General features: G+C 50.8%; 51 protein-coding genes, 3 tRNA genes and 1 riboswitch (2 of these 55 running past the window's edge). Of the genes, 39 read left to right on the top strand and 15 right to left on the bottom strand.

Features of this window, described 5'->3' with window-relative positions; translation table 11 throughout:
• Together B5F54_RS00815 and eno are read left to right on the top strand one after the other, a co-directional pair.
• Nucleotides 1-423, top strand: partial view of a pyrimidine-nucleoside phosphorylase gene (locus tag B5F54_RS00815; protein ID WP_207651937.1) — the final stretch only. The gene continues 909 nt to the left of window position 1, outside the view; only the last 423 of its 1,332 coding nucleotides appear in the window; the start codon falls outside the window, past its left edge; the stop codon is at nucleotides 421-423.
• 135 nt (nucleotides 424-558) lie between these two features.
• Nucleotides 559-1,839: a phosphopyruvate hydratase gene (gene eno, locus B5F54_RS00810; RefSeq protein ID WP_087229114.1), complete on the top strand. Its 1,281-nt coding sequence runs from the start codon at nucleotides 559-561 to the stop codon at nucleotides 1,837-1,839.
• A gap of 71 nt (nucleotides 1,840-1,910) precedes the next feature.
• Here eno and B5F54_RS00805 read toward each other — a convergent pair whose 3' ends face one another.
• Nucleotides 1,911-2,456 (bottom strand): glutathione peroxidase, encoded by a 546-nt coding sequence (locus tag B5F54_RS00805; protein ID WP_087229111.1) that lies wholly within the window; start codon nucleotides 2,454-2,456, stop codon nucleotides 1,911-1,913.
• A gap of 283 nt (nucleotides 2,457-2,739) precedes the next feature.
• Here B5F54_RS00805 and B5F54_RS00800 point away from each other — a divergent pair, with 283 nt between their 5' ends.
• Nucleotides 2,740-3,468: an RICIN domain-containing protein gene (locus tag B5F54_RS00800; protein ID WP_087229108.1), complete on the top strand. Its 729-nt coding sequence runs from the start codon at nucleotides 2,740-2,742 to the stop codon at nucleotides 3,466-3,468.
• Nucleotides 3,469-3,686: 218 nt separating this feature from the next.
• Nucleotides 3,687-4,442, top strand: coding sequence for a hypothetical protein (locus tag B5F54_RS00795; RefSeq protein WP_330396763.1), 756 nt, complete (start codon nucleotides 3,687-3,689; stop codon nucleotides 4,440-4,442).
• Nucleotides 4,443-4,864: 422 nt separating this feature from the next.
• On the opposite strand, the gene B5F54_RS17970 is transcribed toward B5F54_RS00795, so the two are convergent.
• Nucleotides 4,865-5,227 carry a hypothetical protein gene (locus tag B5F54_RS17970; RefSeq protein WP_237966344.1) on the bottom strand — a complete coding sequence of 121 codons (363 nt, stop codon included), beginning with the start codon at nucleotides 5,225-5,227 and terminating at the stop codon, nucleotides 4,865-4,867.
• A 949-nt stretch (nucleotides 5,228-6,176) separates the two neighbouring features.
• Between B5F54_RS17970 and B5F54_RS00785 the strand changes: the two genes are divergently transcribed.
• Nucleotides 6,177-7,229, top strand: a complete 1,053-nt coding sequence (locus B5F54_RS00785) for an alpha/beta fold hydrolase (protein WP_172749487.1) — start codon at nucleotides 6,177-6,179, stop codon at nucleotides 7,227-7,229.
• 133 nt (nucleotides 7,230-7,362) lie between these two features.
• Here the strand turns inward: B5F54_RS00785 and B5F54_RS00780 are convergent, their stop codons facing one another.
• Entirely contained in the window at nucleotides 7,363-7,941 is a 579-nt protein-coding gene (locus B5F54_RS00780; RefSeq protein WP_087229092.1) for a folate family ECF transporter S component, read from the bottom strand.
• Between the two features lie 96 nt (nucleotides 7,942-8,037).
• Nucleotides 8,038-8,135: riboswitch (THF riboswitch) on the bottom strand.
• Between the two features lie 655 nt (nucleotides 8,136-8,790).
• Between B5F54_RS00780 and B5F54_RS00775 the strand changes: the two genes are divergently transcribed.
• The 4 genes from B5F54_RS00775 (at nucleotide 8,791) to B5F54_RS00760 (ending at nucleotide 19,339) form a co-directional block, all read left to right on the top strand.
• Nucleotides 8,791-15,237 carry a GLUG motif-containing protein gene (locus B5F54_RS00775; protein ID WP_087229089.1) on the top strand — a complete coding sequence of 2,149 codons (6,447 nt, stop codon included), beginning with the start codon at nucleotides 8,791-8,793 and terminating at the stop codon, nucleotides 15,235-15,237.
• Nucleotides 15,238-15,868: 631 nt separating this feature from the next.
• Nucleotides 15,869-17,230, top strand: coding sequence for an MATE family efflux transporter (locus B5F54_RS00770; protein ID WP_087229086.1), 1,362 nt, complete (start codon nucleotides 15,869-15,871; stop codon nucleotides 17,228-17,230).
• Nucleotides 17,231-17,423: 193 nt separating this feature from the next.
• Nucleotides 17,424-17,933 (top strand): pyridoxamine 5'-phosphate oxidase family protein, encoded by a 510-nt coding sequence (locus tag B5F54_RS00765; protein WP_087229083.1) that lies wholly within the window; start codon nucleotides 17,424-17,426, stop codon nucleotides 17,931-17,933.
• Nucleotides 17,934-18,013: 80 nt separating this feature from the next.
• Nucleotides 18,014-19,339: an MATE family efflux transporter gene (locus tag B5F54_RS00760; RefSeq protein WP_087229080.1), complete on the top strand. Its 1,326-nt coding sequence runs from the start codon at nucleotides 18,014-18,016 to the stop codon at nucleotides 19,337-19,339.
• Between the two features lie 291 nt (nucleotides 19,340-19,630).
• Here the strand turns inward: B5F54_RS00760 and B5F54_RS00755 are convergent, their stop codons facing one another.
• The 3 genes from B5F54_RS00755 to B5F54_RS00745 are packed head-to-tail and all read right to left on the bottom strand — an operon-like array spanning nucleotide 19,631 to nucleotide 21,509.
• On the bottom strand, nucleotides 19,631-20,263 hold the full coding sequence (locus B5F54_RS00755; RefSeq protein WP_087229077.1) for an ABC-2 transporter permease: 633 nt from the start codon (nucleotides 20,261-20,263) through the stop codon (nucleotides 19,631-19,633).
• Complete coding sequence (locus tag B5F54_RS00750; protein ID WP_087229074.1) at nucleotides 20,260-21,126, bottom strand: ABC transporter ATP-binding protein; 867 nt, start codon at nucleotides 21,124-21,126, stop codon at nucleotides 20,260-20,262. The genes B5F54_RS00755 and B5F54_RS00750 overlap by 4 nt, the downstream gene beginning before the upstream one ends.
• An 8-nt stretch (nucleotides 21,127-21,134) precedes the next feature.
• On the bottom strand, nucleotides 21,135-21,509 hold the full coding sequence (locus B5F54_RS00745; protein ID WP_087229071.1) for a GntR family transcriptional regulator: 375 nt from the start codon (nucleotides 21,507-21,509) through the stop codon (nucleotides 21,135-21,137).
• A gap of 189 nt (nucleotides 21,510-21,698) precedes the next feature.
• On the opposite strand from B5F54_RS00745, the gene pyrE reads away from it, so the two are divergent.
• The 8 genes from pyrE (at nucleotide 21,699) to B5F54_RS17235 (ending at nucleotide 31,107) form a co-directional block, all read left to right on the top strand.
• Nucleotides 21,699-22,280, top strand: a complete 582-nt coding sequence (gene pyrE / locus B5F54_RS00740) for an orotate phosphoribosyltransferase (protein WP_087229577.1) — start codon at nucleotides 21,699-21,701, stop codon at nucleotides 22,278-22,280.
• Between the two features lie 131 nt (nucleotides 22,281-22,411).
• Entirely contained in the window at nucleotides 22,412-23,206 is a 795-nt protein-coding gene (locus B5F54_RS00735; protein WP_172749484.1) for a JAB domain-containing protein, read from the top strand.
• Nucleotides 23,207-23,216: 10 nt separating this feature from the next.
• Nucleotides 23,217-25,178, top strand: a complete 1,962-nt coding sequence (gene uvrB, locus B5F54_RS00730; protein ID WP_087229065.1) for an excinuclease ABC subunit UvrB — start codon at nucleotides 23,217-23,219, stop codon at nucleotides 25,176-25,178.
• 22 nt (nucleotides 25,179-25,200) lie between these two features.
• Nucleotides 25,201-28,026, top strand: a complete 2,826-nt coding sequence (gene uvrA / locus B5F54_RS00725) for an excinuclease ABC subunit UvrA (protein ID WP_087229062.1) — start codon at nucleotides 25,201-25,203, stop codon at nucleotides 28,024-28,026.
• A gap of 169 nt (nucleotides 28,027-28,195) precedes the next feature.
• A complete protein-coding gene (locus tag B5F54_RS00720) occupies nucleotides 28,196-28,750 on the top strand; it encodes an RNA polymerase sigma factor (protein WP_087229059.1) in 555 nt (184 codons plus the stop codon).
• Nucleotides 28,747-29,451, top strand: a complete 705-nt coding sequence (locus tag B5F54_RS00715; protein WP_087229056.1) for a DUF4367 domain-containing protein — start codon at nucleotides 28,747-28,749, stop codon at nucleotides 29,449-29,451. The genes B5F54_RS00720 and B5F54_RS00715 overlap by 4 nt, the downstream gene beginning before the upstream one ends.
• 258 nt (nucleotides 29,452-29,709) lie before the next feature.
• On the top strand, nucleotides 29,710-30,516 hold the full coding sequence (locus tag B5F54_RS00710) for an EFR1 family ferrodoxin (protein WP_140400297.1): 807 nt from the start codon (nucleotides 29,710-29,712) through the stop codon (nucleotides 30,514-30,516).
• A gap of 327 nt (nucleotides 30,517-30,843) precedes the next feature.
• Nucleotides 30,844-31,107, top strand: coding sequence for a hypothetical protein (locus tag B5F54_RS17235; RefSeq protein WP_140400296.1), 264 nt, complete (start codon nucleotides 30,844-30,846; stop codon nucleotides 31,105-31,107).
• Nucleotides 31,108-31,197: 90 nt separating this feature from the next.
• On the opposite strand, the gene B5F54_RS00705 is transcribed toward B5F54_RS17235, so the two are convergent.
• On the bottom strand, nucleotides 31,198-31,572 hold the full coding sequence (locus B5F54_RS00705; RefSeq protein ID WP_087229051.1) for a hypothetical protein: 375 nt from the start codon (nucleotides 31,570-31,572) through the stop codon (nucleotides 31,198-31,200).
• A 215-nt stretch (nucleotides 31,573-31,787) separates the two neighbouring features.
• Between B5F54_RS00705 and B5F54_RS00700 the strand changes: the two genes are divergently transcribed.
• Entirely contained in the window at nucleotides 31,788-33,212 is a 1,425-nt protein-coding gene (locus B5F54_RS00700; protein WP_087229048.1) for a spore germination protein, read from the top strand.
• Between the two features lie 511 nt (nucleotides 33,213-33,723).
• Here B5F54_RS00700 and B5F54_RS17960 read toward each other — a convergent pair.
• Together B5F54_RS17960 and B5F54_RS00690 are read right to left on the bottom strand one after the other, a co-directional pair.
• Complete coding sequence (locus tag B5F54_RS17960) at nucleotides 33,724-34,164, bottom strand: hypothetical protein (RefSeq protein ID WP_191521137.1); 441 nt, start codon at nucleotides 34,162-34,164, stop codon at nucleotides 33,724-33,726.
• 944 nt (nucleotides 34,165-35,108) lie between these two features.
• Nucleotides 35,109-35,741 (bottom strand): hypothetical protein, encoded by a 633-nt coding sequence (locus B5F54_RS00690; RefSeq protein WP_087229042.1) that lies wholly within the window; start codon nucleotides 35,739-35,741, stop codon nucleotides 35,109-35,111.
• 339 nt (nucleotides 35,742-36,080) lie between these two features.
• Here B5F54_RS00690 and B5F54_RS00685 point away from each other — a divergent pair, with 339 nt between their 5' ends.
• The 4 genes from B5F54_RS00685 (at nucleotide 36,081) to B5F54_RS00670 (ending at nucleotide 38,932) form a co-directional block, all read left to right on the top strand.
• Nucleotides 36,081-36,581 carry an HD family phosphohydrolase gene (locus B5F54_RS00685; RefSeq protein WP_191362401.1) on the top strand — a complete coding sequence of 167 codons (501 nt, stop codon included), beginning with the start codon at nucleotides 36,081-36,083 and terminating at the stop codon, nucleotides 36,579-36,581.
• Nucleotides 36,582-36,748: 167 nt separating this feature from the next.
• A complete protein-coding gene (locus tag B5F54_RS00680) occupies nucleotides 36,749-37,231 on the top strand; it encodes a hypothetical protein (RefSeq protein WP_191395551.1) in 483 nt (160 codons plus the stop codon).
• A 146-nt stretch (nucleotides 37,232-37,377) separates the two neighbouring features.
• Complete coding sequence (locus B5F54_RS00675; RefSeq protein ID WP_087229039.1) at nucleotides 37,378-37,695, top strand: hypothetical protein; 318 nt, start codon at nucleotides 37,378-37,380, stop codon at nucleotides 37,693-37,695.
• 136 nt (nucleotides 37,696-37,831) lie between these two features.
• Nucleotides 37,832-38,932, top strand: coding sequence for a DUF362 domain-containing protein (locus B5F54_RS00670; protein WP_087229036.1), 1,101 nt, complete (start codon nucleotides 37,832-37,834; stop codon nucleotides 38,930-38,932).
• 73 nt (nucleotides 38,933-39,005) lie between these two features.
• On the opposite strand, the gene B5F54_RS00665 is transcribed toward B5F54_RS00670, so the two are convergent.
• From B5F54_RS00665 to B5F54_RS00655, 3 genes are all read right to left on the bottom strand, one after another.
• Nucleotides 39,006-39,185, bottom strand: a complete 180-nt coding sequence (locus B5F54_RS00665; protein WP_087229033.1) for a hypothetical protein — start codon at nucleotides 39,183-39,185, stop codon at nucleotides 39,006-39,008.
• A 141-nt stretch (nucleotides 39,186-39,326) separates the two neighbouring features.
• Nucleotides 39,327-39,560 (bottom strand): hypothetical protein, encoded by a 234-nt coding sequence (locus B5F54_RS00660; RefSeq protein WP_087229030.1) that lies wholly within the window; start codon nucleotides 39,558-39,560, stop codon nucleotides 39,327-39,329.
• Between the two features lie 68 nt (nucleotides 39,561-39,628).
• Nucleotides 39,629-40,801, bottom strand: a complete 1,173-nt coding sequence (locus tag B5F54_RS00655) for a glycosyltransferase (RefSeq protein ID WP_087229027.1) — start codon at nucleotides 40,799-40,801, stop codon at nucleotides 39,629-39,631.
• 282 nt (nucleotides 40,802-41,083) lie between these two features.
• On the opposite strand from B5F54_RS00655, the gene hprK reads away from it, so the two are divergent.
• The 13 genes from hprK to B5F54_RS00585 all read left to right on the top strand — a co-directional run bounded on the left by hprK (nucleotide 41,084) and on the right by B5F54_RS00585 (nucleotide 53,058).
• A complete protein-coding gene (hprK, locus tag B5F54_RS00650) occupies nucleotides 41,084-42,052 on the top strand; it encodes an HPr(Ser) kinase/phosphatase (RefSeq protein ID WP_087229574.1) in 969 nt (322 codons plus the stop codon).
• Between the two features lie 148 nt (nucleotides 42,053-42,200).
• Nucleotides 42,201-42,953, top strand: a complete 753-nt coding sequence (locus B5F54_RS00645; protein WP_087229024.1) for a phosphatase — start codon at nucleotides 42,201-42,203, stop codon at nucleotides 42,951-42,953.
• A 27-nt stretch (nucleotides 42,954-42,980) separates the two neighbouring features.
• The gene (murB, locus tag B5F54_RS00640) at nucleotides 42,981-43,889 is read left to right on the top strand and encodes a UDP-N-acetylmuramate dehydrogenase (RefSeq protein WP_087229022.1); all 909 of its coding nucleotides are present in this window, start codon (nucleotides 42,981-42,983) and stop codon (nucleotides 43,887-43,889) included.
• A gap of 67 nt (nucleotides 43,890-43,956) precedes the next feature.
• Nucleotides 43,957-44,814 (top strand): RNase adapter RapZ, encoded by an 858-nt coding sequence (rapZ, locus tag B5F54_RS00635; protein ID WP_087229019.1) that lies wholly within the window; start codon nucleotides 43,957-43,959, stop codon nucleotides 44,812-44,814.
• 46 nt (nucleotides 44,815-44,860) lie between these two features.
• The gene (gene whiA / locus B5F54_RS00630) at nucleotides 44,861-45,787 is read left to right on the top strand and encodes a DNA-binding protein WhiA (RefSeq protein ID WP_087229016.1); all 927 of its coding nucleotides are present in this window, start codon (nucleotides 44,861-44,863) and stop codon (nucleotides 45,785-45,787) included.
• 37 nt (nucleotides 45,788-45,824) lie between these two features.
• Complete coding sequence (locus tag B5F54_RS00625; RefSeq protein WP_087229013.1) at nucleotides 45,825-49,304, top strand: DNA polymerase III subunit alpha; 3,480 nt, start codon at nucleotides 45,825-45,827, stop codon at nucleotides 49,302-49,304.
• Between the two features lie 161 nt (nucleotides 49,305-49,465).
• Nucleotides 49,466-50,434, top strand: coding sequence for a 6-phosphofructokinase (pfkA, locus tag B5F54_RS00620; RefSeq protein ID WP_087229010.1), 969 nt, complete (start codon nucleotides 49,466-49,468; stop codon nucleotides 50,432-50,434).
• A gap of 170 nt (nucleotides 50,435-50,604) precedes the next feature.
• Nucleotides 50,605-50,680: transfer RNA gene (locus tag B5F54_RS00615), tRNA-Trp, on the top strand.
• Between the two features lie 3 nt (nucleotides 50,681-50,683).
• A tRNA-Asp gene (locus B5F54_RS00610) sits at nucleotides 50,684-50,760 on the top strand.
• Nucleotides 50,761-50,764: 4 nt separating this feature from the next.
• Nucleotides 50,765-50,840: transfer RNA gene (locus B5F54_RS00605), tRNA-Thr, on the top strand.
• A 79-nt stretch (nucleotides 50,841-50,919) separates the two neighbouring features.
• Nucleotides 50,920-51,819 (top strand): SIR2 family protein, encoded by a 900-nt coding sequence (locus B5F54_RS00600; protein WP_087229007.1) that lies wholly within the window; start codon nucleotides 50,920-50,922, stop codon nucleotides 51,817-51,819.
• 152 nt (nucleotides 51,820-51,971) lie between these two features.
• Entirely contained in the window at nucleotides 51,972-52,418 is a 447-nt protein-coding gene (locus B5F54_RS00595; protein WP_087229004.1) for a hypothetical protein, read from the top strand.
• A 385-nt stretch (nucleotides 52,419-52,803) separates the two neighbouring features.
• Nucleotides 52,804-53,058, top strand: coding sequence for a hypothetical protein (locus tag B5F54_RS00585; protein WP_087228998.1), 255 nt, complete (start codon nucleotides 52,804-52,806; stop codon nucleotides 53,056-53,058).
• Between the two features lie 7 nt (nucleotides 53,059-53,065).
• On the opposite strand, the gene B5F54_RS00580 is transcribed toward B5F54_RS00585, so the two are convergent.
• Nucleotides 53,066-53,281 carry a hypothetical protein gene (locus B5F54_RS00580; protein ID WP_087228995.1) on the bottom strand — a complete coding sequence of 72 codons (216 nt, stop codon included), beginning with the start codon at nucleotides 53,279-53,281 and terminating at the stop codon, nucleotides 53,066-53,068.
• 123 nt (nucleotides 53,282-53,404) lie between these two features.
• Between B5F54_RS00580 and B5F54_RS00575 the strand changes: the two genes are divergently transcribed.
• Together B5F54_RS00575 and B5F54_RS00570 are read left to right on the top strand one after the other, a co-directional pair.
• Nucleotides 53,405-54,052, top strand: coding sequence for a rhomboid family intramembrane serine protease (locus B5F54_RS00575; RefSeq protein WP_087228992.1), 648 nt, complete (start codon nucleotides 53,405-53,407; stop codon nucleotides 54,050-54,052).
• Nucleotides 54,053-54,151: 99 nt separating this feature from the next.
• Entirely contained in the window at nucleotides 54,152-54,538 is a 387-nt protein-coding gene (locus tag B5F54_RS00570; protein ID WP_087228989.1) for an SH3 domain-containing protein, read from the top strand.
• A 57-nt stretch (nucleotides 54,539-54,595) separates the two neighbouring features.
• On the opposite strand, the gene B5F54_RS18230 is transcribed toward B5F54_RS00570, so the two are convergent.
• Both B5F54_RS18230 and B5F54_RS00565 read right to left on the bottom strand, forming a co-directional pair.
• Nucleotides 54,596-54,730, bottom strand: coding sequence for a hypothetical protein (locus B5F54_RS18230; RefSeq protein ID WP_275532216.1), 135 nt, complete (start codon nucleotides 54,728-54,730; stop codon nucleotides 54,596-54,598).
• A gap of 57 nt (nucleotides 54,731-54,787) precedes the next feature.
• A complete protein-coding gene (locus tag B5F54_RS00565; RefSeq protein ID WP_087228987.1) occupies nucleotides 54,788-56,038 on the bottom strand; it encodes a glycosyltransferase in 1,251 nt (416 codons plus the stop codon).
• Nucleotides 56,039-56,282: 244 nt separating this feature from the next.
• Between B5F54_RS00565 and B5F54_RS00560 the strand changes: the two genes are divergently transcribed.
• Complete coding sequence (locus B5F54_RS00560) at nucleotides 56,283-57,437, top strand: glycosyltransferase (protein WP_087228985.1); 1,155 nt, start codon at nucleotides 56,283-56,285, stop codon at nucleotides 57,435-57,437.
• Between the two features lie 24 nt (nucleotides 57,438-57,461).
• Nucleotides 57,462-57,671, top strand: partial view of a glycosyltransferase gene (locus tag B5F54_RS00555; protein ID WP_087228982.1) — the 5' end (the start) only. It continues 855 nt past the right edge of the window; 210 of the gene's 1,065 nt are visible here — the first part of the coding sequence; it begins with the start codon at nucleotides 57,462-57,464; the stop codon falls past the right edge of the window.

The raw sequence follows: 57,671 nt of genomic DNA, 5'->3' as shown, positions 1-57,671 counted from the left end.
GCCTTTGCGAAGTTGAAAGAGATGGTCCAGGCACAGGGTGGGGATACAAGCGTGCTGGACGACCCGTCGAGATTCGATCGGTCGAATGTATGTTATGAGGTCTTGGCGCAAAGGGAAGGGTTCCTCTATGCAATGGATACGGAGCGGTGCGGAATTGCTTCCATGGAGCTGGGCGCTGGACGCGAGAAAAAGGAGGACCCCATCGATTACAGCGCGGGGATTGTCTTGCGCAAAAAGGTCGGCGATTTTGTGAGAAAAGGGGAGGTGCTCGCCTCCTTCTATTCCTCGGAGGAGTCGAAATGCCGGACAGCGGAGCAAACGTTCACACAGGCCCTCCGCATTCAGGATGCAAGGCCAAAGCAAACCGCATTGATCCATGCGCGCGTCACCGCCCAAGGGGTTGAGATGGGCAATCGATCTTAGAAACAGGCAACATTTTAGAAGTGGATAACATAGGGCGAAATCCTTGCGTTTTCCAATTTTTATGGTTAGAATAGCAACCATAAAGCCATACTAAATTCGTGTATTTTAATCCAGAGGCTTTGTGGAGGTGCTTTCATGTTAGATTGTAGAATTGCAAAGGTCGTTGGCCGGGAAGTGATGGATTCCCGTGGAAATCCAACCGTAGAAGCAGAGGTTGTACTCAAATGCGGCGCACAAGGGACTGCACTCGTCCCCTCCGGTGCATCGACTGGAATCTATGAAGCGCACGAGCTGCGCGACGGCGACCCGAAGCGCTACGGTGGCAAGGGCGTTCTAAAGGCCGTACGCAATGTGAATGAATCAATCGCCACCGCATTGGTGGGGATGAATGCGCTCGCGCAGGAGGAGATTGACCGTAAAATGCTGGAGGCCGATGCCAGCAAAAACAAGTCCAAGCTGGGCGCAAACGCGATCTTGGCGGTTTCACTGGCGACCGCACGCGCGGCCGCCGCAGCGCTCAATCTGCCGCTCTATCGGTATATCGGCGGCATGCAGGCGCACAAGCTCCCTGTGCCGATGATGAATATTCTCAATGGCGGCGCACATGCCTCCAACAACATCGACATACAGGAATTCATGATTATGCCGGTCGGCGCGCAGAGTTTTCGTGAGGCGCTCCGCTGGTGCAGCGAGATTTACCACACCCTTGGCAAGCTGCTCAAGGAAGGAGGGCTTGCCACCGGCGTCGGCGATGAGGGCGGCTTTGCGCCAAACCTGGAGTCGGACGAAGAAGCGATTGAATGGATCATCCGCGCAATCGAGGCAGCGGGATATTCGATGCAGGACGTCAAGATTGCATTGGATGCCGCCAGCAGCGAATGGTATAAGGACGGCATGTACGTCCTGCCCAAGCGCGGCACAGCTTTAAAGAGCACAGACCTGGTGGCCTATTGGAAAGACTTGGTCAGCCGCTATCCGATCATCTCGATCGAGGATGGACTGGGCGAGCAGGATTGGGAAGGCTGGACAGTTTTGACCAAGGAACTTCCCATCCAGTTGGTTGGAGACGACCTGTTCGTTACAAATGCGGAGCGTTTGCAGCAAGGCATTGAAATGGGCGCGGGCAATGCAATCCTTGTGAAGGTCAACCAGATCGGCTCCCTGTCGGAGACGCTGCATGCGATGGAGCTGGCGCACAAGGCCGGGTATACGGCGGTCGTTTCCCACCGTTCCGGCGAGACTGAAGACACGACCATTGCAGATTTGGCGGTCGCCACGAATGCAGGGCAGATCAAGACCGGTGCGCCGTGCCGCACGGACCGGGTGGCAAAGTACAACCGTTTGCTCCGCATTGAGGACGAGCTGGGGAACACCGCCTGCTATGCCGGAAGGGATGCCTTCCGGTTCTCTGTATGATTCCGCAAATCAAAACATCCGCACGGATCACTTCCCGTGCGGATGTTTTTCTATATGAGGTTCTCGGCAGATCAGAGCAACTCTTTGATGCAGGATTCGATTTCCCGCATACTTGCGGTTGGCTCGTATCGTGCGGCGACTTCCCCCTCCCGGTCGATCACAAACTTTGTAAAATTCCATTTGATCTCCGGGTTCTCTGCATAATGAGGGTCCTCTGAAGATAAGATTTCCTGTAGCTTTTCTGTAAGCGGATGATCAGGATCGAACCCGCTGAAACCGCGGGCGTTTGTCAGATAACGGAAGAGGGGTTCTGTCTGCGGCCCTTTCACATTCGTTTTGGCCAACATGGGAAACGTAACGCCATAGTTGTAACGGCAGAATTCTGCGATTTTATCGTTGCTCTCTGGGTCTTGCTCATGAAATTGATTGCATGGGAACCCTAAGACCATAAAGCCATGGTCGCGGTATTTTTGGAACAACTTCTCTAGGTCTTCAAACTGCGGTGTGAATCCGCATTTGCTGGCCGTGTTGACAATTAAAAGAACGTTGCCTCTATACACGGAAAGATCCAGTTCCTTCCCGTTCATCTGGCGCACATGAAAATCATAGACATTCATTTTGGGCCATGCGCCTCCTTTCCCGCTTATTATGAGGATAAGGGCCATGCAATATACTTTCTCCGGTGGGAATCGAAGGGACGATTGAAAAATCTACGGAACAACCAGAAAATTCGTCAATTTTTGGTCAAAATTCGTAGGCAATTTGTCCGGTTTTGGTTTTGGAAATGATTGACTTTCTGTGGCCTGTTCCAAAGATAAACATTGCAGCGTTGACTTTCCATGTCCACGTGTTATAATAAACACCATAGAATTAAAATTCTGTAGGTAAGGGGTGTTGAACATGAGCAGACAAGCAAAAAACACTTTCTCCAATAAAGTTTATAATATTATATCGAAGCAGAGCGAGAAAGCGCTGGAAGCAGAACTCTGTGAGGGTAGCAGCAAAGTACAGATCAATCAGCTCAATGGCGGGGAGAACCAACAGTGGAAATTTGAAGCCAGCGGTGATCCGTACTATAAATTAGTGAACAAGAATACTGGAAAAGCACTGGATATTATGCTGGGCGGTTCGGCAAATGGGACTTGGCTCCACCAGTGGGATAGCGTTTCTTCCGACAGCCAGTTGTGGTTCTTGGAGGAGACGGACGAAGGCTTTTATAAGATTAAGTCCAAGGTTTCTGGTAAGTGTGTAGATGTTGTGGGGATGTCCCAGGAGGACGGCGCACGTCTACAGATCTGGGAAGACCTGAATGGCGACAATCAGCAGTGGAAGCTGGTTGAGGTTGTTGCAAAGAAGGCTGAAAAGGCTGTGGAGCAGAAAGAGGAAGCTCCTGCAAAAGAAATCGTCCCTGAAGCACCGAAGGCGGTTGTGAAAGCAGAGACAAAAACTTCCACAAAAGCAAAGGAACCGGCAGCTCCGGCGAAAAAGACTTCTACAAGATCGACCAAAGCAAAAGCGAAAAAAGAGGAGACGGCAGCTACAGTGGAAACCACTGTGGAAGAAAAAGTTGCTGCAAAGGCTCCAGCCAAGAAGACAGCGGCAAAGAGAACTCCCCGCGCTAAGAAATAATCTGAAATGATCTACAAAAGCCCATGGGTGGTTTATGGACCAGCCTACGGGCTTTTTCTTTATTTTTTATTATTTATTACAATGTAGCAGAAATTTTGGTTGAAAAGAGCACTGGACTTTTTTGTGAATTTGGATATACTATATGTTTTATAGATGTAATTTGTATGCATTCGCTCAAAGGGTGGAAACAAACACAGGGGCGGGGCTAGAAAGATGGATTGCATTTTAATGAACCTTTTAGGAGGAAATTTATGAAAAAACAAAGAAACTGGGATTGGAGCAAAATCCTGTCAGGGTTTGTATTTGTTTCGCTGCTGGTATCGGCGGTATTTGTTGCGATTCGCTTGGTGTTGGCGCCTTCCCAACCACACGGCGGCGATTTTGAACGGCTCAAAAGTGATTATGTTCTCATGCTTGTGCAGTGCGTCCTTGGCATGGTGGTGATGTTCTTGCCCGGTGTGATTTCCCGCAGGTTAAAGATCGAGATCCCCTCGGGCATGATGGTTTTGTTTGTTATCTTTCTTTATTGTGCAATCTATCTTGGGGAAGTCAGAAGCTTTTATTACCATATTTCGTCGTGGGATACGGTTTTGCACTGGTTCAGCGGGGCGATGATCGGCGCATTGGGCTTCTCATTTGTGGCGCTATTCAATAATGCAGAGCGCATACCAGTCAATCTTAGCCCCTTCTTTGTCGCTGCATTTGCTTTTTGCTTTGCCGTCACCTTGGGGGTGTTTTGGGAATTTTATGAATATACATTTGATGGGCTTCTGGGGCTGAATATGCAGAAGTTTGCATTGGAGGACGGTACACAGCTGGCTGGCCGTGCCGCTTTACAGGATACAATGAAGGATCTGTTTGTAGACGCGATTGGAGCGTTTGCTGCGAGTTTGATTGGATATATCTCCCTGAAGCATAAAAAAGGATGGATTGAAAGATTTCAAATTATCCGGAAAAGACACAGCACGAAATAAACGTTCAGAGAAAGACGGCAAGAAGGCTCTGGGAATTTTACCCGGGGCCTTCTTGGTATTTTCTTAGATGAATGACGTGCCTTCTATTGCCAAGAAGCAATCTGAGACGCCCTAGGATACCGGGGGAGGCTGTCACAGCTCCTACAATGGCTGCAATAACCGTGATGATCTTTCAGGCATGGGAAAATTTCCAAAAGGGTAGTGTGCGCCTTTATAACGGCGCTGAAAAAATATTTTAGGTTTGGTATGTGTCCCAAAGTGGCTGCTGTTCAATCAGGGAAACTTTTTAGAGGGAAAAAGAACGCCTTTCCAACAACTTTTTAGAGGTTGGGGAGGCGTTCCTGTGTTTGTGATGGATTTCGGAAAAAGACGAGAACGTCTGATAGCATGGCGAAACACAAAGATTCAAAAATTGTGTGAGATTATGAGAGGTCACTGAGCTTGTGGATGGTGATGGACGTATCGGAATAGAGGAAATTTCCTCCTTCCCCAATCACGTTCAACGTGGCGGGTGTGGATGTGATCTCTATGATTTGGGAAAAAGAATAGATATTGGTTTCCAGGGCAGACTGGAAGGTATCCCGCGCACCTGTACCGGGAACCGGCGTCCCTTGCAGCTGCAAGTATATCAGGATGGATAACGGAAAATTGGCAGTCCCTAATGGGGAAACAGTGGTATGGAACGATACATAATAGAATCCCGTTTGTAAGATAGTAAACGGGGCGGTATTTGGCGCATGGACAATTGCATCCCCCTGTACAGCTCCGTTTCGGTCAAAAATCAAGGGATTCCCGGAGGCTCCTGGTTGTGGAGGGGTGGAAAATGCGGACAATAGCCCTTGCACACTTCCAGTGCTGCCGGTTGCCCCTCTAGGAATAACAAAGTTCAAAATTGCATTTTGCTGGGTCCCTGAATTGGTCACCTCTGCGGGCGTTCCCGGTTCCCCAGTAGTGACTGTCCCAATTTGAATGGTAGCAGCTTCACCCTGCTGCCCGGTCGCTCCGGTTGGGCCAATTGGCCCTTGTGTTCCCGTGGGACCAGTGGCTCCTGTAACTCCAGGGGTACCTTGCGGCCCTGTAGCTCCGGTGCTACCGGTTGCTCCCGTGGTCCCTTGCGGCCCTTCCGGCCCCGAGACCCCCTGGATTCCCTGCGGTCCCGTTGGGCCTGTTGCTCCACGAGGGCCTGTGGCGCCCACCGGCCCTTGTGGTCCGGTAGGGCTTTGCAATCCGCGCACGCCAGTTGGGCCAATTGTTCCAGCGGGCCCAGGTACCCCTTGAGGCCCTTGTGGTCCGGTGGGACCTTGTAAACCTTGGATACCGGTAGGGCCAGTAGGCCCGGCGGGACCGGCAGCTCCTTCAGGCCCTTGTGGCCCAGCGGGCCCCGTGCTACCGGTGGGGCCGGTTACACCTTGTGGGCCTTCCGGACCGGGGATGCCTTGGATTCCCTGTGGGCCGGTGGGGCCAGTCGCCCCTCTGGGGCCGGTTGGGCAGATAGATCCGCTGGGTGGACAGGGCATGCAATAAGAGGGGCAGCATGGCAAATGATAGTTGGAATACATGTTCATATAGATCATCTCCTGACAGGATCAGTGTATGCAGAAACGGGCTAAAATGAAAATCCATACATTTTACGTGCATTTTTGTGAATATCCTTTCTTGACAGATTCGGGAATACATGGTAGTGTGAAGCTGTCAATATTTGGCAAAATATAAAATTTTTTGGAGATGATGAAAATGAGACGTAAATGGTTGGCTTATTTTCTGGCATGTGCAATGCTTCTTTCTGCTTTAGGGGGTTGCGGAACACAGCAGGGGACAGAGCCCCAGACGGCAAGCAGTGAGATTCCTACTTCCAGTGAAGCATCCACTCCAGAAGAGGCGTCGTCGCAAACTTCTGCGCCGGAAGAAGAGGGCGATTGGTCCACGCTGGTGTCGGTTGATTGGGAAGAAAACAATGTGGATTTGGACACGGGTATCAACATGACCTATTTGACCTGTGGGCCGGAAGATGGTATCCCCCTGCTGTTGATCCACGGTGCAACCGATAGCCGTGTATCTTGGTCGCAGGTAGCTCCAAAGTTGGCAGATGCCGGATTCCGTTGCTATATCCCTGAGTTGCGCGGGCATGGTAAGACGGATAAGCCCGATGCGGGGGAAGAGGGATATACAGCAGAAACACACTGTGCTGATGTGTTGAATCTGATGGACAAGTTGGGGGTCGAAAAATTTATTCCGGTCGGCCATTCTCTTGGGTCTTTGATTACGCAGGAAATTATGGTTACAGCTCCGGAACGCGTAGAGCGGGGAATTTTGATTTCGTCCAGCACGAAGATGGCAGGCAATCCGATGTTGGACTGGATTTTGAATGGGGATGGTACGGATTTCCTTGGGGTCAGCGGCTATGAAGCAGAGCAACAGATTCCAGATGATTTCATCAAATCTTGGACGGAAACGACCAATGAGGACCCGAATTTCTGTGAAGCAGTCTATGAGCACGCATGTTCTTTGCCGTATGCTGCGTGGTACGATATTTTTGGCGGTTGTGCAGCGTTTGACAACACAGAAAGGCTTTCCAGTGTAACATGCCCTGTGGATATTATCTGGGGTACTGCGGATGTGTTCTTCTCCCAAGAAGATGAGGACAATCTTCAGAAGGCTTTGAGCAATGCTGAGGTCAATTTCTGCCCGATTGAAGGGGCAAGCCATAACATCCATTGGGATAGCGAGGCAACCTGTGAGGCTGTTGCTTCGGAGATCGAACGCTTTGCAGGGGAATCGACGCTGTAATTTCTTGATGCCCATGGGGATTCTCAGGATATCTTTTGAACTTGATACAATCATAAAAAAACAACGCCAGTTGCTGGCGTTGTTTTTTTATCCTTATAGATACTGGGAAAGCGCTTGTTTTTCTCAGGAGCCGTCATACAGCAAAGATCCGACGGGAGATCTTCTGCACGGTTTTGCCTATGATGTATAAAAGGGCAATTTCAACAGGCAACAGCATGAGATTCTTTGTCAAGCGCACAGGGAACAGGGCTGTAAACGATTTTCCGTACAAAACGACCATCCAAAAAGTATTCAACAGAACATTAAGCAATAAGCTAATGGAAGATTTAGCGACGATGGCGCGCGGCAAAGTCATAGGGCGGCGGTACAGAAGAAATCCATAAATCAGACCGCCCAATGCGGCGGTGATCGTAAAGCCCGGGAAATAAGCGCCGTCCGGCCGAATGAGATACGAGAGGACATCCCCCACTGCGCCAGCGGTAGCAGCCACCACCGGACCATAAAGCATCCCGGTGATTGCATTGGTCAAGAACCCAAATCCCACGCGCATCTGGGGGGTCAGATACACATGGACGCTCGACAGGGCGATGTTCATGGCAATCATCATAGCCGTAACCACAAGGGTTTGCGGCTTTTTCTGTTCGGCGGCGGATTCACGGAGTATGGCGGTAAAGCGAGGGGGGGTTAGAGAGTTGTTCACAGATTTGGACATAAAAAGACACCTCCATCAAAAATCATCGCGGAAAAGCAGGCACGTTTTTATAAAAAAACGCGCATGTTGCCGCAAGATGGGGTGTCCCAATGATGCAGCAGCGGGATGCGGAGGTCGCACCGCAAGCCAAGGCTTTTCGTTCAGCGGCAACTCCCCGTCCGACTGACACTTTACGCGCGAACCCCTACTCTGCTTTTATTCGACTGTTAATCTCATTATAGCATAGTTTTACAGGAAGCACAAGGGCAACCGTTTAAAACAAGTAGTTCCAAAATGGTGAAACAGACCTCTTAGTTTAGAAAAATTTCCGTTGTCTCTCGTGGCAAAAAATCGAATTTCCTTTTGAGCCGTTACATTTCTTTATCAGGAAGTGGAAAAATGAAAATACAGAAGGTTTTTATTGTATTTGCGAAAAAGTAAGAAGATTATGATCGCATTCTTATGTTAATATCAAATAATAAAAGGAATATAATTTATTCAAATATAATATCAATTATAGAACTTATATATAATCTTGAAAAAGGCTTTTGTTCGAAACAGGAATGAAGGTGCATGAAAAGGGATTTAATGTATACTTTTGTATACTCATTGGCAAGGTTGCTTGCGAAAAATTTCCAATAAATGTTATAATACATGTATTAAAAAAGAGGCCAACATGCAGAGAAATTGTACAAAATAGTGTTTCATATCAAACAATTTCTTTCATAACCGTCTCTAAGCTTTGCAGCTCTTTTGAGATGCAAAGAAATGATATGAAAGGAGGAGAGACATCGGTTTTCTGAAATTGAAACAAGGAGAACCGCTCGATTCGAAATTTGGGAAGAAAGATAAAAGGAGGTCAAAGAGTAGATGAGACAAAGACGTTCAACCAAAATTCTATCCCTGCTTTTGTCCCTAACAATGGTTCTGGGGATGTTTACTGGCACTACGGCATTTGCCGCCGGAGATGGCGAGACCTATACATATGTGCTACATCCTTATGGCTTGAAGAGCGGCATGGAAGTAACCGTACCAGTTGGCGAAAAGGCTGTTGTCAGCTGGGAATGGGATCAGGAAGAGAATGGCTATATTCCACACATCAACGATGTTCGCATGAATGCCGACCGGACGTTTGATGCGGACGCAATTGTTCCGATCGAATGTGAGAAAGTTTCCGGCGGCCTTCAGAAGATTCGTTCTGTCCCGGTGGAAGAAGAATACGTTCTTGCGCCGACTGCAGAGACCACGGATGAAGAACTGGACATTCTCGTTGAGACGAATTCCCCGGATGTCCCGTATACGGTAAAATATGTGGATCAGGACGGCATGGAAGTGGCGAGCGTCAACAAGGTAGCTACCTTATTTGACAGCGCGTATAATGTCAGAGCAAGCCTGAAGGATATCGGAGAGCTTGAAAATGTAGACGATATCGAGCTTGTTCAGCCGACTTCACAGAGCATCAATGTGACAAAGGACGAGGATGGCAACAATGTTGCGATCCCGGATGTTGTTACATTCGAGGTGAACGTTGTCCGTCTGGAAGCGACTATGGATATTACCATCCATTACATGGACGGCCAAACGGAAGTTGGCACGGATACGGTTACCCTTAAAAAGGGTGCGCCGGAGCGGACCATCCTGCCGGAAAATCTGCCGGACAATTATGAACTCAGCCCGGCAGACCAGTCTGCAACCGCGGAATACACGGCGGACGGCAAGGTCAAGATCAACGGCAGTGTCGTCTCCGCAGCAACGGCTTCTATCACATTTACGGTGAAGAAAGCAGCCCCGCCGAAGGCGTATTACGACATTGTTGTCAATGGCGAGAAAGCCTTTACGCTGGGCGTTGGGGAAGGCACTTCCGCTACCTTGCAGTGGAAGAAGTATACGCCGCCCCATATCGATGGGCAGCCGGATAAGGAGCCGTTCAACCGCTTGGAGCTGGTGACCGCGAAGGGCACCTATTATCCGACCAAGCTGACCGAATTGGACGGTACGGTGACAAACGGCTTCAAATTTAACGAAGTGGTTCTGAGAGCGCAGAACATCGATGTAACCGGTGCGTATAATATGCCGGAAGAGGTTCGTCAAGTCAACCTTGACCTCGTTATCAACCCGATGTCGGTGGATCTGACCGCCGCAGAAGGGGATGCTGAAAAATATCCGGCAAGCGCTCCCAAACAAATCCAGATACAGATCGCTGAGGACGGCACGCCGCAGGGCTCCGGCACCGAAGAAGATCCGTATTTGATCACGACCGCGGCAGAACTCGACGCGATGCGTGATTATTCCAGCACCTACAGCCCGAAGTACTTCAAGATTGTCAACGATATCGATCTGTCCGGTTATGCGGAAACCTGGACGCCAATCGGTGAAAACCGTACCTTCCGGTTCGGCGGTATTGTCGACGGCAACGGGAAGACCATCCGTGGATTGAATGTGGATACGGGCGAGGAGCAGTATGCCGGACTCTTTGGGTATATTGACAATGCGACCATCACCAATCTCACAGTGGAAGTTGAGCAGGTGCGTGGCAAAGGATATGTCGGCGGCCTGGTTGGCTATGCAAAAGATAGCACCATTACAGGCTGTGGCGTGCGTGCAGCTTCGGACGACAGCATCGTAGCAGGCACCAGCAGCGCTACCGGCGGATTGGTCGGCACGGCATTATATGTCACCATTAAGAATTCGTACACGGAAGTCGCGGTGCAGGGTTCCACCCTGGTAGGCGGCCTCGTTGGCAGCTACAGCGGCGACACTTCTTCTTATGTGGAGAATTGCTATGCGACGGGCAATATCGCTTCTACCAACACAAACCCGAATACGCATATCCATGTGGGCGGCTTGATCGGCAACGCGCAGAAGGCGGATATCCGCAACTGCTTTACGACGGGCGATATCCAGGCGACTGGTATCCGGATTGGCGGCTTGACGGGAACGCTGGCCAGCACCAGCACCAGCAAGGGCATTAAGAACAGCTATGCAGCCGGTACGATTACGGCAGGCGAAGGTTCGAGCTTTGTCGGCGGACTGGTTGGTTCTTTCCAAACCAACGGTACCTTACAGAACACATATTATAACAGCGGCAATGGCATTGCTGGCTGTGGTACGGTGTCCAGCGATTTGGAAGACACCTCGGCGGGCAAGACGGAAGCAGAGCTCAAGAGCATCGCATTTGCTCTGGAACTCGATGCCAACACCGAATCCAAGTCCTCCTGGGCGAAGTGGGGCCTTGATTCCGAGATCAACGGCGGCTATCCGGTTCTGTGCGGGATCGGTATTGGCGAAGACGTTGAGGAAGTCGAAGAGGCGCCCGTCGTCACAGGCGTGACGATTACGCATCCGAATGCGAAGATAGAGAAGGGTACGACAGAACTCTTTACGGCCACAGTGGAAGGCGAAAATGTATCGCAGAATGTCACATGGTCGGTGCGCGGCTCCAATGTCAGCACCATTGATGCGGATGGACTTCTCACCGTTCCGGAGAGCGAACCGTATGATATCTTCAGAGTTCGTGCGACTTCGGTGGACGATCCGACGAAGTATGCTGAGGTGGAAGTGCAGTTGGTCCCGGCTGGAATGCCGGAGGGTTCTGGTACGGAAGAAGATCCATACTTGATCACAACGGCGAAAGAGCTCAACGCCATGCGTGAGCTGTCCGACACCTACCGCCCGAAGTACTTTAAGATTGCCAATGATATCGATCTGTCCGATTATGCAGAAACTTGGACATCCATTGGCAACTACAACCGGGAATTCGGCGGGATCGTCGATGGCAACGGAAAGACCATTCGCGGGCTGAAAGTCGATGAAGCGGATGAGATGTATGTTGGGTTGTTCGCTTATCTTAAGAATGCGGTCATCAAAAATCTGACCGTTGAGGTGGAGCAAGTCAATGGGCGCGTCTATGTAGGCGCTTTGGCTGGCTATGCAAACGATACGGTAATTGACAATTGTGGCGTACGTGCCGCGTCTTCTGAGAGCAGCATTGTTGGTTCCAGCAATGTAGGCGGTTTGGTTGGCACAGCACTGAGAACCACTATCACCAATTCGTATGCAGAAGTAGCGGCACAGGGTTCCACCCTCGTGGCTGGCCTGGTTGGCAGCTACAGCGGCGACACGTCCCATTATGTAGAAAACTGCTATGCAACAGGCGACGTTACTTCCACAAACACTGACGTGGATACGCATATCCATGTGGGCGGCTTGATCGGTAACGCGCAGAAGGCGGATATCCGCAATTGCTTCGCAGCAGGCAATATCCAAGCAACCGGTAAGCGGATTGGCGGCTTGACCGGAACGCTCGCCGGCGCCAGCTCCAGCAAGGGCATTAAGAACAGCTATGCAGCTGGTACGATTACAGCGGGAGAAGGTTCGACTTGGGTTGGCGGACTGGTTGGTTCTTTCCAAACCAACGGTGTGCTGCAAGACACATATTATAATAGCGACAACGGTATCGCTGGCTGTGGTTCGGCTTCCAGCAAGCTGGAAGATACCTCCACAGGGAAGACAGGTTCTGAACTCAAGAGCGCTGCCTTTGCTCTGGAACTCGATGCAAATACCGAGTCCAATTCGTCTTGGGCAAAGTGGGGCCTCGATGAGGAAATCAACAACGGCAATCCGGTCCTGTGCGGAATCGGTATTGGTAAGGATGTTGAAGAAGTCGAAGAGATGCCTGTTGTTACCAAGATAACGATTACTCATCCGAACGCTAAGGTAGAAAAAGGTACGACAGAATCCTTTACGGCCACGGTGGAAGGCGAAAATGTATCGCAAAATGTCACATGGTCGGTACAGCGTTCCAATGTCAGCACCATTGATGAGAACGGTATCCTCACCGTTCCGGAAAACGAACCGAACGATATCTTGAAAGTTCGTGCGACTTCGGTGGATGATCCGACGAAGTATGCTGAGGTAGAAGTACAGTTGGTCTCGGCTGGAATGCCGGAGGGTTCTGGTACGGAAGCAGATCCGTACTTGATCACGACGGCAAAAGAGCTTGACACGATGCGCAAGCTGTCCGACACCCGCAGCCCGAAGTACTTTAAGATTGTCAACGATATTGACGTGTCCGATTATGCAGATACTTGGACGCCGATTGGCAACAGCAGTCAGGAATTCGGCGGGATCGTCGATGGCAACGGAAAGACCATTCGCGGCCTGAGAGTTGACGAAGCGGATGAGATGTATGTTGGTTTGTTTGCTTATCTCAGAAATTCCGTTATCAAAAATCTGACCGTTGAAGTGGAGCAGGTCAATGGACGCGTCGATGTAGGCGGCTTGGCTGGCTATGCAAACGATACGGTAATCGACAATTGTGGTGTACGAGCGGCTTCTCCCGAGAGCAGCATTATGGGCACCAGCCGCGTAGGTGGTTTGGTTGGCACAGCATCAGAAACAACCATCACGAATTCTTATGCAGAAGTAGCGGTACAGGGTTCCACCCTCGTAGCTGGCTTGGTTGGCAGTTATAGCGGCAGCACGTCCACTTATGTAGAGAACTGCTATGCAACGGGCGATGTTACCTCTACGAACACAGAGCAGAAGACGCATGTGGAAGTAGGTGGATTGATCGGCAACGCACAGAAGGCGGATATCCGCAATTGCTTTGCAACAGGTGATATCCAGGCGACCGGTATCCGGATTGGCGGTTTGGCAGGAACGTTTGCCGGCGCTGATACCGACAGTGGTATTAAGAACAGCTATGCAGCTGGTACGATTACCGCGGGAGAAGGCTCTACTTGGGTCGGCGGTTTGGTAGGTTCTTTCCAATCCAAAGGCACGCTGCAAAATGCATATTATAACAGCGGCAACGGATTAGCTGGTTGTGGGGCAGTTTTCAATAATCGTGAGGACACCTCGACCGGTAAGACGGAAGCAGAGCTCAAGAGTGACGCGTTTGCTTTGGAGCTGGATACAAATACCGAGCCCCATTCGTCTTGGGCAAAATGGGGCCGCGATGCAGAAATCAACGACGGCTATCCGGTCCTGTGCGGAATCGGTATTGGCGCGGATGTTGAGGAAGTCGAAGATGAACAGACCGTTACCTTCAAGAGCGCTGGCGGCGGTTATTTGAATGATCTGACCAATATGCAGACGCCTGTCATTGAGACGGGAGCTGTTGGTTCGGAAGTGCCTGTTCCGACGACCCGCCCGGCAAATGGCTATGCGTTTAGCCATTGGACGAACAGCGCAGGCGATCGAGTGGAACTGGGAGAAACCGTGACGGTTCCGTTTGGCGGTGAAACGTACACAGCGCATTTTGAGAAGTATCAGTATACAAGGCGCTTTGAGATCACCGACCCGAAGTATGGCACCTTGACAAACAAGGGCGGCACGGGTGGCGCTACCAGTACGCAGATTGACCCGCAGACGGTTGAAGTAATGGGTTACGATTACAGTACCGGTTATTATCCGACGGTCAATGTGGCGGATGGTTATGTCTGGTCCGGCTGGAGAGACAAGAACGACCCGGATGGCAAGATCTATAAATGGACCGGCACCTTTAAGTGTAACAAGGACGCTACCTATGAGGCGGTCATCGTTCCGAAGACCACCATCCAGATCGAGTATCAGTTCGTGGCAGAGGGCGTAGAAAAGCCGATTTTGAAGTACAGCGGCAAGCTGACCCTGAACCAGCCGAAGGTTCTCGTTTCGGATCGGACGATTGAACGTCTGGCAGAAAAGGGTTATCGTTTGGATCCGGCAGAGCAGGCAGAGTGGGAAGCGCTCTACAGCGATGTAGGAAATATTACCTTGGGCGGCAAACCGGTTGAATGGCAGGGTGAGAACACCTTGATCACCTTCACGGTGGTTCCGAATCTCCCAGAAGGCCCGCAGGATATCTCGGTATCGTATGGGAAGAATGTCAAGTTGACGGTTGACGGCGAAAGCCAGCTCATCGCGGACCTGCTCGGTAAGTACCAGGTGAAAGATGTAGAGAGCGGCACCGTTATTACCCTTACCTTTACGCCGAAGACAAAGGGACAGACCTTTAGTTCTGTCAAGATCGGTGATGCAGAGCCGGTTTATATCAGCGGCACCACATACACCTATGAAATTAAGACACCGGTTGCTGAAGCAGATTTGAGCTTTACCTTTGAAATGACGGATAAAGCGATTCTGCAACAGGCATATGATTATGCAACAACGTATGTGGAAGACGGAACGGTCGACCAGTTGGACGAAAGTGTAAGAGCGGCCTTTATGGAAGCCTATCAGGGGGCGAAGGACGTACTGGACAACGCGAAAGCATCCCAGGACGATATCAACGAAGCATGGAGTGAATTGTTGGATATGATTCACTATCTTGGTTGATCTCCTTTGATGTTTTTGGAAGCTGCTGAGAGTTTGTCTTTGCGGATTTTCCCATCGCGTCGTTGATTCTCTGGAGGCGTAGCTCGCTGGAAAAACAGCAAGGGATTCTTTCTAGGGGATTCAGGATGCTGCCTATTTGAAAGCGGAAGTTTTAAATATTTGCTAGCAGCTGAAGCTCCGCGATATGGAACAATAAACGGACTATTCAGCGGAATGGGTCTCCAGAAAAGCAGACGGGGTCCCAACCAATCAGACGATTGGTTGGGACCCTTTTTTTTTCGTTAGCGGTCGCGACAAAGTACCTGTATTTGTTCCAGATGGATCTAAAAAATAGGTTTTTGAACTGTCAAAGGAAATCTATGCCTGATATAAAGAAGATTACACGAGAGAAAGGTGAAGAGAAGCTAAAAACGACTCCATTGGATCCCCTTCATAAGTGTACGGTATTGACAAACTATCAAACTATAGGTATTATAATAAAAGTCAAAATGTGTAGTGGACTTTTCCGGACGTTGTCATCTTTTTGCCACACAGTTATCAAATGATAGCTGTGTGGCTTTTTTATTGGAAAAGCGTGAAAAATTGTCCATTAAGTTTGAAGGAAAGCGCTTTGAAGAATGGAGGAGGAAGAATGAACGAAAATTTTATGAAAGAGAAGCCAGTCCTGCCGCTTATCCTTTCGATGGCGCTCCCTATGGTGCTCTCTATGCTGGTGAATTCTCTGTATAATATTGTCGATAGCTTTTTTGTTGCACAGATCAGTGAAGATGCGATGACGGCATTGTCACTGGTGTTTCCTATTCAGAATTTCATCAATGCGGTTGCAATTGGCTTTGGGGTAGGAATGAATGCGGTGATTGCTTTTCATCTGGGTGCAGGAAACCACCAAAAGGCGGATATGGCCGCTACACAAGGATTACTGCTTGCGGTGATTCATGGTGTTGTTATGACCATTGGATGCATTGCCTTTATGCCAGCTTTCTTGCGAATGTTTACCTCGTCGGAATCCGTTATAGAGCTTGGCGTCCGGTATTCGGTAGTGGCTTTCTCCTTTACGCCGATGATTGTGCTGGGTATAACATTTGAGAAGATTTTTCAAGCGGTGGGAAATATGAAGGTCACAATGGTAAGCTTGATGTGTGGATGCATTGCAAACATTGCCTTAGACCCTTTGCTCATTTTTGGGATAGGCCCATTCCCGAAAATGGGGATGGAAGGAGCGGCTCTGGCCACTGGGATTGGCCAAACACTTACCTTAGGGATTTATCTCGTCGTTTATTTTGTACGGCCTATCCGCGTCCATATTCGCAAAAAATATGTTTCCCCAAACAAAGACATGGTTTTGAAATTGTATTCCGTTGGGATACCGGCAACATTGAATCTAGCCTTGCCATCCTTTTTGATTTCTTCGCTGAATGCGATCTTAGCAGCGTATTCCGAGGTTTATATTTTAGTGCTGGGAATTTATTATAAACTGCAAACTTTCCTGTATCTTCCTGCCAACGGGATTGTCCAGGGAATGCGGCCCTTGATTGGTTATAATTACGGGGCAGGGGAACATAAGCGTGTCAATCAGATTTATCGGATTGTCCTTTGCATGAGCGGGATTATTATGGCCTTCGGAACGATTATCTGCCTGGCTATTCCTGGGCCTCTTATTGGACTGTTTACGCATACACCGGAAACCATTCGCGCTGGCGAGACTGCACTTCGCATCATCAGTGCGGGATTCCTTGTTTCAGCTGTGTCTGTGACCTCGTCAGGGGCTCTAGAGGGCCTTAGCAAGGGGACACCATCTCTGATTATTTCCGTGTGCCGGTATATCCTTATAATTATCCCGGCCGCATTTTTATTGAGCCGGATTTTTGGCCCAGCTGGCGTTTGGAATGCTTTTTGGATTGCAGAAGCATTGTCCGCAGCCGTTGCTTTTGTAGTTTACCGCCGGTCGGTCAGCATGAAACGATGCGTGTGTAAAGATCAGTCCATAGGATAGCCGAAGGATAGAATTGACATGCAAAGAAAAGCATGCTATAATATCCTGGCATAAATGGACGCTGTTTGCCGCCGGGTAAACAATCAAGCATTGATCTTCCGTATCGTTAGGCCATAGAAGATACGGAAGTCAATGCTTTTGTTTTGTCAGAAGAGCGGGGATTAGGTATCAGGCTGGAAAGGGATGAATCGCTATGTTTCGAGAAATGCGCAGGAACGGGCAAGAGCTGCCCTTGGAAGAATGTACAGCTATCTTAAATCGGGGGACTTCTGGTGTGCTGGCCCTTTCGGGGGATGACAATTATCCGTATGCGGTGCCGGTCAGTTATGCCTACGATGGCTATAAGTTGTACTTTCATTGTGCAAAAAGCGGCCATAAGATCGATGCCATCCGGCGAAACGCGAAAGCGTCTTTTTGCGTGATTGACCAGGACCTCGTTGTGCCGGAAGAATATACTTCCTATTTTCGGAGCATCATTGCCTTTGGAACGATTCGCATTCTGGAGGACAGCCAGGAAAAGCGGGAGGCTATCGAAAAGCTCGCGGTCAAATATGCGCCAGATGACAATGATGCCCACCGTCAGGCGGCCATTGACCGGGATTGGGTTCCTTTATGTATGCTGGAAATGACCATCGAGCATATGACCGGAAAAGAAGCGAAAGAACTTATAAAAGAAAAACAGCAAAGGAACAAATCTTGCTGATGAACCCGCCGGGGTTTTTCTTGTGCAATAGGCCTGCGTAGCACAACGTGGGCCTTTATTTTTTATGGAGGTTATCCGGAATGGTGAAAACAAATTGTTTTAAAGAATTCGCAAAATATGTATCGTTGAATGTGATGGGGATGATCGGCCTATCGTGTTATATATTGGCCGACACATATTTTGTATCGCAGGGGCTTGGTACATACGGGCTTACAGCTTTGAACCTCGCAATCCCCATATACAGTTTTATCCATGGCAGCGGTCTGATGATCGGCATGGGAGGAGGTACAAGATATTCCATTCAAAGAAGCCAACGGGATCAGCAGTCTGCTAACCGTACCTTCACCAATGCGGTTTACCTTGCGGCCCTATTTGCGGTGTTGTTCGTATCGATAGGAGTTTTCTTTTCAGGGACAATTGTAACGCTGTTTGGAGCTGATGAGCATGTTTATGCGATGTCAAAAACCTATTTGCAGGTCATTCTCCTATTTGCACCTGCTTTTTTGATGAATAATGTATTGCTGTGCTTTGTCCGTAACGACGGGGCGCCACAGCTTTCAATGGCCGCGATGATTGGCGGAAGCCTCTCCAATGTCGTGTTGGATTGGGTGTTTATTTTCCCTTGCCAAATGGGAATCTTTGGGGCGGCTTTTGCAACCGGCCTTGCCCCGATCATTAGTATGATGATCCTGTCCCCTCATTTTATCAGAAAGAACAATCAGTTTCACTTTGCAAAGTGTATGCCCGAAATACGGCGGTTTGTAAGGATTTTGTCCAGCGGTGTTCCATCGTTGGTGACGGAAGTCTCGTCCGGTATCGTTATCATTGTATTTAACTCGATCCTATTGAACTTGGCAGGAAATGTTGGCGTGGCGGCATATGGTGTGATTGCAAATCTATCTTTGGTCATTATTGCCATCTATACAGGGATTGCGCAAGGCATTCAACCAATTATCAGCAGCAATTACGGAGCCAAAAATACCCGAAATATCAAGTTGATCCTAAAATATGCCATGACAACCATGCTGATCCTTTCGGTTTTGATTTACGTGACCGTATTTTTGGGAGCTTCACAAATTGCAGGCATCTTTAACAGCGAAGGGGACGCTGTGTTGCAAAACATTGCCACAGAGGGGATGCGGCTCTACTTTACCGCCTGCCCGTTCGCAGGGTTTAATATCCTAATTTCGATCTACTTTACTTCTACAGAGCACCTGCGCCCTGCACATATGATTTCCCTGTTGCGTGGTTTTTTGCTCATTATCCCAATGGCGTTTTTGCTTTCCTGGCTTGCGAATATTTACGGTGTTTGGTGTGCTTTCCCAACAACAGAACTGCTGGTTGCGGCAATAGGGTTGCTATTTTACATTGCTATTCAGAAAAAGCAGAAGTTGGCCAACATCTGAGAAGAATTATAAATGCGCTCGTTTCTAAAGTCATAAGATGCAGTGGAAACCACATAGAAGTGCACGTTCCCACCGGAGGAATGGCAATGTTGTAAGATAGAAGGTAAGTCATGGATTGCCCAACCAATTGCTAACAATATAAACGCACTGCGTCCAACGGAATTTGCAGGTTCCGTTGGACGCAGTGCGTTTGTGCCATATTTTTTCCAATGTAGATTTACGTTTTTTGGCGTCCCCCGGTGTAAGGGGAAAGCGAAGGCAACGCGCCCGAGGATGGGTGGGTTCCATTGGTTAGAAATCCTTGTGTGTGTAAATTGCCTTGGAAATGAAATAGGAGGGGAAAAGCAGTAGGATACCAAAGACAGGAAACAGTGCTAACATATTCATGATGGTTGCTTCGTCCACGGAGGCGATGGCGGGCAATTGGCCTTGGAGCAAGACTGCAAGGCAGGTAGGTATAAAAACCAAAACCATGAAAATGATGCGGGAACGTTCAGCGCCAAAACGGTATGTCAGTGGCAGCAAAACGGCATTCATACAGCACGCCAGGCCAACAGATGCTAGAAAGGTAAGGGTGACTTCCAGGGACCATGTTTCGCTGCGGATGAGTAAGGCAACAACTGCAGCGATAGCAGAAAAGGCGGCCCCGATCGCAATCAGGATCGAAGAGGAAAGGTATTTAGACAGGACAATACGCCGCTTAGCCGGTGGGGTACATAGTACGTATACATCCCATTTGGCTGTGTCGTCGAGGGCAAACGTACCCAGGATGAGAATCGAAAAGGCGATTGGTATCATAGCCATCCCAGCGGAAGCGCCCATACTCGCGCTGAAAACAATCACCAGGAATGCGAGAATCAGCATAGTGGTTCCCATACTCCTTTTTATCAGCAGAAGATCCTTTTGAATCAAACCGATCATCATTTTTCCCCCTTCACATGAAATAGCATGATTTCTTCCAGGCTAGCGTTGTCGACCAAAAGCTCCGGATAGAGGTGGCGAACGGCGGCTTTGTTGTTGACCAGTATTTCGCAGCCAAAAGGCCCTGTGCGCTGTTTGACAATCCATTTAGGGTCGATGCGTTTTCGCTCGCTTGCGTTGCACTTTACAATGCCATGGCTATCCAGTAGGTCGTCTTTCACGCCGCTGAATACCAGCCTTCCTTGGTGTAGGAAGGTGACATAGTCGGCAATCTTTTCCAAGTCTCCGGTAATGTGAGAGGACATTAGGATCGTGTGTTCCTCGTCTTGGATAAAGTCAAAAAAGATGGAGAGAATTTCGTCACGGACCACTGGATCAAGGCCGCTGGTAGGTTCATCCAACAGCAAGAGCTTGGGATGATGTGCAAGTGCAGAAGCAATAGAAAGCTTCACCTTCATGCCGCGCGAATAAGTTTTGATCGGCTTATCCGCGGGCAATTGGAAGCGTCTGAGGTATTGCTGGAACAGGTTATCGTCCCATTTTTGGTATAGGCTTCGTAGGATTTTTGCAATGTCGGCCGGTGAAAACAATTCGTGGAAATGGTTTTCGTCGAACACGACACCAATTTGTTGCTTAATCGCTCCTTCATCACGGATATTGTCCAGTCCAAAGAGCTTTATAGTTCCTGCGTCTCTCCGCATCAAATTTAAGATTAATTTCAAAGTAGTGGTTTTTCCAGCGCCATTTTCACCAATTAGCCCCATAACGCTGCCATAAGGAACTTTGAAGTTCAGATGATCCAGAGAAAATTCACTAGCGTCGTAGTGTTTTGTTAGGTCTTGTACTTCTAAGCAAAGCTTTTCCATAGAATCACTCAGTCCTCTCCATATAAAATGAGCAGGGATTCCTGCAATTCTTCCAATGAAATGCCATAGTTTTTAGCACTTTCTACTGCCTTTGCAAGGGAGTCCTCAACGATGCGGCGTTGTTGTTCCCGCAGAAGGTCGGGGTTTTTGGCTGCTACAAAGCTTCCCTTTCCCACCACGGTACATAAAAATCCCTCCCGCTCCAATTCTTCATAGGCCCGCTTGGTTGTGATAACACTGATGCGCAGCTCTTTTGCAAGAAGCCGCATCGAGGGAAGAGCCTCGCCGTCCTGAAGGGCGCCGTTCAGAATGAGGTTCTTAATCTGCGTGACCAATTGTTCGTAGATGGGAATGCCGCTCGAATTGCTGATATGGATTTCCACGCGACCCCTTCTTTCTGTTATATTATATATGTACTATATATACAATATAACACGAAGGGGCGTTTGTCAAGGGGGAAAATGCATATTCCCTTTTTTCCAACAGGAAAGGATAAAAAGCTTCCCAAATTCAATCTTTTGGTATATAATAAGAACATAATTTCTATTGATCAGGAAAAGGAGAAGATTGCTATGATTACGCAGGAAAGAGTTTTGGAAATTTTAAAAGAGGCCGGCGTACTGCTGGAAGGCCATTTCCGCCTGACTTCTGGACGTCACAGCAATAAGTATTTGCAGTGTGCAAAAATATTCCGTAACACAAAATATAGCGAAGAACTCTGTGGCGCGCTGGCGGAGCAGTATCAGAACGATGGCGTAGAAGTCGTGATCGGGCCGGCGATGGGCGCGGTTCAGATGGCATATGAGGTAAGCCGCCCGCTCAAGTGCGAGAACTATTTCACCGAACGGGACGAAGAGGGGAAAATGGCCCTGCGCCGTGGGTTTGTTGTGAACCCGGGCATGAAAGTCCTAATTGTGGAGGATGTGGTGACCACAGGTGGTTCGGTTCGCGAGGTCATTGATTTGGTGAAGACTGCTGGCGGCGTCGTGGTTGGCGTCGGGTCGATTGTGGACCGCACGGGCGGGAAGATCGACTTTGGCGTACCATTTAAGTCCGTCATTTCTATGGAAGTGGAGTCCTGGGAGCCGCAGGATTGCCCGCTTTGCAAAGCAGGTGCTGGCGAGCCGGTTAAGCCCGGAAGCCGGAAAGTCTGAGTAGCAATATCGATATCTTCCGATCTCATAAAAAGTGGCAAGACCGGCATGTTGTCCGGTATGTTATGAATCGGCCAGCGGAATGGAACCTGGTTTAAAATCGAATGAGAGGGAGAAAAGAGGGGCAATATATGGAAGCAGAGAAGAAGCGGAAACCGAGTTCTAAAAATATCCATGACGGACATCGGGACCGGATGCGGGAACGGTTCCTAAAATCCGGCTTTGAAGCTTTTGCCCCTCATGAAAAAATTGAATATCTACTCTTTGCCTGTAACCCGCGGGGAGATACAAACCCTTTGGCGCATGAGTTGATCCGGCGGTTTGGCTCTTTTTCCGGAGTGCTGGATGCGCCGTATGAGGAGCTGCTTGAGGTCGACGGCGTGGGGCCAGTTGCGGCTGCCTTTTTAAAGATGCTGCCACAGGCGTTTCGCTGCTACGAAATGGACCGGGAGTCAGGGCGCGTCCGTATGTACGATTACCAGGATATGGCGCGCTACCTGATGAAACGATATGTGGGCCTTTCTCAAGAAGTGGTGGTCTTGATGCTTTTGGATAGCTCTAACCGCGTGATTTATTGTGACATCGTCAGCGCGGGAACCGCTGTGACGACCAACATTTATATACAGGACATTGTAGCGTTGGCCGCCCGTTACCGGGCGGTCTATGCAGTGTTGTCGCACAATCATCCTAGCGGCAGTGCCCTGCCGAGTCCGCAAGATCTCCACATCACCTCGCGCGTTTTTGATGCCCTGAAAGAGATTGAAGTCTTGTTGATTGACCATATTATTATTGCCGGACGGGACTTTACCTCTCTGAAAGAAAGCGGCATTATGGCCCACCTGTTTTCAGATGAGAGACAACCGCGGGTATCCCTTCGGGCGGCGGACAGCGTGCGGGAAGGGAAAGAGCGAACCAATACCAAATAGGAGCAGAAATATGGATTTTAAATTGGTTTCGAAATATCGACCGACGGGAGACCAGCCGAAAGCGATCGGCCAATTGGTGGAAGGGCTGCTTCATGGTGATAAGGAGCAGACGCTGCTGGGAGTTACGGGCTCCGGAAAGACCTTTACGATGGCCAACGTGATCGAACGGGTCAACCGTCCAACGCTGGTGCTGGCGCACAACAAGACGCTCGCTGCACAGCTGTGCTCGGAGTTCCGGGAGTTTTTTCCGGAAAATGCGGTTGAATATTTTGTCTCCTATTACGATTATTATCAGCCAGAGGCGTATATCGCCACAACCGATACGTATATCGAAAAGGATTCCGCCATCAATGATGAGATCGATAAACTCCGCCATTCTGCGACGTCAGCGTTGTCCGAGCGCCGCGATGTAATCATTGTGGCTAGCGTATCCTGCATTTATAGTTTGGGCGATCCAATTGATTACCGCACAATGGTAATTTCTTTGCGCCCAGGGATGCAGAAAAGCCGGGATGACCTTCTGCGGAAGTTGGTGGAAATCCAATACGAGCGAAACGATATCAATTTTATCCGCAACAAGTTCCGTGTGCGGGGCGACGTCGTTGAGATTTTTCCCGCGCAGTCGAATGACACTGTCATCCGTGTGGAATTTTTCGGGGACGAAATTGACCGGATTACGGAGATCAATGCCCTGACAGGAGAGTTTAGGGCGGAATTAAAGCACGTTGCCATCTATCCGGCATCGCACTATATTGTGCCGCGTGAGAAGATGCAGCGCGCAGTGAAAGAAATTGAAGCCGAGATGGAAGAGCGCGTGAAATTCTTTGAAGCGAATGGAAAGCTGATCGAGGCCCAGCGCATCCGGGAACGCACGCAGTACGATATGGAGATGCTCTCGGAAATCGGCTTCTGCAAAGGCATTGAAAACTATTCCCGCGTGCTTTCTGGGCGTGCGCCGGGAAGCCAGCCCTGCACTCTGCTGGACTATTTTCCGGAGGACTTTCTACTCTTTGTGGACGAGTCCCATGTCACGCTGCCACAGGTGCGCTCTATGTATGCAGGGGATCGGGCGCGCAAGCAATCGTTGATCGACTATGGATTCCGGTTGCCCTCCGCGTATGACAACCGGCCGTTGAATTTCGATGAATTCTATGCTCATGTCAACCAGGCGATCTTTGTCAGTGCCACACCGGGGGATTTTGAAAAGGAAAAATCCGCTCAGATCGTCGAGCAGGTGATCCGCCCGACCGGGCTTGTAGATCCTGAGATTATCGTAAAGCCGACAGAGGGCCAGATCGACGACTTGATTTCCGAAATCAATCTCCGCACAGCGAATCATGAGCGCGTACTGGTGACGACCTTGACCAAAAAAATGGCGGAGGATCTTTCCGCCTATTTGGAAAATGCAGGGATTCGTGTGCGTTATATGCACCACGACATTGACACAGTGGAGCGCATGGAGATCATCCGGGATTTGCGCCTCGGTGAATACGACGTTTTGGTGGGGATCAATTTGCTCCGTGAAGGTCTGGATATCCCAGAGGTGTCGCTTGTAGCGATTTTGGATGCCGATAAGGAGGGCTTCCTGCGTTCAGAGCGCTCCTTGATCCAGACAATCGGCCGTGCGGCGCGCAATGCCAAGGGGCAGGTCATTATGTATGCGGATTCCGTGACGCCTTCAATGGAAATGGCGATCCGCGAAACGGAACGCCGCCGTGCGATTCAGATGAAATATAATGAAGAGCACGGCATTGTGCCAAAGACCATTGTGAAAAAGGTCAGTGAAGTCCTGGAAATTTCCACACATAAGGACGACGCGAAGCCAAAGAAAGGGAAGCGCTTGACAGCAGCAGAGCGGAAACAGCAGATTGAACAGCTGACGCGCGAGATGAAGGCGGCAGCTAAATTGCTGGAATTCGAACATGCGGCATATCTGCGCGATAAGATTAAAGCCCTGCAATCCGGCAAATAGTGCGTAATGGAAAGGAATCGCTATGGTAGCAAAAAATATTTTTATAAAGGGTGCGCGGGAGCACAACCTCAAAAACATCGATATTGAAATTCCACGCGATGAGCTGATCGTTTTTACAGGACTTTCCGGTTCCGGAAAGTCCTCCCTTGCGTTTGACACGATCTATGCAGAAGGGCAGCGCCGCTATGTTGAGTCGCTCTCCTCCTATGCGCGCCAATTTTTGGGACAGATGGAGAAACCGGACGTGGACTACATCGAAGGGCTGTCCCCCGCGATTTCCATCGATCAGAAGACTACCTCGAAGAACCCGCGCTCCACGGTTGGGACGGTGACGGAAATTTACGACTATCTGCGCTTGCTTTACGCGCGGATCGGCGTGCCCCATTGCCCTATTTGCGGCCGGGAGATCAAGCAACAGACGGTCGATCAGATCGTCGACCAGGTGCTCCGCATGGAGGAGGGGACTAAAATCCAGGTGCTCGCCCCGGTGGTGCGTGCGCGGAAAGGGGAGCACGTGAAGGAGTTTGAGGCCGCACGCAAAGGCGGATTTGTACGTGTACGTGTGGATGGAATCCTTTACGATCTTTCTGAGACCATTAAATTAAAAAAGAACAACAAACATACGATCGAAATTGTGGTGGACCGCCTGGTAATTAAGCCTGGAATCCATTCCCGCCTAGCGGATTCGATTGAAACAGCGGCCTCCCTGGCTGGGGGAATTGTGGTCATCAGCACACCGGAAAAAGATTATACCTTCAGTCAAAACTACGCTTGCCCAGAGCACGGCGCAAGTATCGAAGAGCTGACCCCCCGGATGTTCTCCTTTAATAACCCGTATGGGGCCTGCCCCAAATGTACCGGATTGGGGGTCTTTATGAAGATCGACCCGGACTTGGTGTTGCCGAATAAAGCCCTGTCCATCAACCAGGGCGGGATAAAGGGCAGCGGCTGGGCAATGGAGGGCAGCACCATTGCCACGATGTATATGCATGCGTTGGCAAAGCACTATCATTTTTCCTTGGATACGCCGATTGAGGAACTTCCGCCAGAAGTGATTGATATTTTGCTCTATGGGACCAAGGGTGAGAAGATCAAATTGGAACGCCGCAACGAATATGGTAGCGGAACCTATATGACGGAGTTTGAAGGGATTATCAACAATTTGGAGCGCCGTTTCCGGGAGACGCAGAGCAGCTGGATCAAAGAAGAAATCGAAACCTATATGAGTGCGATTCCCTGTGACGCTTGCCATGGCAAGCGCCTTTCCCCGATGAGCCTGGCGGTGACTGTGGGCGGCATCAATATCGCCGATCTCTGCGAAAAATCGGTTGCACAGGCTTTGGATTTCGTCAACCATTTGGAGCTCAGCGCACGCGACACCATGATCGCGGCAGCTATTCTCAAGGAGATCAAGAGCCGCTTGGGATTTTTGCAAAGCGTGGGATTGGAATACTTGACGCTTTCCCGTTCTTCCGGGACGCTTTCCGGAGGCGAGAGCCAGCGTATCCGCTTGGCAACCCAAATCGGTTCCTCTTTGACGGGGGTATTGTATATTCTGGATGAGCCAAGCATCGGCCTGCACCAGCGCGATAATGATAAGCTATTGGGGACATTAAAACATTTGCGCGACCTTGGGAACACCGTCATCGTCGTTGAGCATGATGAAGACACCATGCGCGCAGCGGACCACATTGTGGACATTGGGCCAGGAGCAGGAATCCATGGCGGCGAGGTGGTCTTTAATGGAAAGCCCTCAGAGATTGTGGATTGTGCGCAATCCATCACTGGGCAATATCTCAGCGGGCAAAAAAAAGTAGAAGTGCCGGAGAAACGCCGCAAAGGGAATGGGAAAAAGCTACGGATCATCGGTGCCGCACAAAATAATTTGAAAAACGTTTCGGTGGATATTCCGCTTGGAAAATTTGTCTGTGTTACCGGGGTGTCCGGTTCAGGCAAATCCTCTCTAATCAATGAGATCTTATATAAATATCTGGCCTCCAATTTGAATGGAGCCAAATGCCGCCCCGGGGCGTTTAAACAGATTAAAGGGATCGAGGCGCTGGACAAGGTGATCGAAATCAACCAGGCCCCAATTGGGCGGACGCCGCGTTCCAACCCGGCCACGTATACGGGTGTCTTTACCGACATTCGGGAGCTCTATGCTTCGACGCAGGATGCAAAACTGCGCGGCTTTACGTCCGGACGCTTTTCCTTTAATGTCAAGGGAGGCCGCTGTGAGGCATGCCAAGGCGACGGCATCATCAAGATTGAGATGCATTTTTTGCCGGATGTCTATGTCCCCTGTGATGTGTGTAAGGGAAAGCGCTATAACCGTGAAACATTGGAGATCAAATATAAAGGCAAGAGCATCTATGATGTCTTGGAAATGACAGTCGAGGAAGGCTTGGAGTTTTTCTCCAGTCTTCCGCGGATTGCGCGCAAGCTCCAGACCCTTCAGGATGTCGGGTTGGGCTATGTCAAGATCGGCCAGCCTGCTACGACTCTCTCCGGAGGAGAAGCACAGCGCGTGAAGCTGGCCACAGAGCTGAGCAAACGTTCCACTGGACGGACCATTTATATTCTCGATGAACCCACGACCGGCCTGCATATTGCGGATGTCCATAAGCTGATCGATGTGCTGCAGAAACTGGTGGATGCGGGGAATACGGTGGTTGTGATTGAACACAACCTTGATCTCATCAAGACAGCGGATCATATTATTGATTTGGGGCCGGAAGGCGGAGACAACGGCGGGACCATTGTTGCAACTGGGACACCGGAGGAGGTTGCAAACATGGAAGGCTCCTATACAGGGCAGTACCTGAAAAAAGTGTTAGCAAGGGAATAAGCCTATTTTTATATGTAAATTAGCAGGCTCTGTGTGCCGGATTGGCGACACAGGGCCTATTTTCTATTTTAAGGGAAAAGTAAGTTTAACATCAAGAAATTTGGCTAATTTTGGGGAATATTATGGTATAATAAAACTATAATGCTTATATTGATGGGAGGTGTGTTCAATGCTTGCAATGTTATTATTGTTAATTGATTCAGAGGAAGATCAGCGGAAATTTGAAGAATTGTACCATCGATATAAACAGCTCATGTTTCATGTATCTAGAGACTATTTTCATACGGAATCTGCCGTAGAAGATGCTGTCCAGGAGGCTTTTATCCGCATTATCAAAAATTTTTCGAAAATAGGAGAAATAAATTGTCCCCAAACGAAACATTTTATCGTTATAGTAGTTAGAAGCACTTGTATTGATTTACTACGGACTGGGAAAGGAGAGGGGGTGGCAATTCCTTGGGAAGATGTTCCGGAGGTAGAAGCTCCGGAGAATCTCAGGCCGGGTGCAAAATTAGAAGAGAAAGAAGCGTATGGCCAGCTTGTGGATGTGCTTCGCTCTCTTCCACAGACCTACCGGGATGTGATGACCTTACGGCATTTACAAAAATTGCCGCTCAATCAAATTTCCAGCATTACGGGTTTTTCCGTTGATTATGTAAAGAAAATTTTACAGAGAGGAAAGAAAAAACTTGAGAAAGCGCTGGAGGAAATGGAGGGAATATGATCCATTTAAGCGACGAGCTTTTAGAGAGAGCTCTTGCAGAAATTAGACAAGAAGAGTTAAATAATTTGCCGTCGGATGAAGAACTTAAAAATAAATACAGCATTCCAAAACGATTTGATCGAAAAATCCTTCATTTAATCCGTGATGAACGCCGCTCACCATGGATGCGTAACCTGACGCACTATGCAAAGCGTGTGGCTGTGTTTTTCCTCGCTCTATTGATTGCTGCAGGTACCACGATTATGACGGTCAGCGCAGCACGAGAGTGGTTCTTTAAAGTGATATCGCAAGTGTTCCCAACACATACACAGATTGACTTTACCCCTGCTGAATCCCTACAGGAGGAAATACCCTTTGTGGCGCATGCTCCGGAGTATATACCAGATGGCTATACGATGGACGGGGAACCCTTTATTCGGGAGCCGAACCGCCTTGTGCGCATTGCGTACAGAAATGAGGACGGTGGATTGATTCGGTTCAACCAGATGTTTAAAGGTGGGACGAAAGTTGACACAGAAGATGCTTATACAGAGACGTTCCAGCTGAACGGACATGACGCCTTGTATATCCAAAAAGGGGAAACCCAGATGTTATATGGGTATCTTGATAATGCACTATTCTTTTTGTATGTCCGTGACCCTGATCTCACAAAGGATGATGTGCTTGCAATCGCACAGAGCATTGCACCCATAGATGGATAAGGGGTTGTTTCTGGGGCTACGTTTTCTTAAAAAATTCGATCTTTCTTCAGAAAACGTTCACATTCATACCGTATACTAAAGACAATCCAATAAGGGATATAAAATTGTTTGCAAGTTTCTTTTTCATAAATTCTTCCTCTAAAAAGCCGCCCTGTGTTTGCAGGGCGGCTTTTCCATGCGAAAAGGAAATTTTGAAAGTTACAAGTAGGGGGTTTGACACATTCTCACAAAAGCATTACACTGAACATATATAGCAAAATGGAAAGGGAGATACAGATGGGAAAAATTTGGTGTATATATTTTAGTCCGTCAGGAACGACCAAAGTGGTTATGGAGCGGATTGCCGCTAAGATGGACGGAGAAAAACATACATGGGATCTGCTGAAGGAGCCGGATGTAACACCCAAAACATTGCAACCGGAAGATGTGCTTCTGGTTGGTGTACCGGTATTTTCAGGGCGTATCCCCACCCCATGTATCCCTATGCTACAATCCCTAAAAGGGGCCCAGACGCCGGCGATCGCAGTTGCGGTTTATGGAAACCGTGATTATGACGACGCTTTATTGGAATTGAAGAATATGCTTGAGGAGCAGGCATTTTTGGTTATCGGTGCAGCAGCAGTGGTCGCGCAGCATTCGATCTTTACAAAGGTCGCTGCGGGGCGCCCGGATGCGGAGGATCTCGAAAAATTGGATCTATTTTCCGCGGAATGTATCGAGCGGTTACAGAGCGGCCGGATGAATTGGAAAGAATTACAGGTTAAGGGGAATAAACCCTACCGGGAGATCTCAAATGTTCCCATGAAGCCTTCCGCAGATACAACTTGTACGTCGTGTGGCCTTTGTGCACGGCTCTGCCCAGTTCATGCGATTGATCCGGCCAATCCAAGGAAGACCGATCAAACACGCTGCATCTCCTGTACGGCTTGTATTGCCGCCTGCCCACAGGGGGCCAGGCATTTTCCAAAACTTATGTTTGTTCCGGCGAGCGTGGCCTTTGAAAAAAGTGTGCAATCCGTCGTGAACCAGAATGGTTCTTATAAGGAGAAGAGTTTATACGCCTAAGTCACCAGCCATAGGTTCCTTTGTGGGATGTTGGTTGCCTCTCCTATGAGAAAAAGTTACTGCATAAAAGCACGGAAGTCTTGAACCGAATCCGTGAAATCGGACAATAGACAAAACGCCCCCTGATGTAGGAAAATAGAAGTACTACATCAGGGGGGAATGATATGGGGAGAAAATGGGAAAAGGGAAAATCTTCTTCCAGTTGTCCAGGATTGTAGGCGAAAGAAAAAGTTGGAAAAGAAATAGCGAAAGAATTGGGTTTGCAGAGTAAACAAGTAGGAAAAGATCTACTCTGCCATACACGGCGCGAGCAATGCGGGGGTGCTTATGGCTATCGCTGGATGTGGTTGTGGCGGAAACGTCAAAACATTTACAAAAATCCAAAGTGCTTTGTATCACGCAAAAAGTATAATCGGCTGTCCGGAATGCGGCGGCATAGGAAATGGGGTCAGATGGGCCAGCAATACATCCATACAAGAATCGATGAAGCGGCAGTTTTGGGCGGGAAAAGCCAACACCAAATTTTGCAACCATGAGCGCATTCAACTAAAAATTGGAGTGGCGCCGCTGCCGCTGCGCCACTCCGCTTAGAGCTTTATTTTCCTACACCAACTGGCTGGGCGCTTTTGGCTGTCCGTGTAGTTCAGAGCAGTTCTATCTCTTCCAAAGGCGCTTTTATACTTATTCTACTCTAGAAATCAGTTGGCAATATACGTAAACATTTTGGATCTTTTTGGCTTCATTCCCCTTATCGGTTCGGATAATAGGCTGCGTTTCCGAAGGAGTCACATAGAGCTTAAATACAATACCTTCCTGCCCTAGATGCATGTCCCGGATACGCTTATATTGGAAATCGCGTTTTTTAATACCAAGATAATCAAAAATAATTTCCTCGATATCCAAGTTTGAGAAGCATTTTAAAATGTCCTCCTGCGGATGCAACTCAATAATTGCTTTGGCCTCTTCGAATGTGACATCGGTACACTTGAAGGTTCCGTGATTTACAACGGTCATCATTGTGTTGTTATCCAGCAACAAGAGTGGGTTGGACGACATAACGCAACACTCCTTTTCCTATTCATGTCTGTTAAAAATAGTATACGTGTTTTTGAGGATATTGTCAATAAAAGTTGAAAAGATACCTTTATGAATTATATGGATAATTTATAATTATTTTTATGGCACAAACGTGTGCAAATGATGGTTCTCTATACATAACGATTCCCATCTTCCACATACTATAGAGATCAAAGAACCGGGAGGCGGGAAATTTGAAGAAGGAAACACTTTCCTCGAAATATGAAGATAACCGTCAGATTCTAAATGAGCGGCTCCGGCTATCCGAAAATTTTGATCTGATTGGAAGGGAAATTCGCGTGGCGGGAAGGAGAGCGGTCCTCTATTTTATTGATGGCTTTACCAAGGATGATATCATGGAAAAGCTAATGGAATATCTTATGGCCTTAAAATCGGAAGATCTGGAAGGGATCGATACTTCCCAAGAATTCGCGAATGCATTTATCCCTTATGTGGAAGTAGATTGCGAAGAGTGCTGCGACAAAATTACAACAGGAATTTTGTCTGGGACTATTTGCCTGCTAGTACAGGGGTTTAATCAGGCGATGATGATCGACGCACGGACTTACCCGGCAAGAGGGGTGAGCGAGCCGGATGACGACCGTGTTCTGCGCGGTTCACGGGATGGGTTTGTAGAGACGTTGGTCAATAACACGGCGCTAATCCGCCGCCGAATCCGAGATCCAGATCTGACGATGGAGATCGTGCAGGTTGGGACCAAGTCCAAGACCGACATTGTGCTTTGCTATATGGCACACATGGTTGATTCAGGAATATTGGACACTGTGCGGAAAAAGTTGGAGCAGGTGCAAATTCATGCCTTGACTATGAATCAGGAAAGCCTGGCGGAATGCTTGGTCAAACCCAAATGGTACAATCCATTTCCAAAGGTGCGCTATTCGGAGCGGCCGGATGCAGCGGCGGCAAGCATTTTGGAAGGGAACATTGTCATTTTGGTGGACAATTCCCCATCTGCTATGGTCTTACCAACCTCCATTTTTGATTTTATACAAGATACAAACGATTACTATTTTCCTCCCCTCATCGGGACCTACTTACGTACGGTTCGCATAATTGTGTTCCTTTTGACGCTCATCCTCACCCCAACTTGGTATCTCTTAGAATGCAACCCGCAATGGATACCAGAGTGGTTGGGGTTTATCCGTATAGAAGAACCCAATGGGGTGCCGATTGTTGCGCAGTTGCTGCTTATTGAATTTATTATTGATGGCTTAAAATTGGCATCGTTAAATACGCCCAGTGTTTTGAGCAATTCATTCAGTGTGGTGGGAGCACTGGTATTAGGCGATTTTGCGGTACAAGCGAAGTGGTTTGTCCCAGAAGTGGTGCTTTTTATGGCATTTGTCTCGATTGCAAACTTTACGCAGCCAAGCTTTGAACTGGGATATGCCTTTAAACTATTTCGCGTTTTAATATTAATATTGACAGCCATATGGAATGTATGGGGATATATCGCGGGATTAGTGCTTATGTTTGTAGTGCTTATTTCCAGTAAGACGATTTCAGGGAGAGGCTATCTGTATCCAGTCATCCCCTTTAATGCGCAGGCCCTTTCCCGTCTATTGGTGCGCAGGAGAATCAGTAATCACAACACATAAAAGAATGAAAAAGCGCGGCCAAACGGTCGCGCTTAAAAGAAAGGAGGGCATGAAGTAAAATGAATAAAATCCTACTATATATAGAAACCTCTGGGAACATCCGAAAGAGTTGTCGCGCAATTTTTCGGATGTCGGAAGAGGAATTGCTGATGGTCTGTCGAGTCTATGGACCGGTATTCCGTCCGTCCATAGACTGTAACAGCTTTTTTCAATGTCTATAGTATACAAGTGGATTGTGTACGAGGTTTGAATGAAGTGCGAAACCTCCGTTAAGAATCATGGACGAACTTATGAATAAATCTTGCAATCCCTGGCAAAAGGCGTTTTGCCAAGCAAGAGATAAAAAAAGAAGCCGCTCCAGCAGCATTTTACTGGAACGGCTATGCCCGCAAAGAGAAAGGGCGCCCTTATTATAACAAATCCCCAGCAAAGACTGCAATGGAAATTTGTGGCTTCTGCTGGTAGTTTTTCTAAGCTACCAGCAAAATGGAGGTTCTTGCGGAGAGATGGGTCAGGAAGTGGCACCCAAACGTATGACGGTCAAAGTGCTGTCGCTGAAGATAAACCCTGCATCATCGACAAAAACTTGCAGCGTTTTGGGGGCAGATGTCACTTGGAATGATACGTGGAAAGATACGGTATCAACCTCACGGGAAGAAGAGAAGGTGTGGCTAGCAACGGCGCCAGGAACTGGTTGGCCACCCTGATAGAGATGAACGGAAACTGGCGCAGGTATAGAGATACCCGGAGCCGCCTTGATTGTTGAATGGAAGGCGGCTTGATAGATCCCAGGCTGATTGATTTGTACCTGAGAGGAACAAGGGGAATGGGAAATTGCCAAGCCGACAACCAAGGGCGTCTCTTGGAATATGAGCGCTTCCCCTTTGGTAGTGATCTGTTGGGTGCCATTCAACGCGGTAAGGACATCCGGTACATCATTTTTTCCAGACAAGCCCCGTGGGATGACAAAATCAAATACGGCATTTTCCGGCGTTCCAGAGTTGGTGACAGCGGCATTGCTGCCAGGCTCCCCAGAAGTAACACTTCCAACGGCAATAGTGGCAGCGGCTCCGGGTGCTCCAGTGGATCCAGATGGCCCTGTCGCTCCGGTAGCCCCTGTTGGCCCGCTCGGTCCAGTGGGGCCGGATGGCCCGGTAGCCCCTGTTGGCCCGCTCGGTCCAGTGGGGCCGGATGGCCCGGTAGCCCCTGTTGGCCCGGTCGGTCCAGTGGGGCCGGATGGCCCGGTAGCCCCTGTTGGCCCGCTCGGTCCAGTAGGGCCGGATGGCCCGGTAGCCCCTGTTGGCCCGCTCGGTCCAGTAGGGCCGGATGGCCCGGTAGCCCCCGTTGGCCCGCTCGGTCCAGTAGGGCCGGATGGCCCGGTAGCCCCTGTTGGCCCGCTCGGTCCAGTAGGGCCGGATGGCCCGGTAGCCCCCGTTGGCCCGCTCGGTCCAGTAGGGCCGGATGGCCCGGTAGCCCCTGTTGGCCCAGTAGGTCCCGAAGGTCCAGTAGCCCCAGTTGGTCCGGTACTTCCAGTAGGCCCAGTTAAACCACGAGGCCCTTCAAGTCCCTGCACCCCCTGGATTCCCTGCGGCCCAGTGGGTCCAGTTGGACCGCGTTCTCCGGTCGGCCCGGTTGGGCCGGTGGCGCCAGTTGGGCCAGTAGGTCCTGGTATCGAGCAAGGGACGCAGCAGGGTGGAGGAGGACAACAAGGCGGTGGACAACAGGAGGGATTGCAGCATGCATGATGGAGCTCTTCGTTTGGATAAATTTTCATGCTCTTTACCTCCGAGCAAAGATTTGGAATATTCCAAATACATCTTATGCCGGGGAGCATGGAGTGGACACAAAAAACCGCGCCGGAAAACCTCCCGGCGCGGTTTTCAGATCAACTTAGATTTAAGAGCTGACCTTTGCTTTGGCTACCTGCTTATCAATATATTCCTGTAACGGACGTTCTTTCAGATTGATGGTCATCTTTGTCGAGTCAGATTTATGCAACGACATAATCACCGCAGTTCGATCGTCGGATTTGGTAGAGGTGATGTCGAAGGTACCGTCTGCATTGTCTGGCTTTACAAAGCAGACCGTGCAATAATAGTCATCCTTCAGATACTGTCCCGCGGTTGCTTCCGAAAGATCGTTGAGTTCCTTATTGGATAAATTCGTAGGATCTTTGGTCACAACGAACATGGCGCGATTCCCATAGATGCGCTTGTACACGCCATCTTGGAAAGTAAAGTTCTCGTCCGTTTGGGTGTATTTTTTCGAATTTGCACCTTGACCGGCATTGGTATTGTCAACCGTTGGTGTGGTCGACGAGGGATCGGTCGAAGTTGCATCCTCACCGGATTCATCGGTAGGGGTGGTAGGTTCCGCCTCAGAAGAAGACTCTACTTCAGAGGAGGACTCCGATACCGAGGAAGACGACTCCATTTGAGAGGAAGAAGAACCTTCATCGGAGGTGGTACAAGCAAACAACGTACATGTAAGGGCTGCAATCATGATGACAGCAATCCATTTTTTCATCATATTCCTTCACTCCTTGAAAAAATTTTAACTCATGATAGCACGCGCTAAATAGCAAGTCAACTGGGGGTTATTGGTTCAATAGAGAAAATGGGACGCTCGTTTCTAAAAGGATGCCCGGTTTTCCTAGAAAAATTCGATAATTGTAAAAAAAGTGAAAACAAGTGAAATTGCGTATTATAGAACACATTTGTTTCTAATTAGAAATAAACGCGGAATCTTACAGGTTTCTTACGTTTGCCTTAAAAGACTTTAAAATCGCCCCGATCGTGCTTCTTTTTGTGGTATACTCCGTTTGTATTTGACAAAGTAGGTCAGATAGATAGGAGGAGTTTGAGATTCATGTGGAACTTAGAAAATCGTGCGGCCTTCCGTGCATGTGTCGCGGACCTTTTAAACAACCCGGAAGTACAAAAGATGAGAGAGGTCCGGCAGCATGTGCAGGATGCCAATTGTTTGCAGCATTGCCTGTTTGTAGCATATTTAAGTTTTTTGTTCTGCCGGAAATTTCATTTGGATGCTGCTTCGGCGGCGCGCGGCGGTTTGCTGCATGATCTATATTTGTATGATTGGAGGACACACGAGGGGCATCACATGACGATGCATCCGATCACTGCGCTGGTAAATGCCACGCATCTCTTTACCCTAAATGACAAGGAAAAGGATATTATCGTGAAACATATGTGGCCACTGACCCCTGCACTTCCCAAATACGCAGAAAGTTTTGTCGTCAGTACAGCGGACAAGCTGTGCGCATTGGCGGAAATTTTCCATATTTATCGTTGGCTGCGGGTAGGGGAACATTTGGATTTCCAGCCCAACAAACATGCCAAAGCGCTTTGACCGGCGATGAACAGTTCTTTTCAAAGGACATAACCGGAATGGCTGGTAGACGTGCGGGGAATGTGCTATAATCATCACAAAGTTTTGTTTTTTTGGAATCCCGTTTGGATGGTTTAGGAGCCCTTTGGGGTGAAGAAACCACGTGTGATGAATTTGGAGGACGGATCATGCAGGAGATTGAGAGAAAATTTCTAATCGAAGAATTTCCAGACTTGCCGCTGTTGGAAGAAGCGGAGGCCTTTCAGGGGTATTTATCTGTGGAGCCGGTTGTCCGAATCCGCAAAAAGGTCTCAAAAGAAAAGACCAGCTACGTGCTCTGCTTCAAGGGAAAGGGACGGCTTTGCCGGAAAGAAATTGAGCTGGATCTGCCAAAGGAGACGTTTGATGAGCTGGAAGAGCTTTTGGAAATTCCCATGATCCGCAAAGAGTACCGCGTCTATGCGCTGGGGGATGGACGCCGGTTGGAATGCAGCTGGGTGGATCGCGGAGAACCGACGGCCTTCCTCTATGCGGAAGTGGAATTTCCTTCGGTGGAAGAGGCGCTGGCGTTCCAGCCTCCGGAATGGCTGTCCAATGAGGTGACAGAGGACTCTTATTACAGCATGAGCCAGTATTGGATGCGAAAAAAGGCGTCCCTACTGGGAAAATAAAAGATTTTGTTAGTTGACGGGCACCGGCGAGACGGATGCCCGTTTGCTTTTGAATCTCTATGCACTGCCTGGGATTCTCTGCATATTTTGGAAGTATGAAAAATCCAGGGAGATCGCTTCGGACTTTCGAAGGGAGGAACATCCACATGGTTGATGGAAAATACAGCATCGTCATGCAAACACCCATGGGGCCGGTGAATGGAACGTTGACACTTAAGACCGACGGGGAGCGTCTCAGCGGCATACTGGAGGCGATGGGCGGCCGGCATCCGTTTACGGGCGGCACGGTGCGGGGGGATGAATGCACCTTTACCAGCGTGTTCCAAACGCCGTTGGGCAAAATACAGCTTTCCGTCAAAGGGTTGATCCAAGGGGATGCTTTCCGTGCGACTGCCCGTACACAGATGGGGGTTATCACGGCTCTGGGGAAGCGCGTGCATTCCGGCGGCCAAAGGAAGGGATAAATTTTTAAATGTCCTAGGCAATGCCATTGTCAAGCAAACATGAGTTTGTTATAATAATAAAACTGATCGATGGAGTATTTGGCCAAGATGTGGCCCCCATGTTCGTGCATGGCGAAAAGACAAAGGAGGAAAAAACATGGAGAAAGCAAAGGTATATTTTACGGATTTCCGGGCCAGTTTAAACCAAAACCTTTTGCAAAAGTTGGAGAAACTGGTGGTAAAAGCTGGTATTGAACAGCTGGATTTTCAAAATAAATTTGCAGCGATTAAAATCCATTTTGGCGAGCCGGGTAACTTGGCCTATTTGCGTCCCAATTACGCAAAGGTGATCGTGGACCTGGTGAAGCGCAACGGCGGCCGCCCATTTTTGACGGACTGCAATACGCTCTATGTGGGGCGCCGCAAGAATGCGCTGGATCACCTGGACGCCGCCTATGAGAACGGCTACAACCCCTTCGCGACCGGCTGCCATGTCATCATTGCAGACGGCCTGAAGGGTACGGATGAAGCGCTTGTCCCGGTTCCGGACGGGAAATACGTGAAGGAAGCAAAGATCGGCCGTGCCATCATGGATGCAGATATTTTCATAACATTGACGCATTTCAAGGGCCACGAGGCAACGGGCTTCGGCGGCACCTTTAAGAACATCGGCATGGGATGCGGTTCCCGCGCCGGTAAGATGGAAATGCACAGCAGCGGAAAGCCGTTTGTCGATCAGGAGCTCTGCGTTGGATGCGGATCGTGCCAGAAGAACTGCGCGCATTCTGCGATCACGATCACGGACCGGAAGGCCAGCATTGACCACAACAAGTGTGTGGGCTGCGGACGCTGCATTGGCGCCTGCCCGATGGACGCCGTAAAATCGCCGGACGACGAGGCAAACGACATCCTCAACAAAAAGATTGTGGAGTATTCCGCGGCGATTCTCCGCGAGAAACCCAATTTCCACATCAGCCTGATCTGTGATGTTTCGCCGTTCTGTGACTGCCATGCGGAAAACGATGTGCCGATCATTCCGGATGTTGGCATGCTGGCCTCTTTTGACCCGGTGGCCTTGGATATGGCCTGCGCGGATTTGTGCAACCAGCAGCCTGCAATGGCGGGAAGCGTCATCGACGGGAAGCCTGTGCATGACCACTTCGATGCAACCCATCCGACGACCAATTGGCGCGTCACCATCGATTATGCAGAGGAGATGGGCCTTGGCACCCGCAATTATGAGCTGATCCGTATTTAAATGAAAGACAGAAAGGTACGCCCGGACATCGCTGAAAAGCCATGTCCGGGCGTATTTTTTGCATCCGGTGATTTTACGATTCCAATTTGTTATCCAGATAGGTGGCGAGCACCTCGAGGTCGGATACCGAATGGATATCCGCAGCCCGGCGGTTGAGCTCTTCCTTTACCTCCAGAGGGAGGGAATCGAAGTAGTTAGCCGCCGAGATATCCCCGTTGATGCCCTTGTTAAAGCCGCCATATCGGTTGTCCATGAAAACACCTCCGCAATGAAATTCGTATGCAGGGCATACGGATTCCCATCGTTCACCGGGATCAAACGCATATCATTCGATGCCGGTGGACTACTAGTATATGCAGAAGGGTTCCTGGGATCACAAGGGAACTGCTGGAAGTCAGCCCGCGTGTTCGGCGGGCGTCGGGCTCAGCAAGGACAGCACGTCGTCGACCGTCCTTCCCGAACGCTGTATGGCGTCATAGAGCGCGTTGATTTCCGCTTCACGCTTGGCGTTCAGCAGTTCTTTCCGTTTTTCTTCCAATTCAATGATGGTTTTCTTCCAGCGGGTAATCTGGGCATCCACCTTCATAATTTCGGTATCAAAGTCGATCCCCCTGCGGGCACGGGCCATGAAAAACATCTCCTTCTTCGTTTTCCATAGTATGGCTTCGAAAAAGGAAATCTATGCAGGGAAATGGGTCAACTTTGCGTGTGACGGCCGAGCGCCATTTCGTAGCAAGCGACAAGCGCCTTTGCCTGGTTGAGATCGGTCAGGCTGGCGGCAGTCTTGCTGACAAGCTTACGCATCAGGAGCTCCCCGTCTGCGTCGAGCTGCGCAAGCTTTTTGACAATATCTCCAAGTTCGTCGGACGTTTCATAGGAAAAGCCGTTGACACCGCTGATGATCAGGTCCGCGTTTGCGCTGGCTGGCCGCAAAATGACCGGCAAGCCGCTGGCAATGGCCTCGATCGGCGCGGCTTCCATGGTGATCGAATCCGAAGCGCTGACAAACGCCTTGCACACGGAAAAACATAGACTCAAATCGTCCCGCGTCAGGCTGCCGGCAAAAAAGACCTTGTCGCCAACCCCCAAGACGCGCGCCCGCTCGTGAAGCTCTGCCGCGTCCGGACCGCTGCCCACCAATATGAGCCGCAGATCGTCCCGGAGCGCGACAGCCTTGCTCCAAAAAGCGAGAAGGTCATCCACCCGGTTTTCCGCGCTGAGGCGCCCGGAAAAGACGAACCCCACTTTCCCGTCCGTCAGATGGAGCCGCGTGCGCATACTTTCCTTGGAAGGGTCGTCCAAGGGGCGGGGGCAAAACCGCTCCGTATCCACGCAATAGGGGATTGTATGGATTTGGCAGGGAAACAATGCTTGGACGGCTTTCGCGCATTTTTTGGAAGCGGTTGTAATGACATCCGAGCCGGATAGAATTTTTTTCATCAGTGTCTGTCCCTGGCGCTTGTTAAATAACACCGCGGGCCGGTTGGCGCCGTATCCCTCCAGGACGTCCTGCAGTTCGTGTATGGTGCACACGACCGGCAACTGGTGCTTTTGCGCATATTTGAGGCCAATACCGCCAATCTCTGTAAAAGTCTGAATATGAATCAAGTCCGGCGAAAATGCTTCGATCATCGGCATGAGGCCCGGCAGCTTTGAAACGCGAGCACTCTGGCCAAAGAGGCTGGCGCTCGGTTTCGCAGGGCAGCAAAGGATGCCGTCCTGCTCATAACAGTCGTCGGTTTCCGGGTCCGTTGTGACGATCAAGACCTCATGGCCCAGCTTGACCAACCCTTCCGCCAGTAGGGACACATGGGTGGCCGAGGCGCTCGCCTGGGAGAGGTAGGCTTCTAAAAACAGTGCTATTTTCATGTTTAACCATCCCTATATCGATTCTCTTTCCGATTTGGTTCGGAAAGACCGTTGAACGAAATGTACGTTCATTAAACAATATGACATCATTATAGCATATTCTCCATCCTCTGGGATAGAAAATCCTCCATATTATTTTAGGGATTTCCCTTTAAACTTCTCCAGGATTGATATATAATAACAACAGAGATTTTTATGGATGGCGCCAGGCCATCGGACCGATGGCAGCTTCTGGGAGGAGGTTGTCGATTGGAAAAGAAAAGGAAAGCAGGTGTATCTATGATGCCAACCAGTCAATTTCGCGTATCCCTTTCCAAAGTGATGCAGGAACTCTCTCTGGATGTCATTAATATGTGCGGCGACCCGGATAAAATTATGATCTCCTCCATGGACGTCAACCGTCCTGGTTTGGAACTGAACCGTTTTTTTGATTATTATGATACAAGCCGAATTGTTATTTTCGGCAACGCGGAGACGGCGTTTTTGGCGTCGATGGACCCGGCGGAACGCGCCAAGGTCCTGGACGAGCTGTTTTCGCAGAAGCCGCCGGCGGCGATTATTGCGCGCGGCCTGGAGCCGGCCCCGGAGCTGCTGGAGGCGACCAAACGGAATGATGTGCCGTTGCTGAGCACGCAGGAAACCACGTCCAGCCTGGTGGCGGCGTTGGTGCAGTTCATGAACGTGGAACTGGCGCCCCGCATCACACGCCACGGCGTGCTGGTGGAGGTGTACGGCGAAGGAATTCTTCTGGTGGGCGACAGCGGCGTCGGCAAAAGTGAGACCGCGATCGAACTGATCAAGCGCGGCCATCGCCTGATTGCGGACGATGCGGTGGAGATCCGCCGCGTTTCTGCGAAATCCCTGGTGGGTTCCGCGCCGAAGAATATCCGCCATTTTATCGAACTGCGCGGCATCGGGATCATCAATGCCCGCCGGATCTTTGGTATGGGCGCGGTCAAGGTGACGGAGAAGATCGATATTGTCATCAACCTGGAGATTTGGGACAATAAGAAAGTCTATGACCGCATGGGCATCGACAGCGAATATACGGAGATTTTAGGCATTAAGGTTCCGGTACTGACCATCCCGGTCAAGCCCGGCCGTAACCTTGCGATCATCATAGAGGTGGCGGCTATGAACAACCGCCAGAAAAAGATGGGCTATAACGCTGCGACGGAGCTCTTGGCCAGCTTGGGCATGGACGTCTCCACGCTGCAAGAGGATGAAAAGAAGCTCGAATTGGATCTATAAGAGGGCTTGATGCCGGTGGCGCGCAGCGGTTTGGATGCCGTCCCAGCGAACGGTTTCCGAATACAGCGATCAAAGAATTTCTCATACGGAGGCGGTTCTATTGCGCAGGACCGCCCCGTACATTTTATTGCATATGGAGCAGAGAACAATGAACATTATTGCAGATACCCATTGCCATACCCTGGCGTCCACCCATGCATACTCCACGCTCAGCGAGATGGTGCATGCGGCGGCTGTAAAAGGGCTGTACGCCATTGCGATCACGGATCACGGCGTAGCGATGCCAGGTGCCCCGGGAAAGTGGTACTTTCAAAATTTGGTGGTTGTTCCGCATAAGCTGGAAGGGGTTCTGGTCCTGCGCGGCGAGGAATGCGACGTGGTGGACTATGATGGGAATACGGACCTTCAGGACAGCGATGTGGACAGCTTGGATTGGATCGTCGCCTCAATGCACGATCCCGCCATGCCCAAGGGGCCGCATTCGGTAGAAGCCATTACAAACGCGTGGCTGAACATTGCCAAGAATCCGCATATCCAGGTCATCGGGCACAGCGGTTCCGCACAATTTCCGTATGACTATGAGCGCGTTATCCCGGAGTTTGGGCACAACGGCAAGCTAGTGGAACTCAATGAAGCGACATTCAGCAACCGCCGGAGCTCGGTGGAAAACTGTGTGCAGATCATGCAGCTCTGTAAGAGGCATGCGGTGCCAATTGTCGTCAATACGGATTCGCATTTTTCCGCCCGTGTGGGCTGCTTTGAAAATTCTCTGCGCCTGCTGGAAGAATTGGATTTTCCGGAAGAGTTGGTGGTCAATTCCAGTGTCGAGCGCTTTAAAGCCTATCTGAGAAAATATACCCAGGTGTATCAGGACCCGCTGTTGGAGCTGAACCTGCTTTGATACCATGTTTTGTGAGGGAGGAGCACGATGAACCAAATTGACATGCTTGGGAGAAAAGCCCTGGCCTTTGGGTGCAGTGTCGCCTATGAGGAGCCGATGAGCCGGCACACCACTTTTAAGATCGGCGGGCCCGCGGATCTCTTTGTCACAGCGCACAATGTGGCAATGCTGTCCGATTTCCTGCGGGAAGCGAAGGAAATGGACGTGCGCGTCCTGATGATTGGAAATGGCTCCAACCTGCTGGTGAGCGACGAAGGAGTCCGCGGCGCTGTCGTATATTTGGACGATGCGTTTTGCGACATCCACCAGCGCGGCGAAACGGAGCTTGTATGCGGGGCGGGCGTTTCCCTGGCAGGCCTTTGTAATTTTGCAAAAAGCCGCGCACTCAGCGGGTTGGAATTTGCCTGGGGCATTCCAGGCATGGCCGGTGGTGCGGTTTATATGAATGCAGGCGCTTACAATTGCGATATGAGCAGCGTCGTGTCGTCGGTCAGCCATGTTGCGCCGGATGGGACGTTTGGCATTTTATCCGGGGAATCGCTGCAGTTCGGCTACCGGCACAGCGCCTACATGGAAAACGGCTGCACGATCGTTTCCATGACCTTGGAATTGCAGCGTGGGGATGCCGATCAGATTGCCCTTCTGATGGAGGAACATTACAACAGCCGAAAGGCGAAACAGCCTTTGAATAAACCCAGTGCCGGCAGTGTGTTCAAGCGGCCGGAGGGCCATTATGCGGGCGCATTGATCGAACAGTGTGGACTCAAAGGGCGCCGTGTGGGCGGCGCTGCCGTCAGCGAAAAGCACGCGGGTTTTATTGTGAATTTAGGGGACGCCACCTGCAAGGATGTTTTGGAATTGATTGCGATCATCCAGGAGACCGTGCGCAGGGAGACGGGGGTTTCCCTGGAATGCGAGGTGCGGCTGGTATCTTGACCGGGCCGAAGGCCGCCCAGCGGCATTTCGTGCCCCGGATGTTTAGCAGGAAAGGATGCGAGTTTTCATGGAATTTTTAATCGTCACAGGCCTATCAGGGGCGGGAAAGTCCCGGGCAGTGGATGCGTTGGAGGACATCGGCTTCTATTGCGTGGACAATATCCCACCAAAGCTGATTCCCACCTTTTACGATCTGTGTGCCAAAGCGGGGGACACCTTTTCCCGCGTCGCGGTTGTCACCGACATCCGCGGGGGCGATATGTTCAGCAGCCTGTTTGAGACGCTGGATGATTTAAAAAATGAGGACAAGCATTACCGCATCTTGTTCCTGGATGCAAACGATTATGTGCTGATCAACCGCTTTAAAGAGACGCGCCGGAAGCATCCGCTGGCAGAGAACAACCTCGGCTCGCTGGAGCAGGCGGTCAAGCTGGAGCGCGAGATTTTGCGGCCGGTCCGGGAGAAGGCGGATTACATCATCGACACGTCGTTCCTCTCCCCGGCACAGTTGAAGGAGCGCATTTCCAATCTGTTTTTGGGCGATTCTTCGCAGGCGTTGATGGTCCATTGCGTGTCCTTTGGATTCAAGTATGGAATCCCTACCGAGGCGGACCTGGTCTTTGATGTACGCTGCCTTCCCAATCCGTTCTATATCGAGGAGCTCAAGCACCTCACCGGGCTGGACGAACCGGTGTACTCCTATGTGATGAAATGGGAGCAGACCAAGGGGGTTGTCCAGCGCTTAATCAGCCTGATTGACTATATGCTTCCGCTTTACTGCGACGAGGGGAAGAGCCAGCTGGTCATTGCCATTGGCTGTACGGGAGGGAAACACCGTTCGGTGGCGTTGGCGCAGCTGTTATACGACCATCTGTTGGAAAACGGGCACCGGACAAGCGTCAACCACCGGGACATCCAGAAATAATCCCAGCTGGCCTATAAAAAGCCCTGAGTGAAAAGGCGGTGAAATCGTGTCGTTCGCGGCAGATACCAAAAATGAAATGTGTAAATCGGTACCGCAGCGCTCCTGCTGCAGCAAGGCGGAGTGCTACGGTTTACTTTTGTTTGGCAGAAGCTTTTCGCGCGCTTCGGTCTGCATGGTGACGGAAAATGCCGCCGTTGCTCATCGGGTGGCACAGCTTGCAGCGCAGGTGGCGGGCGTCATTGTGGACTTGCGGAGCTCCATCTCCCGCAGGAAGGAAAATCGGAATACCTTTTCCGTTACGGTGGAGGGGGACGATCAAAGGAATCTCCTGCTGCATACCTTTGGCCATGAAGCGGGGGAGATCAACCTGCGCATCCACCGGAAAAACATCGTCTGCCCGGAGTGCTTGGCGTCTTTTCTGCGCGGAGCCTTTTTGTGCTGCGGGACTGTGACGGACCCAAACAAGGAATACCATTTAGAGTTTGTCGTCCCATATAGCAATCTGGCAAAGGACCTCTTGGTGGCCCTACAGATGTGCGGTGTGGAGCGCTTGCAGCCCGGGCTGACCAACCGCAAAGGCTCGTTTGTGGTTTATAGTAAGGGGATGGAACAGGTGACGGACCTGCTGACCTATTTGGGCGCTCCTGCGGCCGCCATGGAATTGATGCAGGTAAAAATGCTGAAAGAGGTCCGCAACCAGATCAACCGCCGGACCAATTTCGAGACGGCGAACCTGGATAAAACCGCGTCGGCTGCCGCGCGGCAGGTGCTGGCCATCCAAAAGATTGCGGAATCCACCGGATTGGGCGAATTGCCGGAGGAGCTGCGGGAGTTGGCGGAGCTGCGTTTGCAGAATCCAGAGATGTCGCTGCGCGAGCTGGGGGAGTCGCTTTCGCCGCCGCTGAGCCGGTCCGGCGTCAATCACCGTTTACAGCGCATTGTGGACTTGGCGGAAACCCTACCGGAGCGGTGAGGCATCCCTTTAAATAAATGGGAAAGGAGGAATTCTCATGTTTGCACATCTGCATTTGCATACAGAATACAGCCTTCTGGACGGCGCATGCCGGATCAAGCGCCTGTTGGATACGGCGGCGGAGCGGGGCGACCGGGCGGTTGCGATTACGGATCACGGCGTGATGTATGGCGCTGTGGATTTTTATAAGGCGGCCAAAGCGCGCGGGATCAACCCGATCATCGGCTGTGAAGTATATGTTGCCCAGCGTTCCCGGTTCGACAAGACGCGCGAACTTGATTCGGAACACCGCCATCTGGTCCTGCTCTGCGAGAACAACACCGGCTATCAAAACTTGGCGGCGATGGTCTCCAAAAGCTGGATTGAGGGATTCTACAGCAAGCCGCGCGTCGATTTTGAGCTCTTGGAGCAATATCATGAGGGGTTGATTGCCCTGTCCGCATGCCTGGCAGGGGAGGTCCCCCGGGCGCTGGTGGCCAACGATTATGACCGCGCAAAAGAGGCCGCCTTGCGCTATCGAGAGATCTTTGGGGACGGCAATTTCTTTTTGGAGCTGCAAGACCATGGGATTCGGGAGCAGAAGCTGATCAATCCGGCGTTGATCCGCCTGTCCAAGGATACGGGCATTCCATTGGTCGTGACAAACGATTGCCATTATATCCGGCGTGAGGATAGCAAGATGCACCATATCCTGCTGTGCATCCAGACGAACCACACGATCGAAGACAAGGACGGCATGGAATTCGCCTCGGATGAGTTTTACTACAAGTCGGAGGAGGAGATGCGCGCCCTGTTCCCCGACCATCCGGAGGCCGCGGACAACACCTGGAAAATTGCAGAGCGCTGCCATGTGGAATTTGAGTTCGGCAAGACAAAACTCCCGCATTTTGATACGCCCAATGGGCAGGAGAACACCGCCTATTTCCGGGACAAATGTTACGAAGGGCTTCATAAATACTACGGGGAGCATCCGGAGCAGTCGATTGTTGACCGGCTGGAATATGAGCTCGCCACCATCGAAAAGATGGGATATGTCAACTATTATCTGATCGTATACGATTTTGTCCGCTATGCGAAGAGCGTGGGAATTCCTGTGGGACCGGGGCGCGGTTCCGGCGCAGGAAGCTTGGCGGCCTATTGCATCGGCATCACGGGTGTCGATCCCATACGGTACAACCTGCTGTTCGAGCGGTTCCTGAACCCGGAACGGGTCAGCATGCCCGATTTTGACATCGACTTCAGCGACGAACGCCGCCAGGAGATGATCGACTACGTCGTGCGCAAATATGGCAGTGACCACGTGGCGCAGATCGTTACCTTTGGCACCATGGCGGCGCGCGGCTCCATCCGCGACGTTGGGCGCGCGATGGCGATCCCCTATGCCACGGTGGACGGCATTGCAAAGCTGGTGCCCATGGAGTTGAATATCACGCTGGAAAAGGCGCTGAAGGCCTCGCAGGAGCTGCGGCAGCGGTACGACACCGACCCCCAGGTGCATGAGTTGATCGACATGGCCCGTCAGCTGGAGGGGATGCCGCGCAACGCCTCCACCCATGCAGCGGGCGTTGTGATTACAGACCGGCCGGTGAGCGAGTATGTCCCGCTCGCAAAGAACAATGATTCCATCGTTACGCAGTACACCATGACCACCTTGGAAGAGCTCGGCCTTTTGAAAATGGACTTTTTGGGACTGCGTAATCTCTCTGTGATCCACGACGCGCAGGAGATGATCCGCACCAAAGTCCCGGATTTTCAGATTGAAAATATCTCATTGGACGACCCAAAGGTCTTCGACATGCTGTCCACTGGCTCCACGGACGGGGTATTCCAGTTTGAATCCGGCGGGATGCGCAGCGTGATTATGCAGCTCAGGCCGGAGCGTTTGGAGGACTTGATCGCGGTGATTTCGCTGTACCGCCCTGGGCCGATGGACTCCATCCCGCGGTATATCGAGTGCCGCCATCACCCGGAGAAGGTGCAGTTCCGCCACCCGCTGCTGCGGGATATTTTGGACGTCACCTATGGATGCATCGTCTACCAGGAACAGGTGATGCAGATTTTCCGGAGCCTGGCGGGGTATTCGCTCGGCCGCGCCGATATTGTCCGCCGCGCCATGAGCAAGAAAAAGGCGGACGTCATGGAAAAAGAGCGGCAGATTTTTATCTATGGGCTGGTAAATGAAGACGGCACCGTGGAGGTGGACGGCTGTATCCGCCGCGGCGTAGACGAGGAGACCGCCAAGGCGATCTTCGGCGAGATGGAGAGCTTTGCCTCCTATGCGTTTAATAAATCGCATGCCACGGCCTATGCGCTCTTGGCCTATCAGACTGCATGGCTGAAGTGCTATTATCCGCAGGAATACATGGCCGCACTGCTCACCAGCGTTTTGGATATGACCAACAAGCTGTCCGCCTATATTGCTGAGTGTATCCGCCTGGGCATCCACGTGTTGCCGCCCCATGTGAATCTCAGCCGGAATGGGTTTACCGTCGACGGGAAGGACATCCGCTTTGGACTGCTGGCCATCCGGAATTTGGGTAAGGGCTTTATCAGCGGCTTGTTGCAGGAGCGCGACCAAGGCGGTCCGTTCACCTCGTTTTATAATTTTTGCAAGCGGATGTATGGAAAAGACCTGAACCGCCGTGCGCTGGAAAGCCTGGTGAAATGCGGCGCATTGGACAATCTGGGCTATAACCGGCGGCAAATGCTGGAGAACGTCGCTTCCGTCCTCGAATCCCTAGAAGCGGACAAGCGCCGCAATGTGGATGGGCAGCTCGGCTTTTTCGATAGCCTGACGCCGCGCGCCGCAGAGGAAGAATTCGTGATTGGGCCCATGGCGGATCTGAGCATGGCGGACAAGCTGGCAATGGAAAAAGAGGTGACCGGCATGTATCTCTCCGGCCATCCCATGGCGGAATACTTGCCGGCGTATGGACAACTGCATGCGGCAAAGACCGGGGAACTCCTGGATGAAGATACAGGCCGCTATCACGACGGCGACCATGTGACACTGCTGGGCATTCTCACAAAGGTGCGCTTAAAGGTGACCAAAAACAACAGCACCATGGCGTTTGTCACCGTGGAGGACATGTTCGGCTCGATCGAAGCGCTGGTATTTCCCAATACGCTGACGCAGTATGCGGCGCTGATCACGGAGGGAAGCGTTGTGCAGATGCGCGGGCGGGTGAGCATGCGCGAGGATGAGGAGACAAAGCTCGTATGCGAGCAGGTGCTTCCCGCGCCGGACAAGGGTCGCATAGGGGATCATCCGTCCCCGAAGAAGTCCAAACGCCCGGGGTTGTATTTGAAGGTTCCCAGTAAGGAAAGCCCGCTGTATGAGAAGGCCAAAAAATATATTCTCGTATTTGACGGCCCCACACCCCTATACGTCTATTTTGAAGATACCAAAAAGCTGATGCTGGCCCCGACCTCGATGCGCGTGGATGTAAATGACGTGCTTTTGCGGGAGCTTTGTAAGGTTTTGGGCAAGGCAAATGTTGCTTTTGTGAAGGAATGAGTGAATTTTCCATATAGCGGATTCATTTATCCATATTTATGTCTTGATTAGTTCTTACAAAATACGCTATAATAGGGATAATTAGACAAAGAATCCTGTTTCAGCGTCAAATGGACGCGGCATTCTGAAATCAGTAGATTTTCTTTTAGGAGGATACGGTTATGAGTATGAAAAAAATTGGCGTGTTGACGAGCGGCGGTGACGCACCGGGCATGAATGCAGCAGTGCGTGCGGTAGCGCGTACTGCGTTGACTTCCGGTATGGAGGTTCTGGGCATCCGCAGGGGTTATCAGGGCCTGCTGAGCGGCGATGTGTTCGAAATGGATCTCCGCAGCGTGTCGGATATCATCCACCACGGCGGCACGATGCTGTATACAGCTCGCAGCAAGGAATACAATACGCCGGAAGGCGTCCAGAAGGCGGCAGATATGTGCCGGAAGCTGGGCATTGAAGGGGTTGTAGTCATCGGCGGCGACGGTTCCTTCCGCGGCGCGCGTGACCTGACGGGCGCAGGCATCCCCTGTGTCTGCATCCCTGGTACGATTGACAACGACGTTGCCAGCAGCGAATACACTGTCGGCTTTGACACGGCTATGAACACGGCTGTGGATATGGTGGACCGTCTGCGCGACACGACCGAGTCCCACGACCGCTGCAGCGTTGTGGAGGTTATGGGCCGCCGTTGCGGAGACCTGGCTCTGCTGGTGGGCATTGCCGTGGGGGCAACCGTGATCCTGGTGCCGGAGGTTCCGTTTGACTTCCAGAAGGATATCATCGACCGTATGCAGTTTACCCAGAAGACCGGCAAGAAGCACTTTATCATTGTTGTTGCCGAGGGCGTCGGCGGTGTGACCGAGTTGGCTCATAAGATCGAGGAGAGCACAGGTATTGAGACCCGTGCAACTGTGCTCGGCCATGTGCAGCGCGGTGGTTCCCCGACGTTGCGCGACCGTGTGGTGGCCAGCGAAATGGGGTATAAGGCGGTAAAGCTGCTGGAGAGCGGCCGTAGCAACCGCGTCATCGTTGTCCGTGAGGGCAAAGTGGTGGATCTCGACATCACAGAGGCGTTGGCGATGAAGCGTCCCTTTAACAAGGAACTCTATGATATTGCGCTGAAGATTTCCATCTAAAGCAGCCTACATAGGAATGTGCAAGGCGGGCGAAAACGGCCATCGGATTCGCCCGCCTACTCTTTCCTTTATCTGGCTGAAATTTTTTAAAAAAGTTTGCGAAAAACTATTGACAGTTTGTGTAGAAAATGCTAGAATTAATCTCGCGCTTGAGGGTACCGCAAAGAAATAGGGGTATAGCTCAGTTGGTAGAGCAGCGGTCTCCAAAACCGCGTGCCGAGGGTTCAAGTCCTTCTGCCCCTGCCATACGGCTCGGTAGTTCAGCTGGTTAGAACGCTAGCCTGTCACGCTAGAGGTCGACGGTTCGATCCCGTTCCGAGTCGCCACTTTGCTGCTATGGCTCAGTCGGTAGAGCACATCCTTGGTAAGGATGAGGTCACCAGTTCGATTCTGGTTAGCAGCTCCACAAAAAATCCAGGAACCATTTTAGGATCCTGGATTTTTTGCTATTTATATTAAAAAATTGGAGATAGGGGGATAGGCAGATGGCGAGTGCAATTTTTGTCGGCAATGGTTTGAACCGTTGTTATCCGGTCTTACATTCCTGGGGCGGTATGTTGGACAGCCTGGCGGAACGGCTAGGGGTGACAGGGAAAAGCAACGCCTCCTTTTCCATGGAATTCGAGCGCATCGCGAATGCTGCGTTAAAATCCCGCTGCTTTACGGGGGATAGGGCATTTTGGCAAATGAAATCCGATATTGTGGGGCCCATGCTGGATCCCCAGAAAAAGCCGCAGCTGCTTCAGAAGCGCTTGATGGATTTGCCGGTCCAGGAGATCCTGACGACCAATTACGACTATATGCTGGAATATGCGGCGGACCCTCATTTTTTCGAACATGGGGTAAAGTCCGGGAGTGCGGAAATCCGGTATAGCCTTTTCCGCAAGCAGGCCGCCGGCGGGAAGACCATCCGCCACATCCATGGGGAGGCAAAGGCCCCCTCGTCCGTCTGCCTGGGGTTTGAACATTATGCAGGCGCCTTGGAAAAGTTGCGCAGCCTGTTGCTTGCGCATGAAAAGGGTGCAAGGGATGTGGTGTTGTTTAATCTTCTGCGGGGAGATCGGGAAAGCACAGGCAGCTTTGCAGAGCTCTTTTTTACCCATGACCTATTTTTTGTGGGATATGGTTTGGACCGGGTGGAGATGGACGTTTGGTGGCTGTTGACCTACCGGGCTTTTTTGATGAATGCCAATTACCGTGGAATGGCTCCTTTTGTAAAAAATCGGATTGTGTTCTATCGGGTGGGAACGGAGACGGAAAGCTTTTTACAATTATGTTCCCTGTTGGACAGTCTGAATGTAGAAGTCGTTTGCATGGAACCGCCGGAAGGAAATTACGAAGCAGGCTATTTACAGATATTAGAAGAGATTCAAGGGCAGCTGTGAAGCTGCCTTTTTTCGAAACCGATCCGGCGAGGGGATGAAGCTGGACCTCCTTGGATGGAAATGGAAAATTTTTGGAAAATACTTGAAGATTCTGGGAGATTCCTGTATAATCATTCTTCGCACGACTTTAAAATTAGGAAGGGACTGTTATTGTGGACGAGATCGAACAAATTTACTCCGGAGAGCTCTACCGGCCGTTTCTTCTTTACTGTGAACGGCATCATTACAAAACCATGGCGGATCTGGCGCGATGCCGGTTTGATCAGCTGGCGGCCTCGGAGGGCCTTCCGCCGCGCTTGGTGAGCCGGATTAAGACGATGTTCCTGATGTATGTCAAACAGCATACGGAGGCGTTCTTGATCGACCGTAGGGCGTCCAGGCCGGCTGCAACGCAGCAAAAGGCGCAAACAACCTCCAATTTGGAAGGGGAACTGGAGAACTTCTTTAAACAAAATCCAGACCGTTTGATCCGTATGCCGGAGGTCACAAAAGCACTCAGCGGAAAGGTGAAGCGCAGCGAGGTATTGGACATCTTGGAGCGTTCCGATTGGTGCAAAGTGGTGGATGGGACCACCTTCTTCTATTCTTCGGGATGTTGATCGATTCCCACACAGAGAGCTGTTTTGGCTCTCTTTTTTCTTTTCTGCGCAAGTGCTGTTGCGCAACGAAGAGGCCCTCTTTCCAAAGATTGGGAAAGAGGGCCTCAGGCGCCGGTGCTTATGTTTGGGATTCGGGCCTTGTAGGAGGATAGAAAGAAGGGAAGAAGGAGTCCGGCGATTCTTTAAAGCGTTTTACAAGGTCGTCTTGGAGCGTCCCAGCGGCCTTCGGTTTGCGCATCCACGAAGGTTCCGGGTTTTCTTTTGGGTTCATACAGTGGTACACATTCATTTTTACAACCATGTTTCACACCTCCATCCATAGTTTATTCGGCAGGGATGGATTGGTGTCCAAAACGAACAAAAGGAGAGAAAGGGGAAACGATCTATGAAGCGTTATTTTTTCAGGGAGCACAAATGGGACGCAGTAAACGGCCTGTTTGGCGGGCAGAAGGACTTTGATCCACGCCGTTATGAAACGTATGAGGAATTGGAGGTTGTACAACAGGACGACGGCCGTTTCTCGGTATGGGGGAATTTTGCAGAGGACACGGACCTGTTGCGGGATACCCGCAAGGACACACAGGGGCTTTTCGCCGCAGTTGCGGCTCTCGCGGACGAAGTGGTGGTCGAAGAGGGTTGACGGGCATTTAAACAGGACCAGTTTCACGGAGAAGTTGGATTTTTTCCATAGTAGCGTGGTACTGTTGGAGCTGTTCCCGCAATACGGCCAGCTCAATCTTCGAATCTTGGTCCGCAGCGGATAAAAAGGAATCCTCCATCAGATGGATGTTCCTGGCACAGCGGAATTCCATCTGGTGCAGCGCCTCACAAATGTTTTCCAAGTCGGCGTTGTTTAGCAGCATCACCATACCTCCTTTTCAGACAGATTTGTCGTTAGTATGTCCGGCATGGAGAAGAATACTGCAATTGCTTGTATGAACAGGGCCATTTTGACCGAGACTTGAAGGATAAGGAAGGTGTTATCCATGAAATGGCTCAGTCAAATGGAACGCAAATTTGGGCGCTATGCAATACCGCATTTGATGTATACCCTGTCTGGAATCATGTTGGCCGTGTACTTGATCGACCTCTTTTTTCCCGGCACGCCGATGCAGTCCCTGCTGGCTTTGGACATGGATCTAGTCGCGCGGGGACAGATTTGGCGTTTCCTGACCTTTCTCTTTTTACCGCCTTCCAGCTCGCCGCTGTGGGTCCTTTTGAACCTTTATTTTTATTGCCTGTTGGGAAATGCGTTGGAGAAGGAATGGGGCACGTTTCGCTTGAATTTATTCTATCTGAGCGGAATTCTCGGGAGCGTTTTGGCCGCGCTAGTCACCGGCTACGGCGTGAACCGATATTTAAACTTGTCGCTGTTTTTGGCGTTTGCAGCGCTCTACCCCAATTTTGAATTGCTACTGTTCTTTGTCGTTCCGGTCAAAGCGAAATATCTGGCGGTGATCGATCTGCTTTACAGTGCCGGTTCGTTTTTCTATGGGGATTGGGCATCTAGAGCCGCCATCCTGATGTCCTTGCTCAATGTCCTGCTCTTTTTCGGTGCGGCTCTCTTCCATTGGGTCAAACGAAAAGCAGATTACTGGATCATGCGGCGGAATTTCCGGAAATATCACTGGTAAAGGCAAGTTTTGGAATTCTTGTATAAAATCGGTTGCGCAATTCTGGCCTTTGGTGGTATAATCTGTTTGAATCTTATAGAAAATGTGAGGAGGCGTTTTATGAAACGGGTTTTCTGTCTGTTGCTGGCGGCAAGTCTCTTTTTGCTCACCGGTTGCTTTGGAAAAAGTGAAGGGGAAGAGACTTCTTCCGAAAATCCCGCGCCTACGTCCTCCACGGTGGGAGAAGGGGATTCCAGTTTCATTCCTGCGTCTTTGCCACCATTGCCGGATGTACATCTGACGATTGGAAAGATTGTCAACATCATTGAGGGGAGTTATGCCAACGTGCGCAGCGCCCCGGACCAAAACAGCGAACCGATTGGACGTGCATACCCAGGGGACGCTTTCCTAGTGGACCCGCTGGGGAGTTCTGGCGACTGGGTCAAAGTTACCTATGAGGGGCAGAGCGGCTTTATTTTTCAGGCATACATTTCTGTAGAGGAATAAAGCAGGACAGGCTCTTGAAGCAATAGGAGCTTTGCCGACAATACAAAAGAGGCATTCCTACAATAAGCACTTTTCGGAGTGGCGCAGGGCGAAAGCGGCGCTGTTCCATTTTTCCTGGAAGAGATCGCGCCTGCAAAACAGCATATAGCGGTCCTTCTGATCGAAATTAGCAATCCCCCTGATGTAGTTCATTCTGCTACATCAGGGGGATTTTGCGATGGGCGTATTTTTTTGAGTTTGTTTGATAAATCAGGGACGGATGGCTTCGGCAAAACGGGTGAAGTTCCGCTCCCCGAAGAATTGTTCTTCCCAGACTTTGCGGCAATTGGCGCGCAGGGCCTGCCGTTGTTCCTGTGGAAGGCGGGAGAACGCCACAATTTGCTCTGCCAAAACATTTGGTGCAAACTCCATGGGAAGCAAAAAGCCGGTTTTGCCGTCTTGGACAATCTCGGAGGTACCGCCGACGTCGGTGGCAATGGCCGGGATCCCAAAGGAACACGCCTCCATGATGCTGACAGGAAGCCCTTCCGAGCTGCTGGTGTTGATAAAGAGGTCTGCGGGGTGTTGCTGATAATAGCGCATGAGCGCCTCGTTTTGAATGGGCCCGGCAAGCTGGCAGTCCATAAAACTGAGATGCTCCTTCGCATAGGCTTTTAAGGCGTCGAGGCCGTCCCCGCCGCCGAAGTGCGTCCAGTGCAATTTGAGGCCGCTGTCCTCCAAGAGGGATAGGGCTTGCGCCAAAAGCTCTACGCGTTTCACTGGGGAAATATGGCAGCAGCTCACGATATGCAGCTCGTCCCCTTGCGGCTCCGGGGAGAGGCCGAAATCGCGGGTGCCGAGGTATGCGGTCTCCACCTTTGTCTGGTAAGCGGGGTAGCTTTTTTTCAGAAGGTTACTCCCGTTGGCGGAGCAGGGGTAGACGCGGTCCAGATGCTCCAGCAGATAGGGGCGCAGCGGGAGATAGCCGGTTGCGTTGCGGTCCGCATAAAGGTCGTACCGGTGCGCACGGCTGACGGCCCGTTTTGCCTTTGCCCCGCAGTGGTCCCGCAGTCGGACGACGGCAAGCGCGATGTCGTAGAACCAGTAGCTGTAAAAGGTCACGCCGTCGTATTGCTCTAAGTTGCAATCGGCCAGTTTTTCGGCCACTGCACGGTAGACGGCTTCAGATTTAGCCAAAAAGTAGGTCAAAAAGCCCCGGCGCTTCAGGGAGCCTTTGACGGCGGCGCGCTCTTCCGGGCCGGCGTATCCACGGCAATTGGTAAACGGCAAATAGGAGAGCGCCGCTCCCGGCAGCGCCCGTTTGATGCGGGAAGCAGGAATGTGTAAAATGGTAGCGTTGGCTGGGACAGAACGGGTTTGTTCCGGTGCATCGGAGGTGCTGGTAGCGGCGATGACGAGGCGGTCAAAGGCCTTGGCCAGCAGGGGAACCTCGTCCTCGATAAATTCTTCCCCCTTGTCAAAGGGGTAGGTTTTGGTCAGGAGAACCAGACAGGTCTTCATGAACAATGCCTCCATTCAAGATCTATGCAAGGTTTGTCACGCTTCCAATGTTTAAGCGTACGGTGTGGATCGGCGTTTTATTGCCCCGCAGGGCTTCGTCTTTTCCTCTGACTATAGTATACTATAATCAAAGGAAAATCAAAGGCTTTCTACTTGCCCTCCCTGGGGCAGGATGGTATAATTTGTACAATCAATATGGAAAATAGAGAAGGGATGATTCCCCGGAAAGAAGGCTTTGCCATTCATGAAATTGCTGTATCTCACCTTCCAGGAGGACGCGCCGCTCTACCTCGGCGTTACACGGAAGATTCGCGGGCAGGCGTCCGCGTTTCAAAAGCTTGGCTATGAGGTGACTTATACCCTGTGGCGGGAGAAGACATTTTGTTTCTGCGGTGAGGACCGCCACGAAGTACAGATCGGGCCGGGCCGCGTGATGAAGCAGTTTTTCCAAATTGCAGCGGACTATGTGGCTGCGCACCGGTTCGACGTCCTGTATATCCGCCTGGACCGGATCAGCTTTGATGTGATTCATCTTTGCAAAGCCGCCCGAAAAGCTGGAACCCGGCAGATCGGGGTGGAAATCCCCAATTATCCCTATTTGAAAGATTACGCGCGAAACATTCAATACGCCAAGGGGATCAAAGCGGGCGCAACGACAGCGGCCAAGATTGCGGCCAATATTGCAGCGGACCGCCTCTCCGGACTCTCTTTAAAGGGGCTAGTCGATGGCGTTGTGCTCTATGGGAACCATGCAGACCACTTCTTCGGTGTAAAAGCAATCAATGCGGACAACGGCATCGATACGGATTCCATCCCGGTGGTTGCGCCGAAGCCGGAAGGGGAACCCATCACTATGTTGGGGGTGGCCGGGACGCTGTGGTGGCAGGGATACGACCGCATCCTGCGCGGCATGCAGGCGTACCGGGCGTCCGGCGGGCGTCATCCGCTGCGCTTTGTGCTGGTGGGCGGCGACCGCACCGAAATGCCGGGATTCCTGGCGCAAGTGAAATCCCTTGGCCTGACGGAGGACGTGCTGTGCCCGGGCTTTCAAACGGGTGACGAGCTGAACCGCACCTACCGTACAGCGGATGTGGGGATTTCCACACTGGGATGCTACCGGCGTGGGTTGACCCGCTGTTCCTCGCTGAAGGCGAGGGAATATGCCGCGGCGGGATTGCCGTTCCTCTACGCATATGACGACGACAGCCTCACCGGTAAGGAGCCGTTCGCGCTCCGTGTGCCGAATGACGATACACCGGTGGATATGGAGCAATTGATTGCATTCGTTGAGCGCTGTAGGCGGCAGGCGGATTGCAGCAGACAAGAACGAACATTTGCAGAAGAACAATACGATTGGAAGGCGATGATGCAGCGCATCCTTGCGTTCCTCGGTGCATAAGGGAATCGGAAAGGAGGCTTTTACGTGCCGAAGGTCAGTGTGATTGTACCGGTTTACAATGTGGAAGACTATTTGGAACAGTGCGTAAAAAGTATTTTGTCCCAAACTTTAGAAGATATAGAGGTTTTGCTTGTAAACGACGCTTCGACGGACGGGTCGTTGAAGGTTGCCCGCTCCTTTGAAACGGACAAGCGGGTGCGTGTCCTGGAGAAACCCCACGGCGGGTTAGGGGAT

The sequence above is a fragment of the Anaeromassilibacillus sp. An250 genome (assembly GCF_002159845.1).
GTDB lineage: Bacteria > Bacillota > Clostridia > Oscillospirales > Acutalibacteraceae > Anaeromassilibacillus > Anaeromassilibacillus stercoravium.
This window is presented reverse-complemented; position numbering and strand designations above follow the sequence as displayed.

Coding starts and splice junctions, on each gene's coding strand:
- eno (WP_087229114.1), top strand. CDS start 559: ATGTTAGATTGTAGAATTGCAAAGGTCGTTGGCCGGGAAGTGATGGAT.
- B5F54_RS00805 (WP_087229111.1), bottom strand. CDS start 2,456: ATGAATGTCTATGATTTTCATGTGCGCCAGATGAACGGGAAGGAACTG.
- B5F54_RS00800 (WP_087229108.1), top strand. CDS start 2,740: ATGAGCAGACAAGCAAAAAACACTTTCTCCAATAAAGTTTATAATATT.
- B5F54_RS00785 (WP_172749487.1), top strand. CDS start 6,177: ATGAGACGTAAATGGTTGGCTTATTTTCTGGCATGTGCAATGCTTCTT.
- B5F54_RS00780 (WP_087229092.1), bottom strand. CDS start 7,941: ATGTCCAAATCTGTGAACAACTCTCTAACCCCCCCTCGCTTTACCGCC.
- B5F54_RS00775 (WP_087229089.1), top strand. CDS start 8,791: ATGAGACAAAGACGTTCAACCAAAATTCTATCCCTGCTTTTGTCCCTA.
- B5F54_RS00770 (WP_087229086.1), top strand. CDS start 15,869: ATGAACGAAAATTTTATGAAAGAGAAGCCAGTCCTGCCGCTTATCCTT.
- B5F54_RS00765 (WP_087229083.1), top strand. CDS start 17,424: ATGTTTCGAGAAATGCGCAGGAACGGGCAAGAGCTGCCCTTGGAAGAA.
- B5F54_RS00760 (WP_087229080.1), top strand. CDS start 18,014: ATGGTGAAAACAAATTGTTTTAAAGAATTCGCAAAATATGTATCGTTG.
- B5F54_RS00755 (WP_087229077.1), bottom strand. CDS start 20,263: ATGATGATCGGTTTGATTCAAAAGGATCTTCTGCTGATAAAAAGGAGT.
- B5F54_RS00750 (WP_087229074.1), bottom strand. CDS start 21,126: ATGGAAAAGCTTTGCTTAGAAGTACAAGACCTAACAAAACACTACGAC.
- pyrE (WP_087229577.1), top strand. CDS start 21,699: ATGATTACGCAGGAAAGAGTTTTGGAAATTTTAAAAGAGGCCGGCGTA.
- B5F54_RS00735 (WP_172749484.1), top strand. CDS start 22,412: ATGGAAGCAGAGAAGAAGCGGAAACCGAGTTCTAAAAATATCCATGAC.
- uvrB (WP_087229065.1), top strand. CDS start 23,217: ATGGATTTTAAATTGGTTTCGAAATATCGACCGACGGGAGACCAGCCG.
- uvrA (WP_087229062.1), top strand. CDS start 25,201: ATGGTAGCAAAAAATATTTTTATAAAGGGTGCGCGGGAGCACAACCTC.
- B5F54_RS00720 (WP_087229059.1), top strand. CDS start 28,196: ATGCTTGCAATGTTATTATTGTTAATTGATTCAGAGGAAGATCAGCGG.
- B5F54_RS00715 (WP_087229056.1), top strand. CDS start 28,747: ATGATCCATTTAAGCGACGAGCTTTTAGAGAGAGCTCTTGCAGAAATT.
- B5F54_RS00710 (WP_140400297.1), top strand. CDS start 29,710: ATGGAAAGGGAGATACAGATGGGAAAAATTTGGTGTATATATTTTAGT.
- B5F54_RS17235 (WP_140400296.1), top strand. CDS start 30,844: ATGGCTATCGCTGGATGTGGTTGTGGCGGAAACGTCAAAACATTTACA.
- B5F54_RS00705 (WP_087229051.1), bottom strand. CDS start 31,572: ATGTCGTCCAACCCACTCTTGTTGCTGGATAACAACACAATGATGACC.
- B5F54_RS00690 (WP_087229042.1), bottom strand. CDS start 35,741: ATGATGAAAAAATGGATTGCTGTCATCATGATTGCAGCCCTTACATGT.
- B5F54_RS00685 (WP_191362401.1), top strand. CDS start 36,081: ATGTGGAACTTAGAAAATCGTGCGGCCTTCCGTGCATGTGTCGCGGAC.
- B5F54_RS00680 (WP_191395551.1), top strand. CDS start 36,749: ATGCAGGAGATTGAGAGAAAATTTCTAATCGAAGAATTTCCAGACTTG.
- B5F54_RS00675 (WP_087229039.1), top strand. CDS start 37,378: ATGGTTGATGGAAAATACAGCATCGTCATGCAAACACCCATGGGGCCG.
- B5F54_RS00670 (WP_087229036.1), top strand. CDS start 37,832: ATGGAGAAAGCAAAGGTATATTTTACGGATTTCCGGGCCAGTTTAAAC.
- B5F54_RS00665 (WP_087229033.1), bottom strand. CDS start 39,185: ATGGACAACCGATATGGCGGCTTTAACAAGGGCATCAACGGGGATATC.
- B5F54_RS00660 (WP_087229030.1), bottom strand. CDS start 39,560: ATGGCCCGTGCCCGCAGGGGGATCGACTTTGATACCGAAATTATGAAG.
- B5F54_RS00655 (WP_087229027.1), bottom strand. CDS start 40,801: ATGAAAATAGCACTGTTTTTAGAAGCCTACCTCTCCCAGGCGAGCGCC.
- hprK (WP_087229574.1), top strand. CDS start 41,084: ATGCCAACCAGTCAATTTCGCGTATCCCTTTCCAAAGTGATGCAGGAA.
- B5F54_RS00645 (WP_087229024.1), top strand. CDS start 42,201: ATGAACATTATTGCAGATACCCATTGCCATACCCTGGCGTCCACCCAT.
- murB (WP_087229022.1), top strand. CDS start 42,981: ATGAACCAAATTGACATGCTTGGGAGAAAAGCCCTGGCCTTTGGGTGC.
- rapZ (WP_087229019.1), top strand. CDS start 43,957: ATGGAATTTTTAATCGTCACAGGCCTATCAGGGGCGGGAAAGTCCCGG.
- B5F54_RS00625 (WP_087229013.1), top strand. CDS start 45,825: ATGTTTGCACATCTGCATTTGCATACAGAATACAGCCTTCTGGACGGC.
- pfkA (WP_087229010.1), top strand. CDS start 49,466: ATGAGTATGAAAAAAATTGGCGTGTTGACGAGCGGCGGTGACGCACCG.
- B5F54_RS00600 (WP_087229007.1), top strand. CDS start 50,920: ATGGCGAGTGCAATTTTTGTCGGCAATGGTTTGAACCGTTGTTATCCG.
- B5F54_RS00585 (WP_087228998.1), top strand. CDS start 52,804: ATGAAGCGTTATTTTTTCAGGGAGCACAAATGGGACGCAGTAAACGGC.
- B5F54_RS00580 (WP_087228995.1), bottom strand. CDS start 53,281: ATGCTGCTAAACAACGCCGACTTGGAAAACATTTGTGAGGCGCTGCAC.
- B5F54_RS00575 (WP_087228992.1), top strand. CDS start 53,405: ATGAAATGGCTCAGTCAAATGGAACGCAAATTTGGGCGCTATGCAATA.
- B5F54_RS00570 (WP_087228989.1), top strand. CDS start 54,152: ATGAAACGGGTTTTCTGTCTGTTGCTGGCGGCAAGTCTCTTTTTGCTC.
- B5F54_RS18230 (WP_275532216.1), bottom strand. CDS start 54,730: ATGAACTACATCAGGGGGATTGCTAATTTCGATCAGAAGGACCGCTAT.
- B5F54_RS00565 (WP_087228987.1), bottom strand. CDS start 56,038: ATGAAGACCTGTCTGGTTCTCCTGACCAAAACCTACCCCTTTGACAAG.
- B5F54_RS00560 (WP_087228985.1), top strand. CDS start 56,283: ATGAAATTGCTGTATCTCACCTTCCAGGAGGACGCGCCGCTCTACCTC.